The following is a 57447-nucleotide window of genomic DNA, read 5'->3' as shown; positions in this document are numbered from 1 at the left end:
GCCATCCATGCCCTTGCGCAAGTCAGGGCGGGCGATCGCAAGCGCGAGACGTGGAGGATTGCCATGCCCCCAGCATGGTCGTCGCGCCCAGCGCCCCCGATCAGCCGATCAACGAAATGCGGGTCGGGAAACCCCGACCCACTCGTTCAGATCTCGTCGGACGCCAAGGTCTTGAGCTTGCCCTGCTGCAACTCGAGCACGCGGTCGAGGCGACGTGCCAGGCGTCGGTCGTGGGTGACCAGCACCAGGCTGGTGCCCTGCGCGTGGTTGAGTTCGAGCATCTGCGCGAACACGTGCGCCGCGGTCTTCTCGTCGAGGTTGCCGGTCGGTTCGTCGCCGAGCACGCAGGCGGGCGCATTGACCAGCGCACGCGCCACCGCGGCGCGCTGGCGTTCGCCGCCGGAGAGCTCGCCCGGCTTGTGCTGCAGGCGATGGCCAAGACCGACATTCTCCAGCAGCGCCTGCGCCCGGCGCGAAGCATCGGCGGTCGGTTGCCCGGCCAGCAGCACCGGCATCATCACGTTCTCGAGTGCGGTGAATTCGGGCAGCAAATGATGGAACTGGTAGACGAAGCCGAGCGACTTGTTGCGCAGGCGACCGCGCGCCGCATCGGACAGCGCGCTCATCCTCTGCCCGGCCACGAAGACCTCGCCCGCGCTGGGCACGTCCAGTCCGCCCAGCAAGTGCAGCAGCGTGCTCTTGCCGGCACCGGAGGCACCGAGGATGGCGACGGTTTCGCCTTTCGCCACCGCGAAATCGAGGCCATCGAACACCTGCGTGTGCAGACTGCCTTCGGCGTAGGTCTTGCCCAGCCCTTCGGCGCGGATCACGTCGTCGCTCATCGATCAACTCCACGTTGCCATCCATGGCCAGACGACATCGACCCAGAACGCCTCGCCCGGCCATCCATGGCCGTGCGTTCGCGCCTGCGCGAGGCAGTGCCTCGCAAACGCAGTCGCTCACTCATAACGCAGCGCCTCCGCCGGTGCGGTACGCGCCGCGCGCCAGGCCGGATACAGGGTGGCGACGAAGGCCATGGCCAGGGCGACGCAGGCGATGGTGATGACATCGCTGGTTTGCAGATCGGTCGGCAGACCGGTGATGTAGTAGACGTCCTCCGGCAGCAGTTGCACGCCGAAGACATCTTCGATGCCCCCCAGGATGCGATCCAGGTTGAGCGTGAGCAGGATGCCGCCGATCACGCCGGAGATCGTGCCGATGATGCCGATCAGGCTGCCCTGCACCATGAACACCTGCATCACCTGCCTCGGCGTGAGGCCCAGCGTGCGCAGGATGGCGATGTCGGCCTGCTTGTCGGTGACCAGCATCACCTGCGAACTGACCAGGTTGAACGCGCCCATGGCGATGATCAGCGACAGCAGGATCGCCATCACTGTCTTCTCCATCTTCAGCGCGCGGAACAGGTTGGCGTTGTCCTGGGTCCAGTCGCTGACCCGGTACGGCCCCTTGAGCTTGAGCGCGAGTTCGCGTCCCACGTCGAAAGCCTGGTCCATGTCGTGCAATTTCAGGCGCACGCCGGTGACGCCCTCGCCCATCCGCAGCAGGCGTTGCAGGTCGGACAAGTTGACCACCGCCAGGCCCTTGTCGAACTCGTTGTAGCCGGCCTCGAAAATGCCGCTGACCACGAACCGTTTCTGCGTCTGGATCCCGCCCATCGGTGTGTTGCGATAGTCGGCGAGCATCACGACCACATCGTCGCCCACGCCCACCCCCAGCCATACGGCCAGCTCACGCCCGAGCACGATCCTGAAACTGCCCGGCGTGAGTTCGGCCAGCTTGCCTTGCACCAGCTTGGCGCCGATCACCGAGACCGTGTCTTCCCGTGCCGGCTCGACGCCACGCAGCATCGCGGGCTGGTTGTTGCTGCCCAGGATCAGCGCTTCCTTCTCGATGTAGGGTGCCGCGCCCGCCACACGCGCGTCCCTCAACGCGACGTCGACCGCCCTCTGCCATTCCTTCAGCGGCTCGCCATAACCGCTGACCGTGGTGTGCGCGGCCATCTGCAGCATGCGGTCGCGGATCTCGCGCTGGAAGCCGCTCATCACCGCCAGCGTGGTGATCAATGCGGTCACGCCCAGTGCGATGCCGAGGATCGACGCCAGCGAGATGAAGGAGATGAAGCCGTTGCGGCGTTTGGCGCGCAGGTAGCGCAGGCCGATGGCGACGGGGACGGGTTTGAACATTCAAGGCCCTTTCGTTGGCCGCCTATCCTGCCATCGATGGCACTCCGGCGGCAGCCTCGCGGCGTTGCAACGCAAGCTTCAGTTCACGCCGGGACGCGGCCGGCAGGGTGTCCTGGGCGAAGACGACGCGCCGGGATCGCCCATTGCCATCGCGCCAGCGCAGGAAAGCGAGCGGCCCACGCCAATGCACCAGCAGGCCTTCGATGCGCTCGGCATCGGAGGTAGGTGCACCACGTCCGGCCGGGATCACCCATCGGCGTGCCGGCTGGTTCCGATAGCGTCGCGCATCGCGGATGCCGATCAGGCCCGCGAGCACGGCCAGAGGCCACGCCCAGCCGCGCGGGAGGTCGGACGCCAGCACGCAGAAGGGAGCCAGCATGGCGATGAGCCAGAGTGCCGCGCCAAGCTGGCGCGACGGCCGCCAATCAAGGCGGCAAGGAACGGATGCGATCGACGAGCGCCGCGATTTCGACATCGGCCGGGGCCTCATGGCCAAGGAACCAGCGCCAGAGTCTGTCGTCTTCGCTGTCCAGCAGGCGCAGGAACACATCGCGCTGCGCGGTAGGACTTTGCCGCCATTCGCGGTCCAGCCAGCGCTCGAGCAACTGGTCGAGCTCGCGCATGCCGCGCCGGCAACGCCAGCGGAGTTTGCGGAGCTCGGTGTCGTCGTCACTCATGCCGAATCCAATCCCGTCATGCCAGAGACGGCTGGCATCCAGTGTCTATTCTTGTCGTGCAGAAAGTCACTGGATATTCGGCTGTCGCCGAAATAGAGCACTGCCTGCCTGCGCAGGAATGACAGCAAATTCCTCAGACCTTGCGCGCCATCATCAGCTGCTTGATCTCGCCGATCGCCTTGGCCGGGTTCAGGCCCTTCGGGCAGGTGCGTGCGCAGTTCATGATCGTGTGGCAGCGATACAGCTTGAACGGGTCTTCCAGATCGTCCAAGCGCGCGCCGGTGTCTTCGTCGCGGCTGTCGATGATCCAGCGGTAGGCCTGCAACAACACGGCCGGGCCGAGGTAGCGCTCGCCGTTCCACCAGTAGCTCGGGCAACTGGTGCTGCAGCAGGCGCAGAGGATGCATTCGTACAGGCCGTCCAGCTTGGCGCGGTCTTCCTTGGACTGCAGGCGCTCGCGGCCCGACGGCGCCGGCGTCTGCGTGCGCAGCCAGGGCTTGATCGATGCGTACTGCGCGTAGAAGTGGGTCAGGTCCGGCACCAGGTCCTTGACCACGTCCATGTGCGGCAGCGGATAGATCGGCACTTCGCCATTCGCCTTGCCGCAATCCTCGATCGCCTTGGTGCAGGCAAGCGTGTTGGTCCCGTCGATATTCATCGCGCAGGAACCGCAGATGCCCTCGCGGCAGGACCGGCGGAAGGTCAGCGTGGGGTCGATCTCGTTCTTGATCTTGATCAGCGCGTCCAGGACCATCGGCCCGCACGCGGCCAGGTCGACATCGTAGGTATCCACGCGCGGGTTCAAGCCGTCGTCGGGATTCCAGCGATAGACCTTGAAGGTGCGCGGCTTCTTCGCGCCGGCGGGTGCCGGGAAGTGCTTGCCCTTCTGGATCTTCGAGTTCTTCGGGAGGGTGAATTCGGCCATGGTGTGTGCTCCCGGTCAGTAGACGCGCGGCTTCGGCGGGACCACGTCGACATCGCTGCTGAGCGTGTACATGTGCACCGGGCGGTAGTCGATGCGGGTATTGCCGGCATCGTCGACCCAGCACACGGTGTGCTTGTGCCAGTTTTCGTCGTCGCGGTCCGGGAAGTCCTCGCGGGCGTGCGCGCCGCGCGACTCGGTGCGGTTCTCGGCAGACACGATCGTGGTCAGGGCCTGGCCCAGCAGGTTCTGCAGCTCCATCGTCTCGATCAGGTCCGAGTTCCAGACCAGCGAACGGTCGCTGACCTTCACGTCGGCGAAGCTGGCATTGATGTCGCGGATCGCCTTGACCCCGTTCGCCAGGGTTTCGCCGGTGCGGAACACCGCGGCGTCGTTCTGCATCGCCCGCTGCATGTTGTTGCGGATCACCGCGGTCGGCGTGCCGCCGTGCGCATTGCGCAGCTTGTCGAGGTTCGCCAGCGCCTTGTCGCAGGCGTCGGCGGCCAGCGGCTTGTGCGCCGCGCCCGGCTTGATCGTCTCGGCGCAACGGTTGGCGACCGCGCGGCCGAACACCACCAGGTCGAGCAGCGAGTTGGAACCGAGGCGATTCGCGCCATGCACGGACACGCACGCCGCTTCGCCGATCGCGTACAGGCCCGGCACCACCGCATCCGGATCGCCGTTCTTCAGCTGCACCACTTCACCGTGGTAGTTGGTCGGGATGCCGCCCATGTTGTAGTGCACGGTCGGGATCACCGGGATCGGCTGCTTCTCGACGTCGACGCCGGCGAAGATCCGCGCGCTCTCGGCGATGCCGGGCAGCTTCTCGTGGATGTCCTTCGGATCGAGGTGGGTCAGGTCCAGGTGGATATGGTCCTTGTGCTCGCCGACGCCGCGGCCTTCGCGGATCTCGATGGTCATCGAGCGGCTGACCACGTCGCGCGATGCGAGGTCCTTCGCGTTCGGTGCGTAGCGCTCCATGAAGCGCTCGCCGTTGCTGTTGCGCAGGATGCCGCCTTCGCCGCGCACGCCCTCGGTGATCAGGCAGCCGGCGCCGTAGATGCCGGTCGGGTGGAACTGCACGAATTCCATGTCCTGCATCGCCAGGCCAGCGCGCAACGCCATGCCGCCGCCGTCGCCGGTGCAGGTATGCGCCGACGTCGCGCTGAAATACGCACGGCCGTAACCACCGGTCGCCAGCACCACGCCCTGCGCGCGGAACAGGTGCAAGGTGCCCTCGGCCATGTCCAGCGCGAGCACGCCACGGCAGGCGCCGTCGTGGTCCATGATCAGGTCGAGCGCGAAGTACTCGATGAAGAAGCGCGCGTCGTGCGCCAGCGACTGCTGGTAGAGCGTGTGCAGGATCGCGTGGCCGGTGCGGTCGGCGGCGGCGCAGGTGCGCTGCGCGGTGCCCTTGCCGTAGTGCGTGGTCATGCCACCGAACGGACGCTGGTAGATCCGGCCGTCCTCGGTGCGGCTGAACGGCACGCCCTGGTGTTCGAGTTCGATGATCGCGGGAATGGCCTCGCGGCACATGTACTCGATCGCGTCCTGGTCGCCCAGCCAGTCCGAGCCCTTGATGGTGTCGTAGAAGTGGAAGCGCCAGTCGTCCTCGCCCATGTTGCCCAGCGCGGCGGAGATGCCGCCCTGCGCCGCCACGGTATGGCTGCGGGTCGGGAAGACCTTGGTGATGCAGGCGGTCTGCAGGCCTTTCTGGGCCAGGCCGAAGGTGGCGCGCAGTCCGGCGCCGCCGGCGCCGACCACGATCATGTCGAAGCTGTGTTCCTGGATCTTGTAGGCGGGCACGGTGTCAGGCTCCCAGCGCGATGCGCAGCACCGCGAGCACGCCGGCGACGGCCAGCAGCGCGCAGGCGAAAATGTTGGCGAGATGCGCGATGCCGGCCAGCAGCGGCGCATGCACGTAGTCTTCGATCACCACCTGCAGGCCCAGCTTGGCGTGCCAGCACGCGGCGATGAGGAAGGCGACCAGCACCGTCGCATTGAGCGGGTCGCGCACGGTCGCGCGGACGAAGACATAGTCGGTGCTGTTGAGCGACAGCAGCAGGCCGATCAGCCATGCGCCGGCCAGCACCAGCGCGATCGCGGTGATCCGCTGGACCATGAAATGGCCAGTGCCGTCCTTCGCCGAGCCCAGACCCATGGCGCGCTTGAGCGGCGTGCGCAGGTTCCTGCTCATGCCGCACCTCCGCGGAAGAGGACGATGGCCCAGACCACCACGACCAGCACCACGCTGCCGATGATCGAGATCCAGCTGCTGCGCACGAACTCCGGGATCGACCAGCCGTGGCCGGCGTCCTGGACCAGGTGGCGGACGCCGTTGATCAGGTGGTAGGCCAACGCCCAGCTGAAGCCGAACAGCACCAGTTGGCCCAACAGGGAACCGGCACACGTGGCGAAGGCGGCCCAGGATTTTTCGCCACCGGCCAGCGCGACCAGGCCCCAGACCAACCCCAGCATGCCGGCCACCAGGGCGATGCCGGTGGCGCGATGCAGGATCGAGGTGACCATCTGGACCTGCCACTTGTAGACATCCAGATGGGGCGACAACGGACGCGTGCGACCGTTCGGATCAGGAGCAGCCATGGGCGTGCGCTCTCCGGGCTGGGCGGCTCACGCCGCGTGGCGATGTCTCAGAAGTCGATGCAACGGCCGTTCTTTTCCCAGTCGCCGTAGCGGGTCGGCTCGGGGCCATCGCGACCACCGATTTCAACGGCGGGCTCAGGCGTCCCGGCCAGTTGCGGCGCGGGTTCCGGAACCGGAATCACGACCTCGACGGGCTCGGGGCTGGGGGTGGATTGGCCTATGATCGACGCATTCACAACTTCGCAAGTTTAAGTCCCGCCCCCATGTCCGACAACCCGCAGGCCGCTTCGACGCAGGAATTCCCCCTGCCCGGGCACGCTGTCCTGGCCCTTGCCGGCCGCGATGCCGTGGCCTTCGCGCAGGCGCAATTCATGAACGACGTGGCCGCGCTGGGCGATGGCCAGTGGCAGTGGAACGGCTGGCTGACGCCGAAAGGGCGCGTTATCGCGCTGTTTGCCCTGCTTCGCATCGATGCAGAGACCTTGTGGCTGATCCTGCCCGATGCCGATGCGCAGGCATTGGCGACGCAGCTGCAACGGTTCGTGTTCAGAAGCAAGTTGAAGCTGGCGCCACGCGCCGACCTGCATGCCGTCGCGGCCTTCGCGCCAGCGGTTGCTGCATCGGGCCCCGTGTCTGCCGACATCGACGGCGTGATCGAACTCGACATGAGCGGTGATGACGGCCAGCGGCGCCTGCGCATCAGCACGACCGATGCCGAAGCCAACGACGCACTCGCCTCGCGTTGGCGCGCCTATGACCTCGCCCATGGCCTGCCGCGCCTGCATGCCGACCAGGCCGAAGCCTGGACCCCGCAACAGCTTTCGCTGGAGCGCCTGCGCGCCTTCAGCGTGAAGAAAGGCTGCTACCCCGGCCAGGAAATCGTGGCGCGCACGCACTTCCTCGGCAAAGTGAAACGCGAGTTGGTGCGACTGCAAGGCAATGGCGTCCATGAGCTGGACGAAGTGATGGACGGTGGGCCTGTTGGCGCCGGCGCGCAGACCGTACGCCCCATCGGGCAGTTGATCTGCGCGGAAGGCGATGAAGGCCTGGCTGTGATGCCACTGGATGCCGGCGATGGCCCGTTCGCCAGCGGCAACCTGCCCTGCACGCGCCTGCCATTGCTCGATGGCCTCGCCCGCTGAGGCGTGATGCCGCGCGGAGAGTGCGGCGCTATCCTGCCGTGGTGAACGCACGCATCCGACACCCCGACACGACCGAAGGCGCGGCAGTGCGCACCGTGCAACGCCGCGACGGCCACGGCGCGCGCCATGTCCGAGACGAGGTCGCCTGCGAAGTCCCGGTCGCCCTGCACTACAACGACCAGCCATTCGCGGTGCTGATGGCCACGCCCTGCGAGCTGGCCGACCTCGCCCTTGGTTTCTCGCTCAGCGAGGCGTTGATCCGCAAGGCCAGCGAACTGCAGATCGACGGCATCGATGAATCGGTCGACGGCATCGCCATCCGCATGCGCATTCCGGACGCGCGCCATGCCGTGCTCGCCGACCGCCAGCGCAACCTGCCGGGTTACGGCAGTTGCGGCGTCTGCGGCAGCGCCTCGATCGAATCGGTATTGCGCGCGCCACCACGCATCGCCAGCGAGTTGCGCATCGAGGAAGCGGCCCTGCATCGCGCCCTCGCCGCCCTGCACCAACGGCAACCCCTGAATGCCGCCACGGGTGCGACCCATGCGGCGGGGTTCTCGGATCGCGATGGCACCTTGTTGCTGGTGCGCGAGGACGTGGGCCGGCACAACGCGCTGGACAAGCTGATCGGTGCGATGGCGTCCGCCCGCATCGATGCGGGCGATGGCTTCGCCATCGTCACCAGCCGCGCCAGTTACGAGCTCGCCATGAAAGCCGCGCAGGTCGGCATCCCGCTGCTGGCGGCGATTTCCGCGCCGACCACGCTGGCGATCGCGCTGGCCGATTCCGCCAGGCTCTGCCTGGTCGGTTTTGCCCGCGATGGCCATTGCGCGGTGTATGCGCATCCCGAGCGACTGGCTCTCACCTCAGCAGAGTCGTCGCGATGAGCGAGACCCCGAAGATCGCGCCCTACGGCGGTCCCGCCGGTGGCTGGCCGGCGCTGAAATCGGTGACTGCGCACCTGCTGCAGCAGGACATTCCCGTTCTCGGTGCGAAGACATTGCTGTCGGCCAACCAGCCGGACGGTTTCGACTGTCCCGGCTGCGCCTGGCCGGATCGCGAACACACCTCGACCTTCGAGTTCTGCGAGAACGGCGCCAAGGCGGTCGCGTTCGAGGCCACCACGCGCCGGGTCGGACCGGACTTCTTTGCGCAGTACAGCGTCACCGACCTCGCCCGCTACAGCGACCACTGGCTGGAAGACCAGGGCCGGCTGACCCATCCGCTGCGTTACAACGCGAAGACGGATCGTTACGACACGATCGCATGGGACACGGCGTTCAAGTTCATCGCGTCGAAGCTCAACGGGCTCGCGTCGCCGAATGAAGCGATCTTCTACACCTCCGGCCGCACCAGCAACGAAGCGGCATTCCTCTATCAGCTATTCGTGCGCCAGTTCGGCACCAACAATTTCCCCGACTGCTCGAACATGTGCCACGAACCCTCCGGCGTGGCGCTAGGGCAGCAGATCGGCGTCGGCAAGGGCACCGTGTCGCTGCAGGATTTCGAGGAAGCCGACCTGATCCTGGTGTTCGGGCAGAATCCCGGCACCAACCATCCGCGCATGCTCGGCGAACTGCGCCGCGCGGTGAAGCGTGGGGCCAGCGTGCTGGCGTTCAACCCCTTGCGCGAGCGCGGGCTGGAGCGCTTCGCCGATCCCCAGGACGCGCTGGAAATGCTCCACGGCGGCTCGACCAGGATCGCATCGGACTACTACCAGTTGCGCATCGGCGGCGACCTGGCCGCGGTCACCGGGATCATCAAGCACGTGCTGGAGCGCGGCGCACGCGCGCACGCCGAAGGCAAGCCTGCCTTGCTCGATGAAGCCTTCATCGAGACCCACACCGAGGGCTTCGATGCACTGCTCGCCAGCGTGCAAGCCGCCGACTGGCGCGAGATCGAACACGAATCCGGCCTGACCGAAGCACGCCTGCGCGATGCCGGCGAGCGCTTCCTGCGCGCCGAACGCGCGATCGCCTGCTGGGGCATGGGCATCACCCAGCACAAGCGGTCGGTGGCCACGATCCAGATGCTGGTGAACCTGATGCTGCTGCGCGGCCACATCGGCCGGCCCGGCGCGGGGATCTGCCCGGTGCGCGGGCACAGCAACGTGCAGGGCGACCGCACGATGGGCATCCATGAAAAGCCATCGCCTGCCCTGCTCGACCGGCTGGGCCAGGTCTTCGGCTTTGAGCCGCCGCGCGAACACGGCGTGGACGTGGTCGGCGCGATCGAGGCGATGCGCGATGGCCGCGGCAAGGTGTTCTTCGCGATGGGCGGCAATTTCGCCACCGCCACGCCGGATACCGACGCGACCCACGCCGCGCTGCACAATTGCGAGCTGACCGTGCATGTGGCGACCAAGCTCAACCGCAGCCACCTGGTCCACGGCAAGCATGCATTGATCCTGCCCTGCCTGGGTCGCACCGAGATCGACGTGCAGGCCGCCGGGCCGCAGGCAGTGACGGTCGAGGATTCGATGAGCATGGTCCACCTCTCCGCGGGCATCAACGACCCGGCATCGCCGGACTTGCTGTCGGAACCGGCGATCGTCGCGCGGCTGGCGCAGGCCACGCTGGGCAAGCGCAGCGACACCCCGTGGCGCTGGCTGGTCGAGGACTACGATCGCATCCGCGACCAGATCGCCCGGGTCTTCGAGGACTTCCGCGATTTCAACCAGCGCGTGCGCGTGCCGGGCGGTTTCCGCCTGACCAACACCGCGGCGCAGCGGCAATGGAAGACCGCGACCGGCAAGGCGAATTTCTTCGCGCATCGCCTGGCCGAGGACGACCCGCTGCCTGCGCCGCCCGATGCTCGCGTGTTCACCCTGACCACGGTGCGTTCGCACGACCAGTACAACACCACGATCTACGGCCTGCAGGATCGCTATCGCGGCGTGCACGGCGAGCGCAGGGTGCTGTTCGCGAATGCCGAGGATATCGCCGTGCTCGGGTTCGAGGTGGGCGAACGCGTCGACATCGAAAGCCTGCACCGCGACGGCGTGCGCCGCATCGTGCGTGGCTTCCTGCTGGCCGCATACGACATCCCGCGCGGCTGCCTGGCGGCGTACTACCCGGAAACCAATCCGCTGGTGCCGCTGGACAGCTTCGCCATCGATGCGCGCACGCCGACCAGCAAGGCGATCCCGGTCCTCCTGCATGCGCACGATGCCGCAGCGGCAAATGTGCAACCGCGCGACATCGCGGCAACGCTGGTCGGCAGCAAGCGCGAAAAGCCGCCGTTGTCGGCGCGCAAGTCGCGCAAGAAGCCCTAGCCCGCCGTGAGTGCGTCCGCCGCCGACACGATGTCCTCGTCCTTCGGGATCACCAGGAACGCAGCAGCCGCGAGCGGCGTGTAGGTATCCGCGCCGACCACGCGCTTGAGCGGCTTGCCGCCATGGCCCGCTTCGGTGATCGCGGTGATCACGCCCTCGCCGATGCCGGCGCTGAAGCGACCTTCATCGACCACCAGGATGCGCGTGCACTCGCCCGCATGTCGTGCAATGGCCGGTGCGTTCAACGGGACCAACCAGCGCAGGTCGATCACCCGGACCTTCCAGCCATGCTTCTGCTCGATCCGGCGCGCGGCGCGCAGGCTCATCGGCATGCCGTTCCCATAGCTGAAGATCACGCAATCGGTCGCGTCGCCGTTGTAGACGCGCTCCTCGCCGAGCACCAGCGCCTGGTCCGGCGCGGGATACTCGGTGAGCCACTGGCCGTCGCCCGCCTCGTACAAATCTTTCGTCATGTACAGCGCGATCGGCTCCAGGAACACGCTGACCCGGCCGTCCACCTTGGACAACGCCGCCAGCGTACGCAGCATCATCGCCGCATCGTCGCCACGCGAGGCGCAACCCACGACGAGCCCGGGGATATCGCGCAACGCAGTCATCGAGTTGTCGTTGTGGAAATGGCCGCCGAAGCCGCGCTGGTACCCCAGACCGGCGATGCGCACGACCATCGGGTTGCGGAACTGGTCGTTGCTGAAGAACTGCAACGATGCCGCCTCGCCGCGGATCTGGTCGATCGCGTTGTGCAGGTAGGCCAGGTACTGGATCTCCGGGATCGGCAGCATGCCCATGTTGGCGAAGCCCTGGGCCATGCCCAGGATCATCGTCTCGTCGAGCAGGGTGTTGAACACGCGCTTGTTGCCGAAGGCCTTGTGCAGGCCCTTGGTCACCGTGTACACGCCGCCCTTCTGCGCCACGTCCTCGCCGAACAGCAGGGTCTCCGGGTACTTCGCGAACAGGTCGTGCAGGGCCTGGTTGATCTGGATGGCAAGGTGCTTCGGCACCTGCTTCTCGGGCAGCTTGTCCTCGCTGCCGAAGGCCTTGATGCGTGCATCGAGCGCAGGTGCGCGCGTGGCTTCCGCCATCACCTTGTCCGGCGTGTACGGCGCCAGCGGACGCATCACGTGCTCCAGCGTCTCGATGCGCGGGCGCTGGTCGGCATCCTCCGCTGCGGCGAAGCACTTCCTGCGCGTGTCCTCGTACAGCGCGATGACCTCGTCCTTCGACATCAGGCCGGATTCCAGCGCGATCTGCGCGGAACGCAGCAGCGGATCGCCCGCCTCGACCGCGCACAGTTCCTCGATGCTGCGCCACTCGATCTCGAAGTCGGTGCCGGCGTGGCCCATGATCCGGGTGGTGCGCAGGTGCAGGAACGTCGGGCGGCGCGTGCGGCGGCAATGTTCGACCGCGCGTTGCACATCGGCATAACCGCTGGCCAGGTCGAGGCCGTCGGCGAAGAAATAATCCAGGTCGGGACGATTGCGGAAACTCTCGCCGATCCAGCCGGTCGGCGTCTTCACCGAGATGCCGATGCCGTTGTCCTCGCACACGTACAGCACGGGCGCCGGCAGCTTCTGGTAAGCCGTCCACGATGCCGCGTTGAACGCGGTCTGCGCGGTCGCGTGATTGGCGGATGCGTCACCGAAGGAACAGATCGCGATGCTGTCGTCGGGAATCGGCAATTGGTGGCCGATGCGGCGCGCGGCCTCGATGGCGACCGCGGTGCCCAGGGCCTTCGGCAAGTGGGATGCGATCGTCGAGGTCTGCGGCAATACCCACAGCGGCCTCGAACCCCAGACCTTGTGGCGGCCACCGGACGCCGGATCCTCCGCACTGGCGGCAAAGCTCAGCGCCGAATCCATGATCGGGTCCATGCCCGGCAGCTTGCGGAAGCGCTCGGCCATGAAGCCGCCGCTGCGGTAGTGCAGGAACGCCGGATCGGTATGCCGCGCGGCGCGCGCGACCATCGCATTGCCTTCGTGGCCGCTTGATCCGATCGTGTAGAAGACCTTGTTCTGCACGCGCAGCACGCGCGCCATCAGGTCGAGGTGCCGGCTGATCAGCTGGGACTCGAACAGCTCGCGGAAGCCGCGCGCGTCCAATGCGCTGCCGTCGAGGATCGCCTCGTCCGGCGCGGGTTTCGCATCGGGACGACCATCCCACGCTTTCACCAGTTCGCTGAAATTGACGTCGCAAACCTCGGCGCGGTTGACGCCCTTCATGCGTGCGGGGATCGGATTCGGGATGGTGGCGAACATGGGGTTCTCCCCCTCGCCCGCTGGCGGGAGAGGGTCGGGGTAGGGATGGTTCAGTGCGATTGGTCGATCAACACCTGCGCGGCGGGTTCCGGTGCAGGCAGCGGCAGAAAGCCCGGGGTGGCTTCCACGCGCGACAGCCAGTCGCGAAGCGCGGGATAAGCATCGAGGGCGATGCCGCCGTGCGGTGCGACGCAGGTATACGCGTAGAGCGCGACATCGGCGATGCCGTAGTCGCTGCCGGTGAACCAGGGGTTCGCGGCGAGGTGTCGCTCCATGACAGCAAGCGCCGCATGCCCGCACTGCCGAAGCACCGGCAAGCCTGCGCGGCGCGGCGAATCCGCCGGCGTCCAGCCGCAGATGAAGCGGGCGACGGCGATGTACGGCTCATGGCTGTACTGCTCGAAGAACAGCCAGCTCAGCGCCTGTGCCTTCTGCCATGGATCTGCGGGCAGGAACGACGTGCCATCGGCCAGCCAGCACAGGATCGCGTTCGACTCGACCAGCACGCAGCCGTCGTCGAGCTCGATCATCGGCACCTTGCCGTTCGGATTCTTCGCCAGGTATCCGGGCGTGCGCGTTTCACCGATCGCGCTGTTGGTCTCGATCCAGCGGTAATCCCGATCAAGACGGCGGCCAAGTTGCTCCAGCAGCAGCTTCACCTTGTGGCAGTTGCCGGAAGGCGAGAACCCGTAGACGGTGATCATGCCGCGCTCCCGTTGCGGCGGGCGAACCACGCTTCGCGGGTCTGGCCCCAGACATCGACCACCACGTCCTGGAACGGCGGCGGCAGCTTGCCCGGTCCCTTCATCAGCGAACCCAGGCGCTTCGCCACGTTCTGCGAGGCGATGTTGCCGGGATCGATGCAATGGATGATGTCATCCCAGCCGAGGTTGGCGAAGGCCCAGTCGATCGCGGCGGTGCCCGCCTCGGTCGCGTAGCCCTTGCCCCAGGCGCGCGGGTGGAAACCGTAGCCGATCTCGTTGCCCGGCCAGCCTTCCGGCTTCCACGGCCCGATCTGGCCCATCCACAGGCCACTGGATTTCTCGACCACGCCGAACATGCCGAAACCCTGGACCAGCCAGGCACCGGGTTGCCAGAGGAAGCGCCGCCACGCTTCCGCGCGCGTCACATGGCCGCCGATGAAGCGGGCAGCGTCCGGGTGTGCCTGCATCTCGGCGAACGCGTCGAAATCCTCCGCGCATGGCACACGCAGGATCAGTCGGTCGGTTTCGAGGCGAATATCGGAGAGCGGCATGGCAAGAATCTCCGGATTCGTCATCCCGGCGAACGCCGGGATCCAGCATTTCAGTCAGATTCCAAGAGCCGGATTCCGGCCTTCGCCGGAATGACGAGCAAAAATCAGAACGCGTTGATGCCGGTCAGCTCGCGGCCGATCACCAGCTGGTGCACGGTTTCCGTGCCTTCGTAGGTGATGACCGATTCCAGGTTCAGCGCATGACGGATCGCGGCGTGCTCGGTGGTGATGCCGGCGCCGCCGAGCAGGTCGCGACATTCGCGGGCGATGTCGATCGCCATCCGGCAGTTGTTCCACTTCGCCAGCGAGACCTGCGCCGGCTGCATGCTGCCGGCATCCTTCAGGCGACCGAGCTGCACCACCAGCAACTGCGCCAGGGTGATCCGGCGCGCCATCTCGGCCATCTTGATCTGCGCACTCTGGGTGGCCGCGACGGGGCGGTCGAACAGGATGCGTTCCTTGGTGTAGTTCAGCGCCTCGTCCAGGCAGGCGATCGCGGCGCCGATCGGCCCCCAGGTGATGCCGTAGCGCGCCTGGGTCAGGCAGCCCAGCGGGCCCTTCAGGCCCTTCACGTTGGGCAGGCGGTTGGCGTCCGGCACGCGCACGTTGTCGAAGAACAGCGCGCTGGTGACCGAGGCGCGCAGCGACATCTTGTGCTTGATTTCCTGGGCGCTGAAGCCCGGCATACCCTTCTCCAGCACGAAGCCCTGGATGCCGTCCTCGGTCTGCGCCCAGACGATGGCGATGTCGGCCAGGTTGCCGTTGGTGATCCACATCTTGGACCCATTGATCAGCCAGTCGTCGCCGTCGCGCACGGCGCGGGTCTTCATGTTGGCCGGGTCGGAACCACCGTGCGGTTCGGTCAGGCCGAAGCAGCCGACGACCTTGCCCGCCGCCATGTCCGGCAACCAGCGCATGCGCTGTTCCTCGGACCCGTAGGCATAGATCGGGTACATGCACAGCGAACTCTGCACGCTTACGAAGCTGCGGATGCCGCTGTCGCCGCGCTCCAGTTCCTGGCAGATCAGGCCGTAGCTGACCGCGTTAAGCCCCGCGCAGCCGTACTTCTCCGGCAGCGAGGAACCCAGCAGCCCCATCTCCGCAATCTCGGGGATCAGTTCCTTCGGGAAACGGGCCTGGTCGAAGGCGTCGCCGATGATCGGGATCACCCGCTCGTCGGTGAAGCGCGCCACGGTGTCCTGCACCGCGCGCTCTTCTTCGGTCAACAGGGAACGGACATCGAACAGATCGTAGGGAGGCAGGGCCATGGCGGTCGCATCGGGGCTGGCAAACCGCCATTGTAGTCGTGCAGGCCGCACAACCGGCACCTGCGATATGACCAGCCATCACCGCCGAAATGCCGCCGTTTCAACGAAAGCGATGCGATTCGCCAGCGGCATCGCCATGACGCCGGAAAAAGTCGGCGGGGCCGGATCGCTCCGGCCCCGCCCGGGCCTTGCGCGGTTGGTACAGTCCCGCGGTCAGCCGTGCGGGTCGCGCGCGATCGACGCCACCTGCGTCACCACCTGGCCATCGAGCAAGGGCACGCGCTCGCCCGGCGGTTGCGCCATGCGCACGCTGCGGATGTCGCCATCCAGCATGTAGCGGACGTCGTAGGCAACGGTGCGGTCGTCCGTGCCCAGCGCGATCTGCTTGCCGGGTTTCCGGTCCGTCTGCATCGTGCCGGTCGTGCCATCCGGGTTCCGGTAGGTCACGTTCCAGGCCACGGAGCGCGAGGAGGTCGATGTGTTGTTGACCGTGCGGCAGCGCCGGTCGACGCGGTTAACCACCTGGCCGCCCACGTGATTGCGGTCGACCCGGTTGCCGATGAAGCCGCCGGCCACTGCGCCAGCGGCAGTCGCCGCCTTGCGGCCATTGCCACCGCCGACCTGGTTGCCGACCAGGCCACCGATCAGTGCGCCGGCCACGGTGCCGCCGACATTGCCGTCGCGTTCCGGCATGCGTTCCTGGATCGCCACGTCCTCGCAGACCTGTTGCGGGGTGGTCGTGGTACTGGATTCGCGCACCGGATCGGTACCGATGACCGTGGCGTAGCGCTCTTCGCGCTCGATCACCGGCTCCACGCTGACGACATCGGCGTAAGCCAAGCCATTCGCCGCATCGTCGGCGGCACGATACGCGCCATCGACGGCCATCGGGTTCGTCGACCCACGATCATTGTTGTTGATGAAACCGGCAGTGGCCACGCCACCCACCAGCAGCGCGCCGAGCGCGATCGCAAGCGTATTGCCCTTCACCATGGTCTCGCCTCCTGCGTCCTGTGACGGGGCGATTGCAGCATGGCCAGTCTGAACACCCCCGGAGCCGAAGCCTCATGCGAGGGCAAGCGTTCACGCTTGTGCAGAGCGCGTGCATGCTAGCGTTCGCGGCAATCGACAAGGATCCTTCCCCATGCCCAATCCCCTGCTCGCACCGGTTCTCGGCTGGTTCGGCAAGCTGAGTTATCCGCGCCTGTTCCTGGTGACCGCAGCGCTGTTCGTGGCGGACATGCTGATCCCGGACATCATCCCGTTCGCGGATGAATTGCTGCTCGGTCTTGGCACCCTGCTGCTGGCGAACTGGAAGCGGGTCAAGCCGCGCCGCGGTCCCGCCACCATCGACGGCGATTCGCGACAGGACTGACCGCGCGCATGCTGGTCGACAGCCACAGTCATTTCGATGCGCCGGAATTCGATGGTGACCGCGCCGCGGCGCATGCGCGCGCACTGGCGGCTGGCGTGCACACGCAAGTGCTGCCCGCCGTCGACGCCGCAGGCTGGCCTAAACTGAAATTGGTGTGCACCACATTCAGCGGCCTGTTCCCGGCCTACGGCCTGCATCCGATGTACCTGGAGGCGCATCGACCGCAGCATCTTGCCGAGCTGCGCGACTGGATCGAGCGCGAAGCACCCGTCGCGGTCGGCGAATGCGGGCTGGACCATTTCGTCGAAGGCCTCGATCTCCAGGCGCAGCAGTTCTATTTCGATGGCCAGCTTCGACTCGCCCGCGAGTTCGACCTGCCCGTCATCGTGCATGCGCGGCGCGCGGTGGATGCCGTGATTGCATCGATACGCAAGGTCGGCGCGTTGCGCGGCGTGTTGCACAGTTTTTCCGGCAGCGCCGAGCAGGCGGCGCAATTGCACAAGCTCGGCTTCCTGCTGGGCATCGGCGGGCCGGTGACCTACGAACGCGCGAACCGGCTGCGCGGGATCGTGGCGACGATGCCCATCGATCAGCTGCTGCTTGAAACCGATGCACCCGACCAGCCTGATTCCGCCCATCGCGGCGAACGCAACGAGCCGGCGCACCTGCCGAACGTGCTGCAGGTCGTTGCCGACCTTCGCGGCATGCCGGCTGCAGAACTCGCGATGGCGACAACGGCGAATGCGGAACGGCTTTTCAACCTTGCGGCCACCTGAGCGAGTGGGTGTGGGCAGGCGGGTGTCGACCAGAGCAGGCCATGGATGGCCTGCTGCCGCGCATCGGCACAGGATGTGCCGACTAAGCGGCTGGTGATACCCGCCTGCCCGCACCCACTCGGGGCAGCCATCAAGCCCGCTTCGGCTTCAGCAACATCTCCAGCACCTTCCCGACCGCCGCGAACGCGAACGCGCCGGTGACATGCGTGGCCGCGCCCAGGCCCGCGCCGCAGTCCAGCTTCAGGGCCTCGTCCTTGCCCAGTTGCGGGCGGATGCCGCAGACGCTGCCGTCGGCCTGCGGATAGCGCACGTTCTCCAGCGAATAGATCGCCGGCACGCCGAAATAGCGGTCGTGGTTCTTGGGGAAATTGAACTCGCCGCGCAGCTTCTTGCGGATCAGCGAGAGCATCGCGTCATGCTCGGTGCGCGAGAGGTCGCGCACGCGCACCTGGGTGACGTCACTGCGGCCACCGGCGGAACCGACGGTGACGATCGGCTGCTTGCGGCGGCGGCAATACGCGATCGCCTCGACCTTGCTGCGGAAGCTGTCGCAGGCATCCAGCACCAGGTCGCCGGGCGCATCCAGCAACTCGCCGAGGTTCGACGGGGTCAGGAACTGCTGCCTGAGGTCGAGGTCGATGCCGGGGTTGATCGCGCGCAGGCGATCGCCCATCGCCTCGACCTTGGCGCGCCCGTACTGGCCTTCCAGGGCAGGCAACTGGCGATTGGTATTGGAGACGCAGAGATCGTCGGCATCGACCAGGGTCAGCTTGCCGATGCCGCTGCGCGCCAGCGCCTCGACCGCCCACGAGCCGACCCCGCCGATGCCGACGACGGTGACGTGGCATGCATGCAGGCGCGCCAGCGCGCCGCTGCCGTACAGGCGATCGATGCCACCGAAGCGTTCGCGCAGGCTGTTATCCATGCAGTCCAGTCTAACGATCGCGTTTCGAATTCGCGCACTGCAGTTGGACACATTGCCCCCTGAGTCAGGGGGCGATTCGCGCCATAGGCGCGAATGGGGGTCTGGAAGCACGTAGCGGGGCCCGAAGTTTGCGCAGCAAATTTTGGGAACTCCTGGGCGTAGCCCGGGAGTTGCAACCCCTGCTGCACTGCGCCATGCTGCAGCCAGCGCCGCTAGAGTGTTTGCTCCATGACCGCAACCCGCGTGATCAAGAAGTATCCGAACCGTCGCCTCTACGACACCGAGATCTCCAGCTACATCACGATCGAGGACGTGCGCCAGCTGATCATCGACGGCGAGACCTTCGAGGTCCGCGATGCCAAGACGGGCGACGACCTGACCCGCCAGGTATTGCTGCAGATCATCGCCGAGCACGAACAGGACGGGCAGCCGATGCTGTCCACCCAGTTGCTGAGCCACCTGATCCGCTTCTACGGCGATTCGCTGCAGGGCTTCATGGGCAACTACCTGGAGCGCTCGATGCAGTTGTTCCTGGACCAGCAGCAACAGTTCCGCCAGCAGATGGGCGGGCTGATGGGGCAGACGCCATGGACGATGCTGAACCAGCTGACCGAGCGCAACATGGAAGTCTGGAAGGATTTCCAGAAGAACCTGGTCGGCGGCATGGGCAGCCCGACCGGCAGCGCGCAGCGGGACCGCGATCCGCGCAAGCCGCGCTGACGCAGGCGCGATTCGCTTCGATGAAAAACGGGCCTCGCGGCCCGTTTTCGTTTGCCTCGAGCAGGGAATTCGCAGGCTCAGGACGCGCCACCCGCGGCGCAATACTTTTCGCGGAACGCCAGCGCCTTCGGCATCAGCGACTGCAGGTGCTGGATCCGGGTTTCGGGACTGGGATGGGTAGAGGCGAATTCGGGCGGACTCTGACCGCCGCTCGCCTGCGCCATCCGTTCCCACAGCGGCACGGCCTCGCGCGGGTCGAAGCATGCCGCGGCAGCCAGCATCAGTCCCACCTCGTCCGCCTGTGTTTCGTGGGCACGCGCATACGGCAGTGCCGAGGTCACGCCATAGGCCGACATCACCGTCTGCATGGTGCCCGCGTCCATCCCGCCGGCGGCACCGGCCATCTGCCCGATCTGCTCCAGCTTGCCGCGCGCCATCCGTTGCGCGCCGTGGCGCATCAGCGCGTGGGCGATCTCGTGGCCCATCACCGCCGCCATGCCGTCCTGGTTCTTGGCCACCGGGACCAGGCCGGTGTAGACCGCCATCTTGCCGCCGGGCAGGGCGAACGCGTTGGCCTGGTCGGACTGGATCACGTTGACCGTCCATTCGAAACCGGCGGCGAAATTGCGTGCCTCGATGCCGCGCTCGGCGGCCAGGTCGCGCTCGACTTCGTCGACCTTGTCGATCAGCCGCGTGGCGATGCCGCTGATCTGCCGGGCGATTTCAGAATTCGGATCGACTGGCCGTTCCTGGCTGAGGATCTCGCGGTAGGCCTGCAGGCCCAGGGCGCTTTCCTGGTCGGCATCCAGGGTCTTGTCGATCAGCACCTGCTCGCCGGTGTAAGGGTCCACGGTGCGATTGGAGAAGTAGTAGTACGCGCCATACAGCAGCAACGCGCCCACCACCAGCAGGCGCAAACCGCCGCCACGGCCGCGTGATTGCCGGTTGCCCATCGGATCCTGGTTCATCGCCCCGCTCCCTCTTGTTGGATTTTCCGTACCGGACGGTTGCCCGGCGACCTTCAGATCTGCCGCACCAGCCGGAACCCGATCCGCGCGTTCGTCGCATCGGTCCCGCCGGATGCACGCCAGGCCGAACGCACCTGCGCCGGCGCGCTGGCCCACGACCCCCCGCGATACATGCGGTTGCGACAACCGGGATTGATCCACGCCGCGCCGGTCGCCGGTGCCCGTCGATACCCTTGGTGCCAGCAATCGGCCACCCACTCGGACACATTGCCGGCCATGTCGTGAAGGCGGAATGCATTCGCGGCGAAACTGCCCACCGGCGCAGGTCCCCACCAGCCGTCCCCGTAGCCCGCGAAGGCATTGCTCCAGCGCCGTCCCTGCGGCGACGCATCCAGGGCGCCGGTCAGGTTTTCCACGCCTTCGGGTGGTGCGCCGCTGCCCCACGGAAAGCGCGTGCTGCTGCCAGCGCGCAAGGCATGTTCGAATTCGGCCTCGCTGGGCAGGCGGTAATGCGCGCCGGACTGTTCGGACAGCCACGCCGCGTAGGCCTCGGCATCGCGGGCGGTGACATGGATCACCGGCATGTCCGGTGCCGCCGGTCGGCCGTCGTACCCGGAACGCCAGTCGATGCCGCTGCCACGGACGAAGTTGCCGCTGCGCACGTCGTAGGCGAGCGAGTGGCCGCGTTCGGTGGCGCGCGCTTCGTAACCGCTGGCGGCGATGAAGCGACCGAACTCGCCGACGGTGATCTCGTGCCGGGTCATCGCGAAGCCGCGTTCCAGGCGGACCAGGTGGCGCGGCTGCTCATCCTTGCTGGCATCGGCTTCGTCGTCGGGCGCGCCCATGTGGAACGCGCCGTGCGGCACCACCACCAGGCCCGGACCGCGGCTGCCGTCGTCGAGCCCGTCGGTGAACACCTGCCCCGGCCGGAACAGCCCGTAATGGCCGACCAGGTCGATGCGCTGGCGCAATTCCACGCTGGCCGGGTCGCCGGCATGGGCGATCAGCAGGATGTCCGCCAGGCGTTCGCGCGCCACCCGCAAGCCGTCCGGCTCGCCGAGCGCGATCAGCCCCTCGTCGCGCAAGCGGCGCACGCGTTCGGTGCGCATGACCTCGATCCGCGCTGCCGCTGCGGCGATCGTCTGCGGGTGTTGGCGCACGCGCTGCGCGCGGTCCAGTTCCGCGTTCGCGGCGGCGAAATCGCCTTGCATCGCGGCGGCTTCGGCACGCCGGATCAACGCTGACTCCACCGCGCCGATGCCAAGGTGCGCGCGCATCTGCCCGGGACGCAGCTGCAAGGCCCGGTGGAACGCGTCCAGCGCACCACCGGGCGTGTCCAGTTCGCCGGCCACCAGCGCCCGCATGCCGGCCAGGCTGCGCTCGCGCGCCTGCTCGGCGGCATCGACTTCGCGCAGGTAGGCTTTTGCACGCGGCGCATCCGGCCACAAGGTGCGCAACACGGTGGCATGGCGTTGGGCGAAGCGCAGCGCCGCCAGGTCATCGTCGGCGGCATCCAGTGCTGCGTTCGCCTGTCCGATCAGGGCGGACTGCGCGCGATCGAGCAGCTTCGCATCGCCTTCGTCGCCGGGATGCTGGCGTTGCAGCGCGATCAGGATCGGGATCGCCGAGGCGCTGGTCTCGAACAGGTCGCCCTGCGCCAGCGCGCGTTGCGCGGCCTTGCGCGCGGCCGCGGGATCGTCGACCTGCACCGCCGGCAGGCTCCAGCTGAGCACGCCGGCCAGGGCATCGTCGCCGCTGATGCTGACGCTGCCGGCCGGCAGTTCCGGCTGCGCGGGCAACGGCAACGGCGTTGCGGGTGCGTCCGGCTTGCAGGCGACGAACACCAGCGGCAACAACATGGCGATGACGGTCCAGCCTGCGCGCAAACGACACTCCGGGACGCCGGCAACGGGCCTGCGACATGGTTCGGGCGAACTTAGGCCAAGTCGCCGACCCCGGCAACCGCATAATGGCGGCATGAGCCAATGGATCGACACCCCCGACGCACTCCGCGCGCGTCTCGCAAACCTCCCCGCCAGCATCGGGCTGGATACCGAATTCATCCGCGAACGCACCTACTGGCCGCAACTGGCGCTGGTGCAGGTCGCCCTGGGCGACGCGAGCGACCCCACGGCGAGTGGCGATGTCCTGCTGGTGGATCCGCTGGTGCCGGGCATGGCCGACGCCTTGGTGCCGCTGCTGACCGATCCCGGCGTGCTCAAGCTGATGCACAGCCCCAGCGAGGACCTGGTCGCGTTCCAGCACACCTGCGGCGTCTTGCCCGCACCGCTGTTCGACACCCAGGCCGCGGCCGCGCTTTGCGGGATCGGGGGCGGGATGAGTTACCAGAAACTCGTGCTGGCCGTCACCGACATCGCACTGGAGAAGGGCGAGACGCGCTCCGACTGGCTGCGCCGACCCTTGTCGGCATCGCAACTCGACTATGCGGCGGACGATGTGCGCCACCTGCACGCGATCCACCACGTGTTGCAGGCGAAACTGGACGCGCTGGGCCGCAGTGGCTGGTTGGCCGAGGACAGCGCCCGCCAACTGGCGAATGCCGGCAACGACCAGGGCGAACGCTGGCCGCACCTGTCGATGCGCAGCGCGCAATTCCTCGACGCAGCCGCGCAGCGCCGGTTGTTGCGCCTGTTGCGTTGGCGCGAGGTGCACGCGCGCCGCAGCGATCGCCCGCGCAGCTGGATCCTGGACAACGAACTTGCGGTGACCCTGGCCCGCGCCAATCCCGCCGACCCGGCCGCGCTGCAGGCGCAGCTGGATGCCACGCCGAAGGCACCCAAGAGCCTGCGCGATCCGATGTGGCAGGCGCTGAGCACGCCGCTGGCGGACGAGCAAGAAGCCCCTCCGGCGCGTGGCGAGGACCGCGACAAGAAACAACTGCGCGCAATGCAGGATGCGGTGCTAACCATCGCCGGCGAACTCAACATGCCGGAAGGCCTGCTGGCCTCGCGCAAGCTGCTGGAAGCGTTGCAGGACGGTGGCGGTTGGACCGGCCCACTGGCGGGCTGGCGACGCAGCGTGCTGGAAGCCCGACTGCAACCGCTGCTTGCGGGCACGAGCACGGCGTGATGCCGATGCGCGCGGTGTAGGATCGACCCGAATCCTGGGGAGGTCACCGTGATGCGTCATTCGCTGCTGGTCGCTGCGCTGCTCGCGCTCGTGCCTTGCGCCACGCTCGCCGCCGACGCGCAGGTGGAAGCGCTGGCCGCCAGGGTGGATGGCAAGGTCCAGGCGTGGCGGCGCGACATCCACCAGCATCCGGAACTCGGCAATCGCGAAGTGCGCACGGCACAACTGGTCGCGGAGCATTTGCGCGCACTGGGGTTCGAGGAAGTCCGCACCGGCATCGCCACCACCGGCGTGACCGCGGTGCTGCGCGGCGGCAAGCCCGGCCCGCGGATCGCCCTGCGCGCCGACATGGACGCGCTGCCGGTGACCGAACGCAGCGGCCTGCCCTTCGCCTCCAAAGTCACGTCCACCTTCCGCGGCGAACCCGTGGGCGTCATGCATGCCTGCGGCCACGATGCCCATGTCGGCATCCTGATGGGCGTGGCCGAGGCGCTGGCCTCGATCAGGGCCGAGTTGCCCGGCGAGATCCTGTTCGTGTTCCAGCCCGCCGAGGAAGGTCCGCCCGATGGCGAGGAAGGCGGTGCCGAGGAAATGCTGGCGCAGGGCATCTTCAAGGGATTCAAACCACAGGCGGTGTTCGGCCTGCACGTGTTCAGCACGCTCAACGCCGGCCAGCTGGGCTGGCGCAGCGGGCCGGCGATGGCGGCGTCGGATCGCTTCAACATCGTCGTGCAGGGCCGGCAGACCCACGGCTCGCGGCCGTGGGGCGGCGTCGACCCGATCGTCGCGTCCGCCGACCTCATCGGCACCGCGCAGACCATCGTCAGCCGCCGCCAGGACATCAGCAGGCTGCCGGTCGTGCTCAGCTTCGGCGCGATCAAGGGCGGCATCCGCTACAACATCATCCCCGACTCGGTGGAACTGGTCGGCACCATCCGCACCTTCGACGAGGGCATGCGCCAGGGCGTGTTCGCCGACCTCAGGAACGTGGCCGAGAGCGTGGCGAAGGCGCACGGCGCGACTGCGGTGGTGAAGGTGCCGGACACCAAGGGCAACCCGGTCACCGCCAACGATCCCGCCCTCACCGCCCGCGTGGTGCCCAGCCTGCGCAAGGCGGTGGGCGACGCCAACGTGGTCGAGATGGGCCTGATCATGGGCGCGGAGGACTTCAGTTTCTACGCGCGCGAAGTGCCCGGGTTCTTTTTCTTCGTCGGCGCCACGCCCAGGGGCAAGGACGCGATCAAGGCGCCCTCCAACCACTCGCCGGAATTCTTCCTGGACGAAGAGGCGCTGAAGGTCGGCACCCGCGCGATGCTGCAACTGGTGCTGGACCACCAGCGCGGCACAGGCAGCTAGCGCCAGGATCGCCAGCCCCCCGCCGCGCGTGCCTCTGGCGAGACCGGCGGCGGCTCCGTATAATCGGCCGCGTTGTTCATCGTGGGGCGGTAGCTCAGCTGGGAGAGCGCCACGTTCGCATCGTGGAGGTCAGGGGTTCGATCCCCCTCCGCTCCACCACGATTCCAAGGCCGGCCCTGTGCCGGCCTTGTTGTTTCCGGGGTCTCAATCGCGCAGGTCTAGTCGCGCAAAAAACAGCGCGCCGATGTCGAGCGCGGTCCGGTACGGTGCCGGCTCGTTGCGGTTGCTGAGCAGGATCACGGTCAGCCGCTGCGCCGGCCAGCGCACGATCACGTTGCGGAAGCCGATGGTCTCACCGGAATGCCAGCGCGTGTCGCCGGTGATCCTCCAGCCGAAGCCGTAGTGCGTCGCTGCGCCCTCGCCCGCCACTTCGACCTGCTTGCCGAAGGCCAGCGCACGCGAGGCATCGCTCAACAGGCGGTCGTCATCGAGGGCGGCGTCCCACCGCGCCAGGTCATGGGTGTTCGAATAGATCCCGCCATCGCCCAGCACCGCGCTGGTCGAGCTCTGGTCGGTGCGTTGCCATCTTTCGACAGGCACGGTGCCATCGACCTCGCTGTAGCCCCAGGCGCGGTTCGACACGTCCGCGCTACCGGCCACGTAGGCCACGGTGTCGTGCATGCCCAGCGGTACGAAGATGCGGCTGCGCAGGAACGCCGGATAGTCCATGCCGGACGCGCGCTCCACCACCAGCGCCAGCAGCGCGTAGCCGCTGTTGCTGTAGCGATATGCACTTCCCGCCGGAAAGGCCAATCGGTTTTCCCGTTCGAGCAGCGCCAGCACACCCGCATCGCGGATCTGGCCTTCATGGGGTTCGGCCATCAGGTCTTCGTAGTCGAGCAGGCCCGACGTGTGGGTCAGCAGGTGGCGCAGGGTGATCCCGTCGGCCGCGGACGGCAGCGAAGGCAGCCAGCGCTTCACCGGGTCGTCGATGCCGAGCCTGGCGTCCTGCGCCAGCAGCAGGATCGCCGCAGCGGTGAACTGCTTGCTGACCGAGGCCAACCGGTAGTTGGTGGCCGGGCCGGCTTCGATGCCCTGCTCCAGGTCGGAACGGCCGTAACCGCGATGTACCCGCGGCACGCCGTCGTGCAGGACCAGCAGGGACGCACCGGGGACGTCGCCGTCGTAGCGTTGCATCAGGCGTTCGATCGCGGCATCGGGCATCGGGGACTCGGGGGCGGTCACGGGCACGTCGTAGTACGTGCCGGGGGTGGGCTCGGGCTGGAAGGTGTAGTGCCACCATTCCATCGGATAGTTACGGAAACCGGCGGCCAGCATGGCCTCGCGCAGGCGCAGGCGATTCGCGCGCTGGGCGGCATCGACATCGGCCGAATCGGTGTTGGCGCGGGTGCCGAAGAAATCGAAGGCCGTGCCCATGTCCAGCGGGGCGCAGGCCGCGCCGGACGCATCGCATTGCAACAGGGTCAGGTCGATCGTCGCGCCGCGGCTGTGGCCGGACATCGGCGCGATGTAGCCGTCGAGCAGTTGCGGCTTCTCGAAGTCGGGGTAATGCGCGGGCTTGGTCCTGAGGTCGGCGGGATCGTTGACCCAACGCATGAAATGCGCGACCGCGCGCGCCGGGCGATAGCAGTCGAAGATCCGCAGGCGCTGGTGCCGTTCGCGCAATGCGGCCTCGACCTTCGCCAGCGCCTCGGCGGCCTCGCGCTTGAGAAAACAACGCGGCGCTTCGTAACCGTCCACCCGCGCGCCGACGAAGTTGTCGCTGCCGAAGTACTTGATGTCCTGGGCGATGCCGGGCACCACGGCACGGATGTCCACCATCCCGGCCTGTTCCATCGTGGTGGCCGGCGACAGCGTGGGCGGATCGGCGGCAACGGCCTGCAGGCTGGTCGCCAGCAACAGCATCGCCCATCCGTGGCGCATGTCAGTCACAGCCGCCCACCCGCAGGAAATCGAGGTCCTCGTAGTCGGAACTGAAGTCGCCGGCGGGGTCGATCTTGGCCATGCGCATCCTTGGCCCGCTGCTGCCTGCGGAGAACATCAGGAAGGCATCCAGGTCGACCGCCGGATCGTCCCAGTGCAACAGGTAACGCCCATCGAGCTCGCCCACGCGCCCGTGCATCTTCGGCGACTTCAGCGAACGCCATTCCACCGCCCCATCGACCGCGCACAGGCGAACCTCGCCGAACCACGGATCGCGCCAGGTGCCCTGCCAGCCCGCGAGTTGCGCGGGGGCCACCGGGGTGCGCTTGCCGGCATCCGGCAGCGACGGCTTCGAGGTGGCCGCGCCATTGGACGATGCGGGCCTCGCGACCTCATCGGCGTATCCCGTCACGCCCAGGGATTTTTCCGGCGCCGTGAACAGCTTCAGCAGCACCTGGCCCAGCACCGTGCGCGCATTGCTGCCGTCGCCGTTGATCATGAACACGAAACCGGACCTGCGATCCGGTACCAGCATCATCATCGAGTACATGCCGCCCAGCGTGCCGGTGTGCGAGACCGTCCACGCGCCATCCACATCGGCAAAGCGGAAGCCGTATCCGTAGGCGTAGTAATGCGTGTTGTCCCAGCGCCTGCGCTGCGCCGAGACCGGCATCGGCGTGCGCGGCTTCCACATTTCCACGCGTTGCGCGTCGCCCAGCCACTGCTTCTGCGCTTCGGTCGGCAGCAACCAGTTGCTGGCCCAGGCCAGCATGTCGTCCAGGCCGCAGCGGATGCCGCCCGCCGGCGCCGACGCGATCATCGGCACCACCGCGCCATCGCGGCGCATCGCTTCGTTGCGCTCGCCCGTACGCGTGTGCGGCTGCGCCACGCTGCCGGCATCGGCCAGCGAAAACTCGCCGACGCGACATCCGGACAAGCCCAGCGGCTCGAACAGTTCACGCCGCACCAGCGCTTCGTACGACGCGCCGCCCGCTGCCGCGGCCACTTCCCCGGCCACCACGTACAGCAGGTTGTCGTAGGCATAGCCGGCGCGGAAGCCGTAGGCGGGCTTGATGTGGCGCAGGCCGCGGAGGATGTCGTCGCGGCTGAACAGGTTGGGTTCCGGCCACAGCATCAGGTCGCCGCCGCCCTCGGGCAGGCCGCTGTTGTGGACCAGCAGATCGCTGACCGTCATGTGTCGGGTGACCCAGGGATCATGCATCGCGAACTGCGGCAGGTGCTTCACAACCGGATCGTCCCAACGCAACCTGCCCTGCTGCACCAGCCGCGCCAGCACCGCAGCGGTCATCGCCTTGCTGTTGGAGGCGATCTTGAACAGCGTTTTCGTGGTCACGGGATCGCCGCTGCCGGCCACGGTTTCACCGTAGCCTCGTGCGAACACGACCTTGCCTTCCTCGATCACGCCGACGGCGATGCCGGGCAACTTGTAGCGTTCGATGGTGGCGCGCACCGCGGTGTCGATTTCCTGCGGCGTGGGGGCTGCCGTCGGGGTCGTGGCATGCGTTGCGGGCACCGCGAACGACAGGATCATGACGGCCGCCAGCGCCGTCCTGCGCAGGCGGGTGCACGGTATGGTCCGCGAATGTCGGAGAGCTTGGCGCATCTGCTTTCCCGTGGCTTGGGTGAGCGGGATCATCGCATCCGCCTGTGCATGCACGACGGGTTGACGGTGGCATGTCGTGCAAAAAAAAGAGGCGGCCCGTGCGGGGCCGCCGGAGGTTAGTCCCGGAGGAGGAGGACTAGGGGTTCGATGGGATCGGCGCGGTCAGTAGTTGTAGGTCACGACCAGCTGCATGTAGCGCGGGGATTGCCAGCCGGTGCCCTCTCCGAAATACGGCATCCTGGTTCCGGCCGTGCTCTCGTATCGCGTATGGACGTTCACCACTGTCTGACTGTTCAACAGGTTGAATACGGAGAAGCGCGCCTTCAGGTCAACACCTTCAACCGGCAAGGTCCAGGTGACGTTGGCACCGACATTCGTGACCCACGGCATACGACCGAATGCGCCACGCTCCGTGAAGACGAGCTCGCGATTGATGCTGGAACAGTTGGCCACGCACAACCAGCCGGATCCGCCACCACTGAATTCACCCGGGCCAAAGCCGCGGTTATCGTTTGGCCATCGCACGCCGAACGCCGTGATAGGACCACCGGAACGCGTGGACAGCGTCGCGCCAAAGCTCCACATTTCATTGAGCTTGAAGCTCCCACGCAACTTGATCTGGTGGCGTGAATCGTTGAACAGCACGCCGTAGCGTTCATTGACGGCCGGGTGGTCGTAGAACTGCACGAGGTTGGTATCGGCATAACCGGTGTCCGAATTCACCGGCCCCTCGATGTTGCCTTCGGACTTCGACCAGAGGTAACTGGCGTTGAACGTCCACTTGTCGTCCCAGGCGCGATCAAGCTGGAATTCGAGCGCTTTGTAGGTGCGCTTGGGCTTCTTGTAGCCTGTGAGGGCACCGCTTCCGAGCGCCTTGTAGCCTTCCTCGGAATTGTCGAAGGTCACCCAATCTTGGGTATCCGGGCACCAGAGCGTGGTTGTTTCGCCGGGGTTGATGACGGGGAAATCGCCGGAATACCATGGGCATCCAGTCACGTTGTTGATGCGCACGTCTTCCACCGCGCGAGTCACTTCACGATAGGTGGCATTGACGCCCCACGACCATTCCGGGTTAATCGCCTGCTGGAAGCCCAGGATGTATTCGTCCTGGAAGACCATCTTCAGGTCACGGGCGACTGCGGTGCGGAAATCTTCGGGCGGCGAGACGTTGCCGTCGTCATTCACCGGACCAATTTGTTGACCGAGGATCGGCAGCAGATAGGTGCCGGCAACCGGGTGGTTTGCGGCTGTCCAGCCATTGAGCACGTAGTAGGTATGCTCGTCAGTGGTGCCGGCAAAATAGTCGGCGAGCTTGTTGGTCAGCGGCAGGTAGTAGCGACCCGCGTTTCCGAACAGCTTCGTGGTGCCGTCGCCATTGATGTCCCAACTGAAGCCAAGACGAGGCGCAATCATGTCTCCGAAATCAGCACTCGCGAAGGTCACGCCGGTCGAGTACTTGTTGTGGAATTTGTCGGCGCGCAGGCCCAAGCTCAAGAGCAGGTTGGGAGTGACGTTCCAGTTGTCCTCGACATAGAACGCCTGCATCTCGGTCGTGACCGGGGTGCCCGTGATGTAACGTCGCGCGTCGATGATGGCAGTGGTGCCGGCAGGAATGGTAGTGCCGTTGAGCGATGCACCGGCCGTGGCGGCTTGCGCCTGATAGCTGACTCCGTCGCCCGGATACAGAGTCAAACTGTCGGAATCCAATGTTTCGTGATCCATGCCGAACCGCAGCAAATGGCTCCCCAAGGTCCACTCGAAATCCAGGCGCATCGCCTCACGCTTGTCGTACCGACTGTTGAAGCTGCCATCGGTCGGGTGACACCCTTCAGGCGTAGTCTCCGCGCCGAACCTTGCGGTGTAATTGCTGGAGCGCGTGACGATGCTGCAATCAGGGTCCTGGGTGCTACTGTTGACGGCACTGCGCTTGTTAACGCCGTACATCGCCTTCGCGACGAAGTTATCGGTGAAATGACCTGTATACGTGAGCGACCAGTTGTCACCGCCAGAGTTCGAAATACTGTCACCCTTCAGCCTGTCGAGGCTGCCCGCCGCCCACGTATAAAAGTAGACGTCCGTCGCCGAGTCAGCCTTGTCGGAAAAAGCCAGCAATTCCACCAGGTGATCGTCGTTGATGCGCCAGTCGAACTTCGCACCCCAGAAGTCGTTGCTGCTTTCCGTCAGGAAGGCGACGTTGGCGTCGAAGTCCTTCGGACTGCTGTCGCGTTTTTCGTACATCGCAAAAAAGAACAGCTTGTCTTTGACGATGGGGCCGGATGCCCAGAGATTGGCCTTGAGGAACGAGTTGTAGTCACGGCTGGTATAGCTTCGCTCATCCACGGTGCCGTCAGAATGGAAGTGATCCTCCTTGTCTGACGCCCAAGCCGAAGGCTCGAACGTAAGTTCCACGCCCGCGTGAAATTCGTTGCCGCCCGAACGCGTTACGGCATTGATGACGCCACCCGTGCTGCGCCCGAACTCCGCGGAATACCCTCCCGTCTTCACTTGGAATTCCTGGTAGAACGCAAACGGTACCGAGGAGAAGCCTTGGCGACGATACGGGTCGGTCACATTCAAGCCGTTGATGTAAACAGCGTTTTCTGCCACCGACGAGCCACCGAAGCTGAGCCCACCGAAAGAGGCACCAGAAGACACCACGCCAGGGGCAAGCATAGCCACGGAACCAAGGCTTTGATCCACCGGCAAGCGCGCCAGTTCCTCTCGCGTGACATTGGTCGCAGACTCGGTAGAACGCACGTCAACACGATTGATCACGCGCGAACCGACCACTTCGACTGCGGCCAGGTTGGCTACTCCACCATCGCTGCCCAGGTTCACCGTGGTGGTCCCGCCCAGCGACACGTTGACGTTGACCGGTGCACCCGTCCCTGCCGTCATCGCGTAGTCGCCCGGCGGCAACTGGCCGATGCGGTAAGTGCCATCACTGTTGACGGTGACGCTGCGACTGGCGCCGGTCGCGGTATTGACCAGGGTCACCTGTTCGCCTGCGGCGGCGCGACCCGCCACCGCGCCGGTGGCGCTCTGCGCGAAGGCAGGCGCGGCGGCAAGCGACGCGAGGCAAAGCCCCATCGCGATGCTGAGGGCGGACTTGCGCAGGCGGCTCGGGGCGGTGCTCATGGACGTTCTCCGGGGGATGGCGGGATGGGCATGGGTGGGAGGAACGCAACGATCACGATGCAACGCGCAGCACGGCCAGCATCGCGTGGCGATGGCATGCGGAAATGGGCGTTGTGCGGGTACATCCGAAGCGTTCCCCAACGATCGGCGTTACCCGGGCTGTGTAGCACGCAGCGAGGGGCTGGTCAATAATTTATTCTTCACGTATAAGTTTTGGAATTACCTATTCCTCGCCACATCGCCGTCACACTCTGTCGGCGCGCATCCGGCCGGGATCCGCAAGGAGGGAATGCGATGCGTGAACGCCTGCAACACCCGATGCGACCAGTTGCATGGCGCGCCCTGACCTTCGCCCTGGCGCTGGCCTGTGCACCGGCGCTCGGGCTGGATCGCGGCAGTCCAGCCACGCCGTTGCCGATCCCGCCCAGCGGCGTCATCGGCATGCAGGACGCGTACTTCGCGCCCGAGTTCTGGATTGCACGCACGCAGGCAGCGGACCAGGTGCTGATGACGCCCGCCGCGATCCAGGCCCGCAACGCGCGCCTGCTGCAGGTCGACGATTCGATGCACGACCTGTCGGCATTGCCGGCCACCCTGGATCGCAGGCGGGTCGCCGGATGGATCGACGATCTCGCATCGGCCCCGTCGAAACCGCTGTGGGACGACGCCGGCAAGCCGGTCCCGAAGGCGACGCTCGACGCGATCATCGCCAGCCGCGCGATGGAGGCGATCCCGGCCAGCCAACCCACCCGCTTCGGCATGGTCGTGCAGCGCGCGGCCCTGCGTGCGTTCCCGACCGACCTGCGCGTGTTCAATCGCCAGGGCGAAACCGACATCGACCGTTTCCAGGAAAGCGCGTTGTTCCCGGGCGACCCGGTGGCGATCGTGCATGCCAGCACCGATGCGAAGTGGCTGTTCGTCGTGAGCGCGCGCTATGCCGCGTGGGTCGCGGCCGATGCCATTGCGGAAGGCGATCGCACCGCGGTGCTGGGCTACGCCACGCGCACGCCGCACCGCATCGTCACCGGCGCCAAGCCACGCACGGTGTTCACCCGCGAGCAGCCCCGCCTGTCCGAGCTGCAACTGGACATGGGCGTGCGCATCCCGCTCGCGAACGTGCCACAGGACAAGCCGGTGAACGGCCAGCATCCGTACGCATCGTGGATCCTCGACCTGCCGGTGCGCGACGGCGACGGCCGGCTCGGCTTCGCCCCTGCCCTGCTCCAGCGCAATGCGGACACCTCGGCGGACTACCTGCCGCTGACCCGCGCCAACCTGATCCGCCAGGCCTTCAAGTTCCTCGGCGAGCGCTACGGTTGGGGCCACTCGTACAACGGCCGCGACTGCAGCGGTTTCGTGTCCGAGGTCTACCGCAGCATGGGCGTGGAGTTGCCGCGCAACACCAGCGACCAGTCGGTCAGCCCGGCCTTCGACCGCATCCACTTCGAGGCCGATGCCACCCGCGCCGCGCGCATGGCCGCGGTCGACGCGCTGGACGTCGGCGACCTGATCTATATCCCCGGCCACGTGATGATGTTCGCCGGCCGCATCGACGGCATGCCATGGGTGATCCACGACACCAACGGCGGCAGTTTCCTCGGCCCGGATGGCACACTGCAGTCCATGCAACTCAATGGCGTCTCGCTGACCCCGCTGGTCCCGCTGCGCTTCGGCAAGGACCACGACTACATCGACCGCATCACCAACATCGTCAGGATGACGCGCGACAAATGAAAATCACCGAAATCCGCTTCGGCATGCTGCGCGTGCCGCTGAAGACCGCGTTCAAGACCGCCCTGCGCACCGTCGAGCAGGTCGAGGACGTGGTGGTGATGATCCACACGGACACCGGCCACGTCGGCTACGGCAGCGCGCCGGCAACGGCGGTGATCACCGGCGACACCCACGGCTCGATCATGCACGCGATCCGCCATTACATCGCGCCGCGGCTGGTCGGGCAGGAGATCGCCAACCTCAACCGCATCACCCATGCGGTGCAGGCCTCGATGGAGAAGAACACCAGCGCCAAGGCGGCGGTGGAGATCGCGGTCCATGACCTATGGGGCCAGTTGTATGGCGCCCCGCTCTACCAGTTGCTGGGCGGTGGCGAACCGGCGATCACCACCGACATCACCATCTCCGTCGACTACATCGACAAGATGGTGGCGGACTCGCTGGCCGCGGTGGATCGCGGCTTCGAATCGCTGAAGATCAAAGTGGGCAAGGACATCGGCCTGGACATCGAACGCACCAAGGCGATCCACGCCGCGGTCGAGGGCCGCGCCCTGCTGCGGCTCGATGCCAACCAGGGCTGGACCGCCAAGCAGGCGGTGTATGCGCTGCAGACGCTGGAAAATGCCGGGGTGAAGCTCGAGTTGGTCGAGCAACCGGTCAGGGCGCATGACCTGGAGGGCCTGCGCTACGTCACCGAGCGCGTGCACACGCCGGTGATGGCCGACGAAAGCGTGTTCGGGCCGATGGAAGTCATCGAACTGATCCGCATGCGCGCGGCCGACATCGTCAACATCAAGCTGATGAAGACCGGCGGCATCTCCAACGCGGTGAAGATCGCCGACATCTGCGGCCTGTACGGCGTGGACTGCATGATCGGCTGCATGCTGGAATCCAGCATCGGCGTGGCCGCGGCGGTGCACCTCGCAGTGGCGAAGTCCGACGTGATCAGCAAGGTCGACCTCGATGGGCCTTCGCTGTGCCGCTTCGATCCGGTCGGCAGCGGCGTGATCTTCAACGAATCGGAGATCAGCGTTACCGACGCGCCCGGCCTGGGCATCCGCGCGATCGAGGGACTCATCCCCGTCGACGAACCGCTCGCCTGAGGCACGCGCGATGTCGGCGCTGGTGAAGATCCGTTCCGAGCGCGACCGCATGTCGGCGATCGAGCGCCGCATCGCCGACTTCGTGCTGGACAACGCGCAACTGCTGCGCGACTACTCCTCGCAGCAGTTGGCGAATGCGCTGGGGATCAGCCAGTCCAGCGTGGTCAAGTTCTGCCAGAAACTGGGCTTCAAGGGCTACCCCGACCTCAAGCTGTCGATCAGCGAAGCGGTGGTGCGCGCCGACAACGGCAATGGCGGCGCGCCCTCGGCGGCGAACGGCGACGCCCACGCGGAGACCATCGGCGCCGACCTGTGGCTGCGCAAGACCGAGGCCGAGGAAGCCACCCGCCTGATCAATCCACCGGATGCGGTCGAGGCCGCCGCTGAGTCCATCGCGGCCGCCGGCAAGGTCTTCATCATCGGCCTCGGCGACGACGACATCCACGCGCGCACCCTGGCGCTGCGGCTGTCGCTGCTCGGCATCCTCACCGTGCACAACTTCGATCCCGCGCACATGAGCACCAGCCTCTCCGCGACGAACCCCGGCGACGTGCTGCTGGTGTTCTCCGAACAGGGCATGCAGCCGGCGCTTTACCAGTTGTGCCGTTATGCGCGCGAGCAGCACGCCCGCGTCATCACCGTCACCCGCCACAGTTCCAACCCGCTGCGCGCGCATGCCGACGTGCCGCTACTGGTGTCCGCGCACGATGAGCGCCCGCACATCGCCCCGCTGCTCTACCACTCCGCGCTGCAGCACCTGCTCGACCGCGTGTTCGCGGTGCTGTGCGAATCCGATCCGAAGCGGCGCGCGCGCCTGCAGGCGAACCTGGAGCGGATCCGCGAAAAGGGGTCAGAGTGAATTTCCCGCCGATTGATTTCGAGCATTCGCATACGCGGCACGGGAAACTTCACTCTGACCCCTTTTCCCTTACGATCCTGCAGCCTCTCCCGGAAACAACCCGCATGCCGATCCGCCGTATCGCTGCCCTGCTCCTGACCACGATGCTCGCCGCGTGCGCGCATGCGCCGCAGACCGCGGCGACATCGAGGGCATGGTCCGACGCCGGCCAGCTAGTGCTGGTCACCACCGCGGACTGGGATGCGACCACCGGCACACTGCGCCGCTTCGAACGCGACGGCGACGACTGGCGCGAAGTCGGCGAGGCGGCGCCGATCAGCGTGGGCCGCACCGGCACGGCCTGGGGCATCGGCCTGAATGCCGCGCGCAGCGATGGCCCGGTCAAGCGCGAAGGCGATGGCAAGGCACCTGCCGGCGTGTTCGCGATCGGCACGGCCTTCGGCTATGCCACGGACGCGACCACGGGCCTGGACTACAAGGGCATGGGGTTCAACGACTGGTGCATCGACGTGCCGGAATCGCCGATGTACAACCGGATCGTCGACCGCAGCGTGGCCAAGGCACCCGGCCTCGACAAATCCAGCGAGCCGATGCGCCTGGACCTGCATGCCAAGGGCGACCAGCGCTATCGCCAGGGCTTCGTGATCCAGCACAACGTCGACGGGGCCACGCCGCGCGGCGGCAGTTGCATCTTCGCCCACCTTTGGGGATCGCCCGGCCAGGCGACCGCCGGTTGCACGGCGATGGCGCCGGAGACCATGCAGCCGTTGCTGGCCTGGCTCGACCGCAGCCGCAAGCCGGTGTTCGTGCTCCTGCCGAAGGCGCAGTACGCCGCACTGAAACATGAGTGGAACCTGCCGGAGATCGTGCGATGAGCCAGACCAAGCGCGTCCTGAGCGGCCTCGCGGCAGGCATCGTCGTCGGCATCCTGCTGGCCTGGCTGGACGCGCCGTTGGCGCTGCAGGTCGCCGATGTCGTCGAGCCGTTCGGCAAGCTGTGGCTCAACGCATTGCAGATGACCGTGGTGCCGCTGGTACTGGCGCTGGTGATCGTCGGCGTGAACCAGGCCAGCGATGCCGCCCAGTCCGGGCGCGTCGCGCGTCGATCTATCCTCATCTTCATCGTGCTGCTCACCGCTGCTGGCGCGATGGCTGCCCTGCTCGCGCCGCTGGCGTTGTCGATGGTCGCACCGGATCCGGCCGTGGCTGCAGCGCTTGGTGCAAGCCACGCAGAACTGCCCGCTACGACAGGCGGCTGGGCCAGTGCGCTGACCTCGATCGTGCCGAGCAACGCCGTGGCCGCCGCCGCGGCGGGGGCGATGCTGCCACTGGTGACCTTCGCCCTGTTCTTCGGCTTCGCGCTGACCCGCATCGAGCCCGCACGCCGCACCCAGGTCGTCGGATTCTTCCAGGCGGTCAGCGATGCGATGATCGTGATCGTGCACTGGGTGCTGTGGGTCGCGCCGCTCGGCATCTTCGCGCTGGTGCTGGCGCTGTGCGCGCGCGCCGGACTCGGCATGCTGCAGGCGCTGGGCATCTACATCCTGCTGGAGTGCGCGCTGTACGCGCTCGCCGTGGTGCTGCTGGTGACGATCGCGGTGGTGTTCGGCAAGCAGAATCCGGCGCACTTCCTGTCCGGTATCACGCCCGTCATGGCGGTCGCGGCGAGCACGCAGTCCTCGCTGGCCACCTTGCCGGCCATGCTCGACAGCGCGCAGACCCGGCTCGGCTTTCCCGCGCGCATCGCCGGACTGGTGCTGCCGATGGCGGTCTCGCTGTTCCGCATCACCTCGCCGATCCAGTACATCGCCACCGCCTGCTTCATCGCGTGGGCGCTCGGCATCGACCTCACCTTCGCGCAACTGGCCACCGGCGTGGCGCTGGCGGTGCTGGTCAGCATGGGCTCGGTCGGCCTGCCAGGACAGGCGATCTTCCTGGCCACCAACCTGCCGGTCACCTCGGCGATGGGCCTTCCGATCGCGCCGCTGCCGGTGCTGATGGCGGTGGACGCGATCCCGGACGTGATGGCCACGGTCGGCAACGTGACCGCCGACATGACCGCGACCGCATTGGTCGCGTCGCGCGACGATGGCAAGGACGAACCGGTTCCACCCGCAACCACCGCTTGACACGCTCCGCTGCGCTGCAGCAGAGTCCAGCCCCATGTCCCGCCGCATGACCACGATTACGACCACTACCACCGGCATTGCGCTGGTGCGGTCGGTCATGTCTGGATAACCCCATCCAATCACGGCCCCGCAGCGACAGAGGCGGGGGCGACGATCCCCTCCCCTGCACGCGGCGGGCCTCCACCGGAGGTTCCATGGTTTCGTCGCAGGTTCCGCAATCCCCGTCGTGTCGCGCGCACAAGTTCGGCGGCAGTTCGCTGGCCGACGCCGGCCGCATCCGCCATGTCGCGTCGCTGATGCTCGGCGCGGAGGAATCGCGTCAGGTCGTCGTGGTCTCGGCGATGCAGGGCACCACCAATGCGCTGATCGCGATGACCAATGCGGCCGCGGCCGGCGAAGACTGGCAATCCGCGTGGTCTTCCCTGCGCACCCAGCACGCGGACGCCGCCAGTGCCCTGCTGGATGCGCCGATCGCGCTGCATGCATGGATCGACGCGCGCTTCGGCGACATCGCCGACCTGCTGCGCGCGGTGTCGCTGCTGCGCCAGCCGGGGCGCGCGGCGCTGGACCGCATCCAGGGCATGGGCGAAGTGCTGTCGGCCATGCTGCTGCAGGCGCACCTGCGTGCACGCGGCGCAGACTACGCCTTTCTTGATGCGCGCGACGTGCTGCTGGTCCGCCATGCAGAGTTGGGCGCGGTAGTCGATTGGGACGAAAGTGCGCGCCGGTTGGAAGCATGGCGCGTCGCCAACCCGCAGGCGCGCGTGGTCGCCACCGGCTTCGTCGCCAGCGGCGAGGACGGCCTGCCGACCGTGCTCGGCCGCAACGGCAGCGATTTTTCCGGCGCGATCTTCGCCGCCCTGTTCGATGCCGCCGAGCTGCACATCTGGTCGGATGTCGACGGCGTGCTCTCTGCGGACCCACGGCTGGTGCCGGAAGCGGTCTCGCTGGGGTCGATGAGCTACCGCGAGGCCTGCGAGCTGGCCTACTTCGGCGCGAAGGTGATCCACCCGCAGACGATGACCCCGGCGATCGCGCGCGGCCTGCCAATCCTGATGCGCAATACCTTCAAGCCCGAATTCCCCGGCACCCGCATCGATGCCGATGGCGATGGCGGCCACGGCGGCCCGGTCAAGGGCCTCACGCTGGATCCCGGCCTCGCCCTGGTCAGCCTGGAAGGCGCAGGCCTGATCGGCGTGCCGGGCACGGCGGAGCGCGTGTTCGCCGCGTTGCATGCCGCGCGGATTTCGGTGGTGATGATCTCGCAGGGCTCGTCCGAGCATTCGATCTGCTCGGTCGTGCGCGAGCGCGATGCCGAAGCCGCGCGTCGCGCCCTGCTCGATGCGTTCTCCCGTGAGCTCGACGGTGGCCAAGTGCAAGGCGTGCAGGTCGTGCCCGGGATCAGCGTGCTGGCCGCGGTCGGCGACGGCATGGCCGGCAAGCCCGGCGTGGCCGCGCAACTGTTCGCCGCACTGGCGCGTGCGCGGGTCAACATCCGCGCGATCGCCCAGGGTGCGTCCGAACGCAACATCTCGGTCGCGATCGCCGCCGAAGATGCCACCCGCGGATTGCGCGCCGCGCACGCCGCATTCTGGCTGTCGCCGCAGACGCTGGCGCTGGCGGTGATCGGGCCGGGCAAGGTCGGCGCCGCCCTGCTCGACCAGTTGCAGGCGGCACTGCCGCGCCTGCGCAGCGAAGCCAATGTCGACCTGCGCCTGCGCGCATTGGCGACCAGCCGGCGGATGTGGCTGTGCGACCACGGCGATCCTGCCGACTGGCGCCTGCGCATCGAGGACGAACCGCAACCCGCCGACCTCGACGCGATCACCACCCACCTGCTGGACAGCCACCTTCCGCATGCGGTCGTCATCGACTGCAGCGCCAGCGACAGTGTTGCCGCGCAGTATCCGGCGTGGCTGGCGGCCGGCATCCACGTCATCACCCCGAACAAGCACGCCGGCGCCGGCCCATTGCCACGCTATGCCGCGATCCGCGAGGCGCGCGCGCAGTCCGGCGCACGCTTCCGCTACGAAGCTACCGTCGGTGCCGGCCTGCCGGTGATCTCGACCCTGCGCGACCTGCTGGACACGGGCGACGAGCTGGTCGCGGTGGACGGCATCCTCTCCGGCACCCTGGCCTGGCTGTTCAACAAGTTCGACGGCAGCACGCCGTTCTCCGACCTGGTGCGCGAGGCGCATGCGCTGGGCTACACCGAGCCCGACCCGCGCGACGATCTCTCGGGCATGGACGTGGCGCGCAAGCTGGTGATCCTCGGCCGCGAAGCGGGCGTGTCGCTGTCGCTGGACGATGTCGACGTCGAGAGCCTGGTGCCGACCGCGCTGCGCGATGCCGACCGCGACGCCTTCATGGCCGGCCTGGCATCGCTGGATGCGCCGATGCAGGCCGCGCTGGACGCCGCCCGCGCGAAGGGCTGCGTGCTGCGTTATGTCGCGCGGTTGCAGCGTGATGGCCACGCGTCGGTTGCGCTGCAGGAACTGCCCGCCGACCATGCCTTCGCCCACCTGCGCCTGACGGACAACTGCGTGCAATTCACTACCCGCCGCTACCGCGATAATCCGCTGGTCGTGCAAGGCCCCGGCGCCGGGCCGGAAGTGACCGCTGCCGGCGTGTTCTCCGACCTGCTCCGGCTGGCCGCTGCACTGGGAGCGCGCCTGTGAGCGCACGCATGGAAGCGAGGGCGTTTTCGCCCGGATCCGTAGGCAATGTGGGGGTCGGCTTCGACATCCTCGGCCACAGCATCGCCGGCATCGGCGATGTCGCCACCGTGCGCCGCATCGACGAACCGACGGTGCGGATCAAGGCGATCCGCGGCGCGGTCACCGACCTGCCGCTGGAGGCCGAGCGCAACACCGCCGGCGGCGCGTTGCTTTCGTTGCGCGAAGCGCTGGCGCTGCCGTTCGGCTTCGAGATCGAACTCGACAAGGGCATCCCGCTCGGCTCCGGGCTGGGCGGCTCGGCGGCGTCCTGCGTGGCCGCCCTGGTGGCCGCCAACGCGCTGCTCGACGCGCCGCTGGATGCGCACGCGCTGTACCCGCACGCCATGGCCGGCGAAGCCATCGCCAGCGGCGGCCGGCATGGCGACAACGTCGGACCGATGCTGCTCGGCGGGCTGGTGCTGGCCACGGCTGATCGATTGACGAAGATCGAAGTCCCCGCTGCATGGCATGCGGTGGTCGTGCATCCGCATGCGGTGTTGGAAACCCGCCGCGCCCGCGAGGCCTTGCAGGGGGCGTATGCGCTGAAGGAATTCGTCGCGCAGAGCGCGCAACTGGCGCAGGTGCTGCTGGGCTGCGAACGCGGCGACGCGACACTGGTTCGCGCAGGACTCGACGACCTGCTCGTGGAGCCACGCCGCGCACCGCTGATCGCAGGCTTCGCCGCTGTGAAGCAGGCGGCACTGCGCGCAGGCGCGATGGGCGCCAGCATTTCCGGTGCAGGCCCGAGCGTGTTCGCCTGGTGCGAAGACGAGGCGACCGCACGGGCGTCTGGCGCAGCGATGGCCGCGGCATTCGCATCGGCCGGTTTCGAAAGCGACGTGCATGTCAGCCCGGTTGCCGGCCCCGCCGCGGGGGTGCTGGCATGAAGGCGCTGAGCACGCGCGGCATCGCGCCGCCGGTGGCGATCAGCCAGGCCATCGCGGCCGGCCTCGCGCCCGACGGCGGCCTGTACATGCCGGAACAATGGCCTGCGTTTTCGCCCGCCGATTTCGCTGGCGACGAGACCCTGGCTGATGTCGGCAAGCGACTGCTGGCCCCGTTCTTCGCCGATGACCCGATCGGCGAGCGACTGGACGCGATCTGCGACGAGGCCTTCGCGGTGACGCCGCCGCTGCGCCGCTTCGGTGCCGGCGGCGACTTCGTGCTGGAGCTGTTCCACGGCCCAACGGCGGCATTCAAGGACTACGGCGCGGCCTTCCTGGCCGGCTGCCTGGGTGCGTTGCCGCAGGGCGAGGTGCCGTTGACGATCGTCGTCGCGACCTCCGGCGACACCGGCGCCGCGGTCGGTGCCGCCTTCCATCGCAAACCGGGCTTCCGCGTCGCCATCCTGTATCCGGATGGTCGCGTCTCGCCGCGGCAAGCGCACCAGTTGAGCTGCTTCGGCGACAACGTGCGCGCGTTCCGGGTGGACGGCAGCTTCGACGACTGCCAGCGGCTGGTGAAGTCCGCGCTGTCGGATGCCGCGTTCCGCGCGCAGGTGCCGCTGGGTTCGGCCAACAGCATCAGCCTGGGCCGACTGCTGCCGCAGATGGTCTATTACGCGCATGCATCGCTCGCACACTGGCGCGCGACGGGCCGGGCGCTCAACTTCGTCGTGCCCACCGGCAACCTGGGCAATGCGCTGGCTTGCGTGCTGGCACGCCGGATCGGCCTGCCGATCGGCCAGATCGTGCTGGCCAGCAATGCCAATGCGGTGTTGCCGGATTTCTTCGCCGGTGGCGAATACGCGCCCGGCCCCAGCATCGCCACCCTCGCCAATGCGATGGACGTGGGCGCGCCGAACAACTTCGAGCGCCTGCAATGGCTGTATCCCGATGCCGAACAACTGCGCGGGTTGCTCTCGGCAGACGCGGTAGACGACGCGACCATCCGCGCCACCATCGTCGATGCCTGGCAGCGGCATGGCGAGGCACTCTGCCCGCATACCGCCTGTGCCGTCCACGTCCTGCAACGCAGGCGTGAAGCCGGCGCGAGCGGCGACTGGGCGGCGGTGTCGACCGCGCATCCGGCCAAGTTCCCGGAGGTGGTCGAGCCCTTGATCGACCAGGACATCCCCCTGCCCCCGGCATTGGCAGCGATGCTGGATCGACCCAGCAACGCGCAACCCTTGGCGGACGATGGCGAGGCCCTGCGCGATCTGCTCAGGCATGGCTGAGGCGGTCCGGGCATTCCGCAAAGATCGGCAGGTCGAATCGCCAATGTGGCCGTCGCATTGGCCGAAACGCCGACCGGCTGCGATAATCGTCACGCTTTGGCCCCGTAGCTCAGCTGGATAGAGCGGTCCCCTCCTAAGGGACAGGTCGTGCGTTCGAATCGCGCCGGGGTCACCACGTCGCAACCGTGCCGTTCCGTGCGCCTCGCGCACCGGCCACCATTGTCTGGAGTCCTGCCATGTCCCACCCCGTCCTCACCGCGCTCGGCCTGCAGGCCGTCGAATCCGGCACCTACCTTGGCCATGGCGAATGGTCGAAGACCAGCGACGCCGGCGTGCTGGAACCGGTCAACCCGACCACCGGCGACGTGCTCGGCCGCGTGCATGCGTCTTCGCAGGCGGACTACGACCTGATCGTCGAACGCGCCCAGGCCGCGTTCAAGGTCTGGCGCACCACCCCGGCCCCGCGCCGCGGCGAGGCGATCCGCCTGTGCGCCGACGCATTGCGCGTGCACAAGGACGCGCTGGGTTCGCTGGTCGCGCTGGAGATGGGCAAGTCGAAGCCGGAAGGCGACGGCGAAGTGCAGGAAATGATCGACATCGGCGAGTTCTCGGTCGGCCTGTCGCGCCAGCTGTACGGCCTGACCATGCACAGCGAACGTCCCGGCCACCGCATGTACGAGCAGTGGCACCCGATCGGCATCGTCGGGATCATCAGCGCGTTCAATTTCCCGGTCGCGGTGTGGGCGTGGAATGCGTTCGTCGCGGCGATCTGCGGCGACATCAGCATCTGGAAGCCGTCGCCGAAGACCCCGCTGTCGGCCATCGCCAGCATGAAGATCTGCAACGAGGCGCTGGCGAAGGCCGGTTTCCCCGACATCTTCTTCCTGTTCAACGATGCCGGCACCGAGCTCGCGTCGGAGTTCGTCGACGACAAGCGCATCCCGCTGATCAGCTTCACCGGTTCGACCAAGGTCGGCCGCGCGGTGGGCGAGCGCTGCGCGCGCCGCATGGGCCGTTCGCTGCTGGAACTGGGTGGCAACAACGCGATCATCGTCGACGAAACCGCCGACCTGAAGCTGGCGATCCCGGCGATCGCGTTCGGCGCGGTCGGCACCGCCGGCCAGCGCTGCACCACCACCCGCCGCCTGATCGTCCATGAATCCATTTACGACGACGTGCTGGCCAGGCTGATCGCCGCGTACAAGCAGGTCGAGAAGAAGATCGGCGACCCGACCGATCCGGCCAACCTGATGGGCCCGCTCAACAGCAAGGACGGCGTGGACGCCTACCTGGATTCCATCGCCAAGGCCAAGGCCGCGGGCGGCACCGTCGAGACCGGCGGCGAAGCGATCGACCGCCCCGGCAACTTCGTGCTGCCCGCCATCGTCACCGGCCTGACCAACGAGGCCGAGATCGTCCAGCACGAGACCTTCGCGCCGATCCTGTACGTGATGAAGTACCGCGAGCTGGACGAGGCCATCGACATGCAGAACGCGGTGCCGCAGGGCCTGAGTTCGTCGATCTTCACCACCAACCTCAAGCGCGCCGAGGCGTTCCTGGCCGCCAGCGGTTCCGATTGCGGCATCGCCAACGTCAACATCGGCACCAGCGGCGCGGAGATCGGCGGCGCGTTCGGCGGCGAGAAGGAAACCGGCGGCGGCCGCGAGTCCGGCAGCGATGCCTGGAAGGCCTATATGCGCCGGCAGACCAATACGATCAACTACTCCGACTCCCTGCCGCTGGCCCAGGGCATCAAGTTCGACCTCTGAGGACGCGCAATGAATGCCATGCCCCGCCAGACCAGCACGCTCGCCATCATCAGCCTCGTCGCCGGCATCCTCGGCTGGACGGTGGTGCCCTTCTTCGGCAGCATCGCCGCGGTGATCTGCGGACACATGGCGCGCAAGGAAATCCGGCTGGCGCCGGACCGCCTGGAGGGCGACGGCCTTGCGGTCGCCGGACTGGTGCTGGGTTACCTCGCCATTGCGATGGCGGTGCTGGCGGTGATCGCCGTGGTGCTGTTCTTCGGTGGCCTGGCCACCTTCCTCGCGTTCGCCGCAAGCGCCAACTGACACCTTGTACGCACTCAGCCGCCCGTTCCTGTTCGCCTTCGATGCCGAGCGCGCGCACCACCTCGGGCTGGCGTCGCTGGAGGCCGCGTACCGCAGCGGCCTGAACCCGCTGATCGCAAAGGCGCCGAAGCCGCTGCCGACCAAGGCGTTCGGGCTGACCTTCCCGAATCCGGTTGGCCTGGCCGCGGGCCTGGACAAGAACGGCGCGCACATCGATGCCCTGCTCGCCCTGGGCTTCGGCTTCGTCGAAGTGGGCACGGTCACCCCGCGCCCGCAGCCCGGCAACCCGAAGCCGCGCATGTTCCGCCTGCCGCAACAGGAAGCGGTGATCAACCGCCTCGGCTTCAACAACGAGGGCGTGGACGCGCTGGTGCGCAACGTCGAGCGCGCGCGCCGGATCGGCGGCCTGCTCGGCATCAACATCGGCAAGAACAAGGACACGCCGAACGAGTCGGCGGAAGACGATTACCTGCACTGCCTGCGCAGGGTCTATGCGCTGGCCGACTACGTGACGGTCAACATCTCCTCGCCGAACACCGCCGGCCTGCGCGAACTGCAGGAAGAACAGGCGCTGCGGCGCTTGGTCAGCGCGCTGCGCGACGAACAGGAAAAGCTCGCCGGCCAGCATGGCAAGCGCGTGCCGATGCTGGTGAAGATCGCGCCGGACCTGTCCGAGAGCGACATCGATGCCGCGGGCCGCGTGCTCGGCGACCTCGCCGTGGATGGCGTCATCGCCACCAACACCACCATCGCCCGCGATGGCGTGGAAGGCGCGCGCTTCGCCGATGAAGTGGGCGGCCTGTCCGGCGCGCCGCTGATGGGCAAGTCCACCGCGGTGTTGCGGATGTTGCGCACGCGCCTGCCGGAGTCGATCCCGCTGGTCGGCGTGGGCGGCATCCTGCATGGCGCCGATGCCGCGACCAAGCAGGCCGCGGGCGCCCTGCTGGTGCAGGTCTATACCGGGCTGGTCTATCGCGGTCCGGCGCTGGTCGGCGAATGCGTGGACGCGCTGCGCCGGCGCAAGGAAGCGCCGAGCAGCACGCCCCTGCCACTGGCATGACCGCCGGCTATCGCATCGTCGAAAACGCGCGCCTCGACGCGCGCAATACCTTCGGCGTGGCGGCGCGCGCACCGATGCTGGTCGAAGTGTCCGACACATCCGCACTGGCGGAACTGTTCGGCTACGCGATGCTCCGCGATGGCCCGGTGCTGGTGCTCGGCGGCGGCAGCAACCTGCTGTTCGCCGGCGATGCGCCCGGTGCGGTGCTGGCACTGTCCTCGCAACGCATCGACATCATCGACAACCAGGACGATGCCGCGATCGTCCGCGCCGATGCCGGTGTGGGCTGGCACGACTTCGTGCTGTGGACGCTCGGCCATGGCCTGTGCGGGCTGGAAAACCTCGCCCTGATCCCCGGCACGGTCGGCGCCGCGCCGATCCAGAACATCGGCGCCTATGGCGTGGAAGTGCGCGACCGCATCCGCGCGGTGCACGCGTACGATCGCCACGATGGCCGCGTGGTACGCATCGATGCCGCCGAGTGCGCATTCGCCTACCGCGACAGCCTGTTCAAGCACGATCCCGATCGTTACGTCGTCACCGCCGTCGAGTTCGCGCTGTTGCGCACGCCCGACCTGCGCCTGGACTACGCCGGCATCCGCGAGGAACTGGCGGCGATGGGCATCGACGGCACGCCGCGCGCCTCGCAGGTCGCCGAAGCGGTCATCCGCGTCCGCCAGCGCAAGCTGCCGGATCCGGCACTGCTCGGCAATGCCGGCAGCTTCTTCAAGAATCCGATCGTCCCTGCAGCGACTGCGGAAACACTGCAAGCCGCGCATCCGGCAATGCCGCTGTTCCGCGGCAGCAGCGACGACACCCGCAAGCTGTCCGCGGCCTGGCTGATCGACCAGTGTGGCTGGAAGGGCCATCGCGACGGCGATGCCGGCGTCTCCGCCGAGCATGCGCTGGTGCTGGTCAACCACGGCCACGCGACCGGCCTGGAATTGCTCGACCTGGCACGCAGGATCGCCACATCGGTGCAGGATCGCTTCGGCATCGCCATCGAACCGGAGCCTCGCATCATCGGCGCGACGTGGTGAAGTGCCAGACCCCAAGCTCCCCTCTCCCGCTGGGAGAGGGGTTGGGGGTGAGGGTTCGGCGAAGCGACCTCGCTCCTCGGCGTCGTTGCACATCCGCACCCTCATCCGGCGCTGCGCGCCACCTTCTCCCGCAGGGAGAAGGAACAGCATGAGCACCCACGTCCGGGCCGCCTTGCTGATGCTGGCCAGCACGGTCGCGTTCGGGCTGATGGCGCTGTGCATCCGCCTGGCCTCGCAGACCGAGCCGACCTGGGAAGTGGCGTTCTTCCGCAACGCCTTCGGCTTCGTCGCCCTGCTGCCGATGCTCGCGTTGCCGGTGTTGCGCAGCCCGCGTCCGCTGGCGCAGTTCGCCGCGAATGTGCGCACCAATCAGTTGCCGCGGTATTTCGTCCGCTGCGGCATCGGCATCGTCAGCATGTACTGCGGGTTCTGGGCGATCGGCCACCTGCCGCTGGCGCAGGCGATCTCGCTGGCGTATTCGTCGCCGATCTTCATCACCATCGCCGCGGCCCTGTGGCTGGGTGAAGACGTGCGCCTGCGTCGCTGGCTCGCGGTGGCGGCCGGTTTCGCCGGCGTGCTGGTAATCGTGCGGCCGTGGTCGCATGCGTTCACCACCGGCAGCCTGGTCGCCGTGGCCGCGGCGATGATGAACGCGCTGGTGGCGATCCAGATCAAGCAGTTGTCGCGGGTCGACAAGGCCGACACCATCGTGTTCTGGACCTACGTGCTGTGGGTGCCGATGTCGCTGCTGCCTGCGCTATTCGTCTGGCATCCGCCGCAAGGCATCACCTGGCTATGGCTGGTGCTGTGCGGCGTGCTGGGCACCATCGGCCAGTTGCTGTGGACGCGCGCGCTCAAGTTGGGCGAAGTCTCGGCGCTGACGCCGATCAGCTTCGTGCAGTTGCCTATCGTCACCCTGGCCGGCTGGCTGCTGTTCGCCGAACGGGTGGATGCGACGACGATCCTCGGTGCCGCGATCATCCTGTCGGCGACGTTCTACATCGCCCATCGCGAAGCCGTGCTGGCGCGCAAGGCGGCATCGCAGGCGCCCAGCGAGGCCGCGGTTCCCGGCGAGTGACGCCTTACTTCGCCGCAGTACGCGCAGCGAGGGCTTCCTCGCGCTCGGTCTCGATGATGTCCTTGCGCTTGGCCGCCTGCTCTTCGCTGAGGCTGTCTTCCTTCGCCTCCAGCAGCGGCGCGATGTAGCGCGCGCGCAGGGCATCGGCTCCGTCGCGATCGCCGCCGAAGCGCAGCATGCCTTCGAGTTGCCAGGCCGCATCGACGGTGCGTGCATCGTCCGCGCCGAGCGCGTCTTCGCGGATCTGCAGCAGGGTGCGCCACGAAGCCATCGCCAGCGCGCGATCGCCGAGTTCATCGGCCGACTGCGCGCGGATATCGAAGCCCATCTGTACCTGCGGATGCTTGTCGCCGAGTTTTTCGCGCGCGACCGGCAACCAGCGGTCGAGTTGCGCCAGCGCCGCCTTCGCCTGCCCGGCCTGGTACAGCGTCGCCGCCCGATTGAGCTGGATGAACAACGTATCCGGGTGCTCCGGGCCGAGCCGGCGCGTGCGTGCTTCGGCGACTTGCTCCTGCAGCGCAATCGAATCGTCGAAGCGCTTCAGCCGCGCGTAGATCGTCGACAGGTTGAGCTTGGAGCGCAGGGTCTGCGCGTCTTCCGCGCCGAGCACGCGGGTGCGCGCCTCGACCACCGCCTCGGCGATCGGCAGCGCCTCGGCGGTCTTGCCGCTGTCGTTGAGCATGTTGGCCAGGTTGCCGCGTTCGCCCAGCGTCTGCGGATGCTCGGCGCCGAGTCGGCGGGTCTGCGTCTGCACCAGTCCCTGCTGCAGGGCGACCGCGCCGTCCTTGTCGCCGGTCATGATCCGCATCACCGCCAGGTTGTGCAGCGAGGCAAGGGTGTCTGCATGGCTCGGACCCTGCACCTGGGTCCGCAACGGCACCAGCCGCTCCATCAGCGCGCGCCCTTCCTTCGCCTCGCCCATCCGGCCGGTGAGGATCGCCAGGCTGTTGGTCACTTCCATCGTGGTCGGGTCGCGCTCGCCGCGCAGTTCCAGGCTGTCGGCACGCACCGCCTCCAGCAACGCCCGCCCCTTCGGTCGATCGCCGAGCGAGGCCACGGCCTCCGCCTCGTGAAGACGCAACTTGATCCGCAGCGCATCGCCGGGAAGCAACGCGGACGCGTCCGCCAGCGTTGCCTGGACCAGCGCCAGCGCGGGCTTGGCCTCGCCCGCTTCCAGCATCGCGCTCACCTGCGCCTGGCGCGCGCGCAGGGTTTCCGGCGCGGCGCGGCCCAGCGCGCCGGCACGGTAGTCGGCGACCTGCGCGAAACCGCGCGCCGCGTCCTGCGGCAAGCCCAGCGCGACGCGCACCCGCGCCACGGATTCGCGCAGGTCGGCGGCCAGCGCCGGCTCGCGGGCGAAGTCGCGGTCGATCGCGCGCTCGGCGTTGACCAGGATGTCGCGGTCGATCAGGCCGCGGGCGATGTCGGCGGTGCTGGTTTGTCCGAGTGCGCGTTCCAGCGCCTCAAGGTCGGCGACATCGGCGGACGCCAGCTGACTGCGCAGGCCATCGGCCAGGCCGATGCCCATGGCCTCGATGTCGATGCCCTGCAGCATCGATTGCTGGAAGGCGGCCACCTTCTCCAACTCCACGCTGCGTTGCTCGGCGATGGCGCGTTGCGCGCGCGCCTGCAGCAGCCCGTAGACCGACAGCGCCAGGCCGCCGATCAGTGCCAGGGCGATCAGCGCCGCAGCCGCGATGCCGGTGCGATGGCGTTGCGCGAACTTGCGCATGGCATACCCGCGCGAGGGCGGCACCGCCTGCAGCGGACGCGCGTCGAGGAAGCGCTGCAGGTCGTCGGCCAGTGCCGCCGCGGAGGCATAACGTTCGTTGCGGTCGTGGCGCATCGCCTTCGCCACCACCCAGTCCAGCTCGGTTTGCAGGACCCGGCGCATGCGCGACACCGGTTCGCCGTGCGCCTTCGCCAGCCGCTCGGCATCGCCCGGCGACAAAGTCGACAACTGCGCCGACGGCAGCCGCAGCGCGCGGTCGTGGTCGGTGACAGTCTCGCCCGCGGCCAGCGGGCGCCGTCCCGTGAGCAACTCGCTCAGCACCACCCCCAGTGCGTACACGTCGCTGCGGGTATCCACCAGGGCCTGGTCACCTCCCGCTTGTTCGGGGCTCATGTAGTCGGGGGTGCCGGCGACCTCGCGGCCCTCGGTCAGCGTGCTCGCCGTGGCGATGCCGAAGTCGATGATCTTCGGCAGCGCGCGCCCATCGACCTCGTCCACCAGCAGGTTGCCCGGCTTCAGATCGCGATGGATCACGCCCTTCTGGTGGGCGTGCTGGACGCCTTCGCAGACGCGGATGAACAACGCGATGCGTGCGTCGGTCGGCATCGCATGCGCATCGCAATACGCGGTGATCGGGCTGCCGGCGATGAACTCCATCGCGAAGAACGGATGCCCATCCGCCGTGGTGTCTGCATCGAACACCTGGGCGATCGCCGGATGGCGCATCTGCGCCAGCAACTGGCGCTCGACCTCGAAATAGGCCAGGTGCCGGGCATCGAGTTTCTGCGCGCGCAGCAGCTTGAGCGCGACGGTGCGCCGCACCGGCTCCAGTTGTTCGGCGCGATAGACCTCGCCCATGCCGCCGCGGCCGAGCATGCCTTCGATGCGGTAGCGACCGAGCCGGGCGCCTGCGGGCAATGCCGCGGCTTCCCCTGGCGTCGCACCACCCGCGGGCGAACGCGTCGCCAGCAGTTCGGTGCGTTCCGGATCGTCGTGCGGACCCTGTGCCATGCCCCCCCCCTTCGGTTTGATTCTAGCGAACGCGGCGCCCGCGCTCGTGCAGGCGCTACACTGCAGGCGACTGTTGACGCCCCCAGCCGACGGGATGGAACCGGATACCGAGCTCCAGGACACCACCCAGCGCACCGTGCTGAGCCACGGCCCCTTGCGGTCCGCGCCGCGCTCGGCTTGCGTGGTGGTGATCCATGGCGAGGGACTGGGGCGGCGCGCCGACATCAATGACGCCGCTGTATTGGTCGGCCGCTCGCAGGAAGCCGACCTGGTCATCGCCCACAAGAGCGTGTCCCGCGAGCACTGCCGGGTCTGGCGCGAGGGCAACGGTTACCGCATCCGCGACCTCGGCGCGACCAATGCCACCCGCGTCAACGACGTCCGCATCGCCAGCGATACCGTGCTGGCCGACGGCGACCAGGTCACGGTGGGCGAAAGCATCCTCAAGTTCATCAGCCAGGACAGCGTGGAGGCGAGCTACCACGAGGAGATCTACCAGCTCGCCACCCACGACGCGCTGACCGAGCTCTACAACCGCCGGCATTTCATCGAGATGGCCGACAAGGAGATCGCCCGCTCGATCCGGCATGCGCGGCCGCTGTCGCTGTGCATCGTCGACGTGGACCTGTTCAAGCCGGTCAACGATCGCTACGGCCACATCTCCGGCGACGAAGTGCTGCGCCAGATCGCCCTCCTTCTGCGCCGCCATGCGCGCAGTGACGACCTCGCCGCGCGCATCGGCGGCGAGGAATTCGCCCTGCTCCTGCCGGAATGCGATGCCGAGGCCGCGCGCGCGTTCGCCGAACGCCTGCGCGAAGCGGTCGCCGCGGCCCCGTTCGCACCCGGCGGCGAACCCCAGCGGATCACCGTGAGCATCGGCATCGCCGAGCTGGCCGCGGATCGCGACACCCGCCCTGCCCTGATGGCCGCCGCCGACACCGCGCTGTATCGCGCCAAGAGCGAAGGCCGCAACCGGGTGTGCGTGGAAGGCTGAGCCTCAGCGCCCCTCCCAGGGCCGCTGGCCGTGCGGGAACACCAGCAGGTACGCACCCACCGTCCATGCGATGGCGACCGCCCAGCCGGCGAGGATGTCCGACGGAAAGTGGACACCGAGGTACACCCGCGACAGCCCGACCATCAGCGTGAACGCGACCATCGGCAGCGTGATCCACCAGCGCCAGCGGGTGTGCCAGGCCAGCAGGACCAGCACCATCGCCAGGGTGATCGACCCCATCGCGTGGCCGCTGGGGAAGCTGAAGGTGCTCTCGGGCGCGATCGACTCCCACAACGACGGACGTTCGCGCGCGAACAACTGCTTGGCGCCAAGGTTCAGCGACGCCGAGCCGATCAGCGCGATGCCGGCGAACAGGCCTTCGCGCAGCTTGCGCATCGCGGCCAGGGCCAGCACCAGGACCACGTCGACGGGTACCACGCCCCATTCGTAGCCGAGTTTCGAGGAGAGCAGGAACGCACGGTCGAAGCCGTCGCGGGCAATGCCCTGCGCGAAGTGCAGGATCGGCGCGTCGAACGGGAAGGCCTCGGCCTCGCGGACTTCGTCGGCCAGTTCGCCGAAGGCCCACAGCGGCAGCAGCAGGCCGGCGAAGGCCAGCAGCAAGCGCCGCCAGCGTTGCCGCAGGAACGCGAGGCCGAAGCGCGCATCTTCGCGCACGGCATCGACTGCCTCACGTGGCGAGTGCGGCAGGTGCGGTTCGGTGGGCGGTGTCATGCGTGCGGCGATCCGTCGGTCATGGCAGCGGCGGATGATAGCCACCGCGACGTGGACGTCGGTTCACGCAGCACGCTACAGGTAGTCCTCGATGCGCACCGCATCGACCTGCTCGGGACGCATGAAGCGCTGCGCATAGTCGTGGTGCACGCCGCTGCGCAGGAACAACTCGAACAGTTCCGGATCGATGTGCTGGTCCTGGCGCATCTTCGCCATGATCGACAGCGCCTCGGACAGGGTCTTGCCGGGCTTGTACGGGCGATCCGCCGCGGTCAGCGCCTCGAAGATGTCGGCGATCGCCATCATCCGCGCGAGCGGGCTCAACTTGCTGCGATCGAGTCGTTTGGGGTACCCGGTGCCGTCCATCTTCTCGTGGTGGCCGCCGGCGATCTCCGGCACCGCGCGCAGGTGGCGCGGGAACGGCAGCTCGCCGAGCATCACGATGGTCTGCACCATGTGTTCGTTGATCTTGTAGCGCTCTTCCGCGGTCAGCGTGCCGCGGCTGATCGAGAGGTTGTGCAGTTCGCCACGGTTGTAGAGCAGCTCCGGCACGTCCATGCGGAAGCCCCAACGGTTGTCTTCGGGAATGCGTTCGGCTTCCGGCCGGGCGATGCGGTGTTCCGGCTTGTCCGCCAGCAGGGTTTCCTCCGCGGGCAGCGATGGTGCCTGCGCTGGCTTGCGCGCCAGTTCGTCGCGGGACAGGCCCAGGCGGTCGTCCAGGGTGCGCTGCCAGCGCCGCGCGCCGATCTCGCGCAGGCGCGCCTGCTTGTCCGGCGAGAGGAATTCGCCGCCGATGTTGCACTGGGCGACGAAGGCGAATTCTTCGTCCAGCGTGGCAAGCAGCCCGTCGCATCGCGCCCGCAGCACGCGTTCGTCGCCGCCTTCCGCCACGCCGCGCCAGTAGGCGATCTCGGCATCGCGCTTGAGCACCTCGAAACGCGTGCGAATCTCGTGGATGCGGTCGTTGACGGTTTCCAGTTTGGTCGCCTTGTCGACCACGTACTCGGGCGTGGTGACCTTGCCGCAGTCGTGCAGCCAGGCCGCGATGTGCAGCGCTTCCCACTGCTCGGCATCGAGGTCGAAGCCGGCATACGGGCCGTCTGCCGCCGCGCAGGCCGCGCGCGCGAGCATGAAGGTCAGCTCCGGCACGCGTTCGCAATGCCCGCCGGTGTAAGGGCTCTGCGCGTCGATGGCACCGGCGACCATGCGGATGCTTGCCTCCATCAACGCTTTCTGCCCGCGCAGCAATTCCTGTGTCTCCAGCGAGGTCGCCGCGCTTGCCGCCAGCGCGGCGATGAAACTCGCGCTGGCTTCGTCGATCTCGCCGTCCTTGAACAGCAGCAGCATGCCCAGCAAGTGTTCGCGACGATCCTGCAACGGCAACGCCAGCGTGCCGTACGCCGCGAACGCGGGCTCCAGGCCGAGTGTTTGCAGGTCGTCGACTGCGAGGTGGCCACTGACCGGTCGCATCGTCGCCCGCGCATCGGCAAGCAAGCGCGGCAATGCGTCCTGTGCCAGCGGTGGCAGGTCGCGCACCGCATTCGCGCGGCCACCGCTGGTGTCCATCGCGGTGGCGCGCAATGCATCGTCGGCGGCATCGACGAGGTACAGCACCCCGGCACGCGCACCCGCGATGTCGACCATCTTGTCGAGCAGCCAGGGCTGCAGGGCTTCCAGGTCGTCCTCGGTGGCCAGGCGGCGGTTGATCCGCAGGAAGCGGCGCACCGCATCGCGCATCAGGTCGAAGGCACCGGCAAGCTGGTCGATCTCCTGCACCGGCGAACGAATGACCGGATGGTCGCTGAAGTCGAAGTGGCGCACCGCCTCGGCTTCCTTCGCCAAGGCCGCCAGCGGCGCGGCGATCCGGCGCGAGGCCAGCACGGCCACCACGGCGACCGCGCCCAGCAGCAAGCCGAACTCGACAACCCCGGGAATGGCATCGCCGAACCAGCGCAGGACCAGCCCGGTGGCCAGCACCAGGCCGAACGACAGCAGGGTGATGTGCAGGTAGAGCGGGACGCTGGTGCGCTTGCCGTCCATGGCGCCCCCCAAGGCGCGTGCGAGTCCGGTCGAGTCTAGCGCGCTGCCTCGCCGCGGTCGCGCTTCAGCCCGGCCGGCCTGCGCGGTAGCGACGGTCGACGTAGTCGTCGATCAGCGCCACGAATTCGTGGGCGATGTCGTCGCCGCGCAGGGTCACGGTCTTCTCGCCATCCACGAAGACCGGCGCCGCCGGCGCTTCACCGGTGCCGGGCAGCGAGATGCCGATGTTGGCGTGGCGCGACTCGCCTGGCCCGTTGACGATACAGCCCATCACCGCCAGGGTCATGTTCTCCGCGCCCGGGTGGCTGATCTTCCACTCCGGCATCCTGGCGCGCACGTGGTTCTGCACCACGCCGGCCAGTTCCTGGAAGAACTCCGAGGTGGTGCGGCCGCAGCCCGGGCAGGCGGTGACCATCGGCGTGAACGCGCGCAGGCCCATGGTCTGCAGCAGCTCCTGCGCCACGATCACTTCCTGCGTGCGCGAGGCACCCGGCTCCGGTGTCAGCGAGATGCGGATGGTGTCGCCGATGCCTTCCTGCAGCAGCACGCCCAGCGCCGCGCTGGAGGCGACGATGCCCTTGCTGCCGATGCCGGCCTCGGTCAGGCCCAGGTGCAGGGCGAAATCGCTGCGCCGGGCCAGGTCGCGATACACCGCAACGAGCTCCTGCACACCGCTGACCTTCGCACTCAGGATGATGCGCTCGGCAGGCAGCCCGATCTCCACCGCACGATGCGCCGAATCCAGTGCGGAGCGGATCAGGGCTTCGCGCATGACCCGCCCGGCGTCCCACGGCTCGGCGCGCAGCGCGTTCTCGTCCATCAGCGTGGCCGCCAGCGACTGGTCCAGCGAACCCCAGTTGGCGCCGATGCGTACCGGCTTGCCGTACTGGATCGCGAACTCGATCAGCTGCGCGAACTGGGTGTCGCGCTTCTTGCCGAAACCGACATTGCCCGGGTTGATCCGGTACTTCGCGAGGGCTTCCGCACAAGCCGGCTCGTTGGCCAGCAAGGTGTGGCCGTTGTAGTGGAAGTCGCCGATCAGCGGGACCGCGATCCCCATCATCGCCAGCTTGTCGACGATGCGCGGCACCGCCGCCGCGGACTCGGCATTGTTGACGGTGATGCGCACCAGTTCGGAGCCGGCACGCCAGAGTTCGGCCACCTGTTTCGTGGTCGAGGCGACATTGGCGGTGTCGGTATTGGTCATCGACTGCACCACCACCGGCGCGCTGCCGCCGACCTTGACCCCGCCGATCTCGACCTGGCGGGTGTCGCGCCGCAACTCGGGGCCGAAACGGCCGGTATCCGGCAGGCAGGAGGACGGAATCAGCGGGGACTGTGCAGGCATGGCGGCATTTTACCCTCGTGGGCGCGGAACAATCGGTTGCGCGTGCGGCGATTGGGCGACGGCGAGCGGGCGCCAGACTGTGATCTCCGATTCGATCCCGAGGAGCCGGCCATGCCCGCCGCCACCAGCATCATTCCCACGTCAGAAGCCAGCCGCCTGATCAAGCGCTTGTGTACCCACTGGGGCCACAAATTCACGGTCCAGTTCGATGAACGGCAGGGCATGGTGACGTTCGATGACGACGTCGTCCTGCGCCTGCACGCCCACGCCGATATCTTGCATGCCCGCATCGACGCCATCGACCCGCCCGCGCTGGAGCGCTTCGAGGGCGTGGTCGAAAACCACCTGCAGCGGATGGTTCGCGCTGGCGCGCTCGTGTTCGACTGGCAACCCGTCCCTGGTTGAATCGCGCGCGGCGACATCGCCACGGCAATCGAACATCCCTGCCGCTACGATGGCCGCATGGACGATCCCCGCCACATCCTCACTCCCAGCCAGCTGAACACCCTCGCCCGCGACCTGCTGGAAGGCGCGTTCCCGCTGGTGCTGGTGGAGGGCGAGATCGGCAACCTGTCGCGGCCCGGCTCCGGCCATCTGTATTTCACCCTCAAGGACGCGCGTGCGCAGGTGCGTTGCGCGCTGTTCAAGCCCAAGAGCCAGTGGCTGAACTTCGCCCCGCGCGAGGGCCTGCGCGTGCTCGCGCGCGGTCGCCTGACCCTGTACGAGGCGCGCGGCGACTACCAGCTGATCCTGGATTCGATGGAAGAAGCCGGCGAAGGCGCGCTGCGTCGCGCATTCGAGGAACTCAAGGCGCGACTGCAGTCGGAAGGCCTGTTCGATGCCGCCCGCAAGCGCCCCCTGCCCGCGCATGTGCGCCGGCTCGCGGTGCTGACCTCGGCGAGCGGCGCGGTGATCCGCGACATCGTCAGCGTCCTGCGCCGACGCTTCCCGCTGGTCGAGGTCGACCTGCTGCCGGTGCCGGTGCAGGGCGACACCGCGGCGGCGCAGATCCGCGCGATGCTGCAAAGGGCCATCGCCAGCGCGCGCTACGACGTGATCGTGCTGGCGCGCGGCGGCGGTTCACTGGAAGACCTGTGGGCGTTCAACGACGAGGCCTTGGTGCGCGCGATCGCCGCCAGCCCGGTGCCGGTGGTCTCCGCGATCGGCCACGAGACCGACTTCACCCTGGCCGATTTCGCCGCCGACCTGCGCGCGCCCACGCCGTCTGCCGCCGCGGAATTGCTGGTGCCGGACCGGGCCAACCTGCTGGCGCATCTGCATGGCCTGCATCGCCAGTTGCACGCGCAGCAGGCCAATGCCCTGCGCCAGCGCGCACAACGCATCGACCGCGCTTTCCTGCGCCTGCATGCGCTGCGTCCGCAGGCACGACTGGATGCGTTGGCACGACGCGGCGAGCAGGCCCGGCTGCGACTGGCCAATGCGATGCAGCGTCGGCTGGAGCAGGAACGCGCACGGCTGCGCCATGCGGATGCCGTGCTGCGCGCTGGCCATCCACGCCGCCGCATCGAACGCCTGCGCGAGCGCCTGCAGGCGCTGCGCGGACGCCCGCAATCCCTGCTCGCCCGCCACCTGCAACACGAGGCGTTGCGCCTGCGCGGGCTGGCGCGTTCGCTGCATGCGATCAGCCCGCTGGCCACGGTCGCGCGCGGCTACAGCATCCTGCAACGCGAGGATGGCCGCGTGGTCCGCGGCATCGCCGATGCGCAGCGTGGTGATGCCCTGCGCGCACGCCTGCACGACGGCCATCTGCGCCTGCGCGTGGAAGCAACGGAGTCCGACGCATGAAGAAGCGCTGGCCGTATTACCTCGCCAACAAGCCCGTGCAGGCCAACACGGCGCTGGAGGTATTCGACAAGTTCAGCGGCGAGCGCGTGGCCCGCGTGGCCTTTGCCGATGCCACCGCCATCGATGCGGCCATCGCCGCCGCCCATGCCGCGCGCGAACCGATGGCCGCGTTCCCGCCGGACGCCCGCCGCGACGTCCTGGAACATTGCGTGAAGCGCTTCGAAGCACGCGGCGAGGAACTCGCGCTGGCCCTCTGCATCGAGGCCGGCAAACCGATCCGCG

At 67.7% G+C, this 57447-nt stretch carries 49 protein-coding genes, 2 tRNA genes and 1 pseudogene (1 of these 52 only partly in view); 27 read left to right on the top strand and 25 right to left on the bottom strand.

Translation table 11 applies throughout. The features are described from left to right. Positions 1-146: 146 nt before the first annotated feature. The 9 genes from lolD to ACE3T8_RS09835 all read right to left on the bottom strand — a co-directional run bounded on the left by lolD (position 147) and on the right by ACE3T8_RS09835 (position 6643). Complete coding sequence (gene lolD, locus ACE3T8_RS09875; protein ID WP_374608934.1) at positions 147-842, bottom strand: lipoprotein-releasing ABC transporter ATP-binding protein LolD; 696 nt, start codon at positions 840-842, stop codon at positions 147-149. Between the two features lie 117 nt (positions 843-959). Continuing rightward, positions 960-2204 carry a lipoprotein-releasing ABC transporter permease subunit gene (locus ACE3T8_RS09870; RefSeq protein WP_374608932.1) on the bottom strand — a complete coding sequence of 415 codons (1245 nt, stop codon included), beginning with the start codon at positions 2202-2204 and terminating at the stop codon, positions 960-962. A gap of 22 nt (positions 2205-2226) precedes the next feature. Continuing rightward, a complete protein-coding gene (locus ACE3T8_RS09865) occupies positions 2227-2583 on the bottom strand; it encodes a hypothetical protein (RefSeq protein WP_374608930.1) in 357 nt (118 codons plus the stop codon). Between the two features lie 46 nt (positions 2584-2629). Continuing rightward, entirely contained in the window at positions 2630-2881 is a 252-nt protein-coding gene (locus ACE3T8_RS09860; RefSeq protein ID WP_374608928.1) for a succinate dehydrogenase assembly factor 2, read from the bottom strand. Positions 2882-3014: 133 nt separating this feature from the next. Further along, on the bottom strand, positions 3015-3806 hold the full coding sequence (locus ACE3T8_RS09855) for a succinate dehydrogenase iron-sulfur subunit (protein WP_374608926.1): 792 nt from the start codon (positions 3804-3806) through the stop codon (positions 3015-3017). 15 nt (positions 3807-3821) lie between these two features. Continuing rightward, on the bottom strand, positions 3822-5609 hold the full coding sequence (gene sdhA, locus ACE3T8_RS09850) for a succinate dehydrogenase flavoprotein subunit (RefSeq protein WP_374608924.1): 1788 nt from the start codon (positions 5607-5609) through the stop codon (positions 3822-3824). 4 nt (positions 5610-5613) lie between these two features. Beyond that, positions 5614-6000, bottom strand: a complete 387-nt coding sequence (gene sdhD / locus ACE3T8_RS09845; protein ID WP_374608922.1) for a succinate dehydrogenase, hydrophobic membrane anchor protein — start codon at positions 5998-6000, stop codon at positions 5614-5616. Next, a complete protein-coding gene (gene sdhC / locus ACE3T8_RS09840; protein ID WP_374608920.1) occupies positions 5997-6407 on the bottom strand; it encodes a succinate dehydrogenase, cytochrome b556 subunit in 411 nt (136 codons plus the stop codon). The genes sdhD and sdhC overlap by 4 nt, the downstream gene beginning before the upstream one ends. Positions 6408-6454: 47 nt before the next feature. Beyond that, positions 6455-6643 carry a DUF1674 domain-containing protein gene (locus ACE3T8_RS09835; protein ID WP_374608918.1) on the bottom strand — a complete coding sequence of 63 codons (189 nt, stop codon included), beginning with the start codon at positions 6641-6643 and terminating at the stop codon, positions 6455-6457. 27 nt (positions 6644-6670) lie between these two features. Between ACE3T8_RS09835 and ACE3T8_RS09830 the strand changes: the two genes are divergently transcribed. From ACE3T8_RS09830 to ACE3T8_RS09820, 3 genes are read left to right on the top strand one after another with little or no spacing between them, the layout of a single operon-like run. After that, positions 6671-7549: a folate-binding protein YgfZ gene (locus ACE3T8_RS09830; protein ID WP_374608916.1), complete on the top strand. Its 879-nt coding sequence runs from the start codon at positions 6671-6673 to the stop codon at positions 7547-7549. 41 nt (positions 7550-7590) lie between these two features. Beyond that, entirely contained in the window at positions 7591-8436 is an 846-nt protein-coding gene (fdhD, locus tag ACE3T8_RS09825; protein WP_374608914.1) for a formate dehydrogenase accessory sulfurtransferase FdhD, read from the top strand. Then, positions 8433-10823 carry an FdhF/YdeP family oxidoreductase gene (locus ACE3T8_RS09820; RefSeq protein WP_374608912.1) on the top strand — a complete coding sequence of 797 codons (2391 nt, stop codon included), beginning with the start codon at positions 8433-8435 and terminating at the stop codon, positions 10821-10823. Before fdhD ends, ACE3T8_RS09820 begins: the two co-directional genes overlap by 4 nt. Here ACE3T8_RS09820 and ACE3T8_RS09815 read toward each other — a convergent pair. From ACE3T8_RS09815 to ACE3T8_RS09795, 5 genes are all read right to left on the bottom strand, one after another. Further along, positions 10820-13096, bottom strand: coding sequence for a thiamine pyrophosphate-dependent enzyme (locus tag ACE3T8_RS09815; RefSeq protein WP_374608910.1), 2277 nt, complete (start codon positions 13094-13096; stop codon positions 10820-10822). The two genes, ACE3T8_RS09820 and ACE3T8_RS09815, sit on opposite strands and share 4 nt — an antisense overlap. A gap of 50 nt (positions 13097-13146) precedes the next feature. Continuing rightward, positions 13147-13800 (bottom strand): glutathione S-transferase family protein, encoded by a 654-nt coding sequence (locus ACE3T8_RS09810; RefSeq protein ID WP_374608908.1) that lies wholly within the window; start codon positions 13798-13800, stop codon positions 13147-13149. Beyond that, positions 13797-14351: a GNAT family N-acetyltransferase gene (locus tag ACE3T8_RS09805; RefSeq protein WP_374608907.1), complete on the bottom strand. Its 555-nt coding sequence runs from the start codon at positions 14349-14351 to the stop codon at positions 13797-13799. Before ACE3T8_RS09805 ends, ACE3T8_RS09810 begins: the two co-directional genes overlap by 4 nt. 104 nt (positions 14352-14455) lie before the next feature. Continuing rightward, on the bottom strand, positions 14456-15619 hold the full coding sequence (locus ACE3T8_RS09800) for an acyl-CoA dehydrogenase family protein (RefSeq protein WP_374608905.1): 1164 nt from the start codon (positions 15617-15619) through the stop codon (positions 14456-14458). A 213-nt stretch (positions 15620-15832) separates the two neighbouring features. Beyond that, the gene (locus ACE3T8_RS09795) at positions 15833-16609 is read right to left on the bottom strand and encodes a glycine zipper 2TM domain-containing protein (protein WP_374608970.1); all 777 of its coding nucleotides are present in this window, start codon (positions 16607-16609) and stop codon (positions 15833-15835) included. A gap of 154 nt (positions 16610-16763) precedes the next feature. On the opposite strand from ACE3T8_RS09795, the gene ACE3T8_RS09790 reads away from it, so the two are divergent. Both ACE3T8_RS09790 and ACE3T8_RS09785 read left to right on the top strand, forming a co-directional pair. After that, entirely contained in the window at positions 16764-16994 is a 231-nt protein-coding gene (locus ACE3T8_RS09790; RefSeq protein WP_374608903.1) for a DUF6116 family protein, read from the top strand. An 8-nt stretch (positions 16995-17002) separates the two neighbouring features. Continuing rightward, positions 17003-17770, top strand: a complete 768-nt coding sequence (locus ACE3T8_RS09785; protein ID WP_374608901.1) for a TatD family hydrolase — start codon at positions 17003-17005, stop codon at positions 17768-17770. A 130-nt stretch (positions 17771-17900) separates the two neighbouring features. Here ACE3T8_RS09785 and ACE3T8_RS09780 read toward each other — a convergent pair whose 3' ends face one another. Continuing rightward, positions 17901-18695, bottom strand: a complete 795-nt coding sequence (locus ACE3T8_RS09780; protein ID WP_374608899.1) for a ThiF family adenylyltransferase — start codon at positions 18693-18695, stop codon at positions 17901-17903. A gap of 228 nt (positions 18696-18923) precedes the next feature. Here ACE3T8_RS09780 and phaR point away from each other — a divergent pair, with 228 nt between their 5' ends. Beyond that, the gene (gene phaR / locus ACE3T8_RS09775; RefSeq protein ID WP_374608897.1) at positions 18924-19415 is read left to right on the top strand and encodes a polyhydroxyalkanoate synthesis repressor PhaR; all 492 of its coding nucleotides are present in this window, start codon (positions 18924-18926) and stop codon (positions 19413-19415) included. Positions 19416-19492: 77 nt separating this feature from the next. Here phaR and ACE3T8_RS09770 read toward each other — a convergent pair whose 3' ends face one another. Further along, on the bottom strand, positions 19493-20383 hold the full coding sequence (locus tag ACE3T8_RS09770) for a M48 family metallopeptidase (RefSeq protein ID WP_374608895.1): 891 nt from the start codon (positions 20381-20383) through the stop codon (positions 19493-19495). Positions 20384-20436: 53 nt separating this feature from the next. Then, positions 20437-22242, bottom strand: coding sequence for an SUMF1/EgtB/PvdO family nonheme iron enzyme (locus ACE3T8_RS09765; protein ID WP_374608893.1), 1806 nt, complete (start codon positions 22240-22242; stop codon positions 20437-20439). 118 nt (positions 22243-22360) lie between these two features. Between ACE3T8_RS09765 and rnd the strand changes: the two genes are divergently transcribed. From rnd to ACE3T8_RS09750, 3 genes are all read left to right on the top strand, one after another. Beyond that, on the top strand, positions 22361-23473 hold the full coding sequence (gene rnd / locus ACE3T8_RS09760) for a ribonuclease D (RefSeq protein ID WP_374608891.1): 1113 nt from the start codon (positions 22361-22363) through the stop codon (positions 23471-23473). Positions 23474-23524: 51 nt separating this feature from the next. Further along, positions 23525-24829, top strand: coding sequence for an amidohydrolase (locus ACE3T8_RS09755; protein WP_374608889.1), 1305 nt, complete (start codon positions 23525-23527; stop codon positions 24827-24829). A gap of 83 nt (positions 24830-24912) precedes the next feature. Further along, positions 24913-24988 (top strand) — tRNA-Ala (locus ACE3T8_RS09750). 45 nt (positions 24989-25033) lie between these two features. Here the strand turns inward: ACE3T8_RS09750 and ACE3T8_RS09745 are convergent. The 4 genes and pseudogenes from ACE3T8_RS09745 to ACE3T8_RS09730 all read right to left on the bottom strand — a co-directional run bounded on the left by ACE3T8_RS09745 (position 25034) and on the right by ACE3T8_RS09730 (position 31535). Continuing rightward, the gene (locus ACE3T8_RS09745; protein ID WP_374608968.1) at positions 25034-26053 is read right to left on the bottom strand and encodes a serine hydrolase domain-containing protein; all 1020 of its coding nucleotides are present in this window, start codon (positions 26051-26053) and stop codon (positions 25034-25036) included. Between the two features lie 18 nt (positions 26054-26071). Continuing rightward, a pseudogene (locus ACE3T8_RS09740) lies at positions 26072-26755 on the bottom strand (M15 family metallopeptidase); the annotation flags it as partial. A 19-nt stretch (positions 26756-26774) separates the two neighbouring features. Beyond that, positions 26775-28325: a serine hydrolase gene (locus tag ACE3T8_RS09735; protein ID WP_374608887.1), complete on the bottom strand. Its 1551-nt coding sequence runs from the start codon at positions 28323-28325 to the stop codon at positions 26775-26777. A gap of 234 nt (positions 28326-28559) precedes the next feature. Continuing rightward, positions 28560-31535, bottom strand: a complete 2976-nt coding sequence (locus ACE3T8_RS09730; RefSeq protein ID WP_374608885.1) for a TonB-dependent receptor domain-containing protein — start codon at positions 31533-31535, stop codon at positions 28560-28562. Between the two features lie 294 nt (positions 31536-31829). Between ACE3T8_RS09730 and ACE3T8_RS09725 the strand changes: the two genes are divergently transcribed. From ACE3T8_RS09725 to ACE3T8_RS09660, 14 genes are all read left to right on the top strand, one after another. Beyond that, positions 31830-33269 (top strand): SH3 domain-containing protein, encoded by a 1440-nt coding sequence (locus ACE3T8_RS09725; RefSeq protein WP_374608883.1) that lies wholly within the window; start codon positions 31830-31832, stop codon positions 33267-33269. Then, positions 33266-34372 carry a dipeptide epimerase gene (locus ACE3T8_RS09720; protein ID WP_374608881.1) on the top strand — a complete coding sequence of 369 codons (1107 nt, stop codon included), beginning with the start codon at positions 33266-33268 and terminating at the stop codon, positions 34370-34372. The genes ACE3T8_RS09725 and ACE3T8_RS09720 overlap by 4 nt, the downstream gene beginning before the upstream one ends. Before the next feature lie 10 nt (positions 34373-34382). Beyond that, entirely contained in the window at positions 34383-35231 is an 849-nt protein-coding gene (locus tag ACE3T8_RS09715) for a MurR/RpiR family transcriptional regulator (RefSeq protein ID WP_374608879.1), read from the top strand. A 104-nt stretch (positions 35232-35335) separates the two neighbouring features. Beyond that, the gene (locus ACE3T8_RS09710) at positions 35336-36106 is read left to right on the top strand and encodes a L,D-transpeptidase (RefSeq protein ID WP_374608877.1); all 771 of its coding nucleotides are present in this window, start codon (positions 35336-35338) and stop codon (positions 36104-36106) included. Continuing rightward, positions 36103-37359 (top strand): dicarboxylate/amino acid:cation symporter, encoded by a 1257-nt coding sequence (locus ACE3T8_RS09705; RefSeq protein ID WP_374608875.1) that lies wholly within the window; start codon positions 36103-36105, stop codon positions 37357-37359. Before ACE3T8_RS09710 ends, ACE3T8_RS09705 begins: the two co-directional genes overlap by 4 nt. Positions 37360-37553: 194 nt before the next feature. Continuing rightward, a complete protein-coding gene (gene thrA / locus ACE3T8_RS09700) occupies positions 37554-40037 on the top strand; it encodes a bifunctional aspartate kinase/homoserine dehydrogenase I (protein WP_374608873.1) in 2484 nt (827 codons plus the stop codon). Between the two features lie 8 nt (positions 40038-40045). Then, entirely contained in the window at positions 40046-40963 is a 918-nt protein-coding gene (locus tag ACE3T8_RS09695; RefSeq protein WP_374608966.1) for a homoserine kinase, read from the top strand. Continuing rightward, positions 40960-42252, top strand: a complete 1293-nt coding sequence (thrC, locus tag ACE3T8_RS09690) for a threonine synthase (protein ID WP_374608871.1) — start codon at positions 40960-40962, stop codon at positions 42250-42252. Before ACE3T8_RS09695 ends, thrC begins: the two co-directional genes overlap by 4 nt. Positions 42253-42350: 98 nt before the next feature. Continuing rightward, positions 42351-42427: transfer RNA gene (locus ACE3T8_RS09685), tRNA-Arg, on the top strand. Between the two features lie 61 nt (positions 42428-42488). Continuing rightward, positions 42489-44021, top strand: coding sequence for an aldehyde dehydrogenase family protein (locus ACE3T8_RS09680; RefSeq protein ID WP_374608869.1), 1533 nt, complete (start codon positions 42489-42491; stop codon positions 44019-44021). Between the two features lie 9 nt (positions 44022-44030). Continuing rightward, positions 44031-44324 carry a DUF4190 domain-containing protein gene (locus tag ACE3T8_RS09675; protein ID WP_374608867.1) on the top strand — a complete coding sequence of 98 codons (294 nt, stop codon included), beginning with the start codon at positions 44031-44033 and terminating at the stop codon, positions 44322-44324. Between the two features lie 4 nt (positions 44325-44328). Next, complete coding sequence (locus ACE3T8_RS09670) at positions 44329-45384, top strand: quinone-dependent dihydroorotate dehydrogenase (RefSeq protein ID WP_374608865.1); 1056 nt, start codon at positions 44329-44331, stop codon at positions 45382-45384. Then, positions 45381-46424: a UDP-N-acetylmuramate dehydrogenase gene (gene murB, locus ACE3T8_RS09665; RefSeq protein ID WP_374608863.1), complete on the top strand. Its 1044-nt coding sequence runs from the start codon at positions 45381-45383 to the stop codon at positions 46422-46424. Before ACE3T8_RS09670 ends, murB begins: the two co-directional genes overlap by 4 nt. A gap of 148 nt (positions 46425-46572) precedes the next feature. After that, on the top strand, positions 46573-47502 hold the full coding sequence (locus tag ACE3T8_RS09660; protein WP_374608861.1) for a DMT family transporter: 930 nt from the start codon (positions 46573-46575) through the stop codon (positions 47500-47502). A 4-nt stretch (positions 47503-47506) separates the two neighbouring features. Here ACE3T8_RS09660 and ACE3T8_RS09655 read toward each other — a convergent pair whose 3' ends face one another. Continuing rightward, complete coding sequence (locus ACE3T8_RS09655; protein ID WP_374608859.1) at positions 47507-50245, bottom strand: tetratricopeptide repeat protein; 2739 nt, start codon at positions 50243-50245, stop codon at positions 47507-47509. 94 nt (positions 50246-50339) lie between these two features. Between ACE3T8_RS09655 and ACE3T8_RS09650 the strand changes: the two genes are divergently transcribed. Continuing rightward, on the top strand, positions 50340-51239 hold the full coding sequence (locus tag ACE3T8_RS09650) for a GGDEF domain-containing protein (RefSeq protein WP_374608857.1): 900 nt from the start codon (positions 50340-50342) through the stop codon (positions 51237-51239). Positions 51240-51242: 3 nt separating this feature from the next. On the opposite strand, the gene ACE3T8_RS09645 is transcribed toward ACE3T8_RS09650, so the two are convergent. The 3 genes from ACE3T8_RS09645 to ispG form a co-directional block, all read right to left on the bottom strand. Then, positions 51243-51947 carry a phosphatase PAP2 family protein gene (locus tag ACE3T8_RS09645; protein WP_374608964.1) on the bottom strand — a complete coding sequence of 235 codons (705 nt, stop codon included), beginning with the start codon at positions 51945-51947 and terminating at the stop codon, positions 51243-51245. 99 nt (positions 51948-52046) lie between these two features. Then, complete coding sequence (locus ACE3T8_RS09640; RefSeq protein ID WP_374608855.1) at positions 52047-54011, bottom strand: HD-GYP domain-containing protein; 1965 nt, start codon at positions 54009-54011, stop codon at positions 52047-52049. A 64-nt stretch (positions 54012-54075) separates the two neighbouring features. Next, positions 54076-55359 carry a flavodoxin-dependent (E)-4-hydroxy-3-methylbut-2-enyl-diphosphate synthase gene (gene ispG / locus ACE3T8_RS09635; RefSeq protein WP_374608853.1) on the bottom strand — a complete coding sequence of 428 codons (1284 nt, stop codon included), beginning with the start codon at positions 55357-55359 and terminating at the stop codon, positions 54076-54078. Positions 55360-55470: 111 nt separating this feature from the next. On the opposite strand from ispG, the gene ACE3T8_RS09630 reads away from it, so the two are divergent. The 3 genes in view from ACE3T8_RS09630 to ACE3T8_RS09620 are tightly spaced (at most 57 nt apart) and all read left to right on the top strand, a layout consistent with a single transcriptional unit that may run on beyond the window. Next, on the top strand, positions 55471-55764 hold the full coding sequence (locus ACE3T8_RS09630) for a DUF2218 domain-containing protein (RefSeq protein WP_374608850.1): 294 nt from the start codon (positions 55471-55473) through the stop codon (positions 55762-55764). 57 nt (positions 55765-55821) lie between these two features. Next, positions 55822-57165, top strand: a complete 1344-nt coding sequence (gene xseA / locus ACE3T8_RS09625) for an exodeoxyribonuclease VII large subunit (RefSeq protein ID WP_374608848.1) — start codon at positions 55822-55824, stop codon at positions 57163-57165. Next, positions 57162-57447, top strand: the beginning of a protein-coding gene (locus ACE3T8_RS09620; protein ID WP_374608846.1) for an aldehyde dehydrogenase family protein. It continues 1139 nt past the right edge of the window; only the first 286 of its 1425 coding nucleotides appear in the window; it begins with the start codon at positions 57162-57164; its stop codon lies beyond the right edge, outside the window. Before xseA ends, ACE3T8_RS09620 begins: the two co-directional genes overlap by 4 nt.

The sequence above is a fragment of the Thermomonas sp. genome (genome assembly GCF_041919455.1).
Taxonomy (GTDB): Bacteria; Pseudomonadota; Gammaproteobacteria; order Xanthomonadales; family Xanthomonadaceae; genus Thermomonas.
The sequence above is the reverse complement of the archived record's forward strand: the minus strand, read 5'-3'. Positions and strand labels throughout refer to the sequence as shown.

Bases quoted from the DNA above. Each gene is read 5' to 3' on its own strand.
- lolD (WP_374608934.1), bottom strand. From the start codon at position 842: ATGAGCGACGACGTGATCCGCGCCGAAGGGCTGGGCAAGACCTACGCC.
- ACE3T8_RS09870 (WP_374608932.1), bottom strand. From the start codon at position 2,204: ATGTTCAAACCCGTCCCCGTCGCCATCGGCCTGCGCTACCTGCGCGCC.
- ACE3T8_RS09865 (WP_374608930.1), bottom strand. From the start codon at position 2,583: ATGCTGGCTCCCTTCTGCGTGCTGGCGTCCGACCTCCCGCGCGGCTGG.
- ACE3T8_RS09860 (WP_374608928.1), bottom strand. From the start codon at position 2,881: ATGAGTGACGACGACACCGAGCTCCGCAAACTCCGCTGGCGTTGCCGG.
- ACE3T8_RS09855 (WP_374608926.1), bottom strand. From the start codon at position 3,806: ATGGCCGAATTCACCCTCCCGAAGAACTCGAAGATCCAGAAGGGCAAG.
- sdhD (WP_374608922.1), bottom strand. From the start codon at position 6,000: ATGAGCAGGAACCTGCGCACGCCGCTCAAGCGCGCCATGGGTCTGGGC.
- sdhC (WP_374608920.1), bottom strand. From the start codon at position 6,407: ATGGCTGCTCCTGATCCGAACGGTCGCACGCGTCCGTTGTCGCCCCAT.
- ACE3T8_RS09830 (WP_374608916.1), top strand. From the start codon at position 6,671: ATGTCCGACAACCCGCAGGCCGCTTCGACGCAGGAATTCCCCCTGCCC.
- ACE3T8_RS09820 (WP_374608912.1), top strand. From the start codon at position 8,433: ATGAGCGAGACCCCGAAGATCGCGCCCTACGGCGGTCCCGCCGGTGGC.
- ACE3T8_RS09815 (WP_374608910.1), bottom strand. From the start codon at position 13,096: ATGTTCGCCACCATCCCGAATCCGATCCCCGCACGCATGAAGGGCGTC.
- ACE3T8_RS09810 (WP_374608908.1), bottom strand. From the start codon at position 13,800: ATGATCACCGTCTACGGGTTCTCGCCTTCCGGCAACTGCCACAAGGTG.
- ACE3T8_RS09805 (WP_374608907.1), bottom strand. From the start codon at position 14,351: ATGCCGCTCTCCGATATTCGCCTCGAAACCGACCGACTGATCCTGCGT.
- ACE3T8_RS09800 (WP_374608905.1), bottom strand. From the start codon at position 15,619: ATGGCCCTGCCTCCCTACGATCTGTTCGATGTCCGTTCCCTGTTGACC.
- ACE3T8_RS09790 (WP_374608903.1), top strand. From the start codon at position 16,764: ATGCCCAATCCCCTGCTCGCACCGGTTCTCGGCTGGTTCGGCAAGCTG.
- ACE3T8_RS09785 (WP_374608901.1), top strand. From the start codon at position 17,003: ATGCTGGTCGACAGCCACAGTCATTTCGATGCGCCGGAATTCGATGGT.
- ACE3T8_RS09780 (WP_374608899.1), bottom strand. From the start codon at position 18,695: ATGGATAACAGCCTGCGCGAACGCTTCGGTGGCATCGATCGCCTGTAC.
- phaR (WP_374608897.1), top strand. From the start codon at position 18,924: ATGACCGCAACCCGCGTGATCAAGAAGTATCCGAACCGTCGCCTCTAC.
- ACE3T8_RS09770 (WP_374608895.1), bottom strand. From the start codon at position 20,383: ATGAACCAGGATCCGATGGGCAACCGGCAATCACGCGGCCGTGGCGGC.
- ACE3T8_RS09765 (WP_374608893.1), bottom strand. From the start codon at position 22,242: ATGTTGTTGCCGCTGGTGTTCGTCGCCTGCAAGCCGGACGCACCCGCA.
- rnd (WP_374608891.1), top strand. From the start codon at position 22,361: ATGAGCCAATGGATCGACACCCCCGACGCACTCCGCGCGCGTCTCGCA.
- ACE3T8_RS09755 (WP_374608889.1), top strand. From the start codon at position 23,525: ATGCGTCATTCGCTGCTGGTCGCTGCGCTGCTCGCGCTCGTGCCTTGC.
- ACE3T8_RS09745 (WP_374608968.1), bottom strand. From the start codon at position 26,053: ATGCCCGATGCCGCGATCGAACGCCTGATGCAACGCTACGACGGCGAC.
- ACE3T8_RS09735 (WP_374608887.1), bottom strand. From the start codon at position 28,325: ATGATCCTGTCGTTCGCGGTGCCCGCAACGCATGCCACGACCCCGACG.
- ACE3T8_RS09730 (WP_374608885.1), bottom strand. From the start codon at position 31,535: ATGAGCACCGCCCCGAGCCGCCTGCGCAAGTCCGCCCTCAGCATCGCG.
- ACE3T8_RS09725 (WP_374608883.1), top strand. From the start codon at position 31,830: ATGCGTGAACGCCTGCAACACCCGATGCGACCAGTTGCATGGCGCGCC.
- ACE3T8_RS09720 (WP_374608881.1), top strand. From the start codon at position 33,266: ATGAAAATCACCGAAATCCGCTTCGGCATGCTGCGCGTGCCGCTGAAG.
- ACE3T8_RS09715 (WP_374608879.1), top strand. From the start codon at position 34,383: ATGTCGGCGCTGGTGAAGATCCGTTCCGAGCGCGACCGCATGTCGGCG.
- ACE3T8_RS09710 (WP_374608877.1), top strand. From the start codon at position 35,336: ATGCCGATCCGCCGTATCGCTGCCCTGCTCCTGACCACGATGCTCGCC.
- ACE3T8_RS09705 (WP_374608875.1), top strand. From the start codon at position 36,103: ATGAGCCAGACCAAGCGCGTCCTGAGCGGCCTCGCGGCAGGCATCGTC.
- thrA (WP_374608873.1), top strand. From the start codon at position 37,554: ATGGTTTCGTCGCAGGTTCCGCAATCCCCGTCGTGTCGCGCGCACAAG.
- ACE3T8_RS09695 (WP_374608966.1), top strand. From the start codon at position 40,046: ATGGAAGCGAGGGCGTTTTCGCCCGGATCCGTAGGCAATGTGGGGGTC.
- thrC (WP_374608871.1), top strand. From the start codon at position 40,960: ATGAAGGCGCTGAGCACGCGCGGCATCGCGCCGCCGGTGGCGATCAGC.
- ACE3T8_RS09680 (WP_374608869.1), top strand. From the start codon at position 42,489: ATGTCCCACCCCGTCCTCACCGCGCTCGGCCTGCAGGCCGTCGAATCC.
- ACE3T8_RS09675 (WP_374608867.1), top strand. From the start codon at position 44,031: ATGAATGCCATGCCCCGCCAGACCAGCACGCTCGCCATCATCAGCCTC.
- murB (WP_374608863.1), top strand. From the start codon at position 45,381: ATGACCGCCGGCTATCGCATCGTCGAAAACGCGCGCCTCGACGCGCGC.
- ACE3T8_RS09660 (WP_374608861.1), top strand. From the start codon at position 46,573: ATGAGCACCCACGTCCGGGCCGCCTTGCTGATGCTGGCCAGCACGGTC.
- ACE3T8_RS09655 (WP_374608859.1), bottom strand. From the start codon at position 50,245: ATGGCACAGGGTCCGCACGACGATCCGGAACGCACCGAACTGCTGGCG.
- ACE3T8_RS09650 (WP_374608857.1), top strand. From the start codon at position 50,340: ATGGAACCGGATACCGAGCTCCAGGACACCACCCAGCGCACCGTGCTG.
- ACE3T8_RS09640 (WP_374608855.1), bottom strand. From the start codon at position 54,011: ATGGACGGCAAGCGCACCAGCGTCCCGCTCTACCTGCACATCACCCTG.
- ispG (WP_374608853.1), bottom strand. From the start codon at position 55,359: ATGCCTGCACAGTCCCCGCTGATTCCGTCCTCCTGCCTGCCGGATACC.
- ACE3T8_RS09630 (WP_374608850.1), top strand. From the start codon at position 55,471: ATGCCCGCCGCCACCAGCATCATTCCCACGTCAGAAGCCAGCCGCCTG.
- xseA (WP_374608848.1), top strand. From the start codon at position 55,822: ATGGACGATCCCCGCCACATCCTCACTCCCAGCCAGCTGAACACCCTC.